59 protein-coding genes and 1 pseudogene (2 of these 60 only partly in view) are annotated in these 57,671 nt (G+C 38.5%); 22 read left to right on the top strand and 38 right to left on the bottom strand.

What is annotated here, in order from left to right:
• Positions 1-91: the 5' end (the start) of a D-amino acid aminotransferase gene (locus tag BQ4443_RS11265; protein ID WP_071059154.1), read on the bottom strand. It extends 788 nt beyond the left edge of the window; 91 of the gene's 879 nt are visible here — the first part of the coding sequence; its start codon is at positions 89-91; its stop codon lies off the left edge, out of view.
• A 26-nt stretch (positions 92-117) separates the two neighbouring features.
• Positions 118-1,473, bottom strand: coding sequence for a D-alanyl-D-alanine carboxypeptidase family protein (locus BQ4443_RS11270; protein ID WP_071059156.1), 1,356 nt, complete (start codon positions 1,471-1,473; stop codon positions 118-120).
• Between the two features lie 126 nt (positions 1,474-1,599).
• Between BQ4443_RS11270 and BQ4443_RS12495 the strand changes: the two genes are divergently transcribed.
• Both BQ4443_RS12495 and BQ4443_RS11275 read left to right on the top strand, forming a co-directional pair.
• The gene (locus tag BQ4443_RS12495; protein ID WP_176752479.1) at positions 1,600-1,776 is read left to right on the top strand and encodes a hypothetical protein; all 177 of its coding nucleotides are present in this window, start codon (positions 1,600-1,602) and stop codon (positions 1,774-1,776) included.
• A complete protein-coding gene (locus BQ4443_RS11275; protein WP_023951255.1) occupies positions 1,776-2,423 on the top strand; it encodes an alpha/beta hydrolase in 648 nt (215 codons plus the stop codon). Before BQ4443_RS12495 ends, BQ4443_RS11275 begins: the two co-directional genes overlap by 1 nt.
• Here the strand turns inward: BQ4443_RS11275 and BQ4443_RS11280 are convergent.
• From BQ4443_RS11280 to BQ4443_RS11300, 5 genes are read right to left on the bottom strand one after another with little or no spacing between them, the layout of a single operon-like run.
• Complete coding sequence (locus BQ4443_RS11280) at positions 2,396-3,244, bottom strand: type III pantothenate kinase (protein ID WP_023951253.1); 849 nt, start codon at positions 3,242-3,244, stop codon at positions 2,396-2,398. The two genes, BQ4443_RS11275 and BQ4443_RS11280, sit on opposite strands and share 28 nt — an antisense overlap.
• Before the next feature lie 11 nt (positions 3,245-3,255).
• Entirely contained in the window at positions 3,256-4,134 is an 879-nt protein-coding gene (locus BQ4443_RS11285) for a biotin--[acetyl-CoA-carboxylase] ligase (protein ID WP_023951251.1), read from the bottom strand.
• 7 nt (positions 4,135-4,141) lie between these two features.
• Positions 4,142-5,500: a 3-deoxy-D-manno-octulosonic acid transferase gene (locus BQ4443_RS11290; protein ID WP_023951249.1), complete on the bottom strand. Its 1,359-nt coding sequence runs from the start codon at positions 5,498-5,500 to the stop codon at positions 4,142-4,144.
• Positions 5,500-6,450 carry a lipopolysaccharide heptosyltransferase I gene (gene waaC / locus BQ4443_RS11295; protein WP_023951248.1) on the bottom strand — a complete coding sequence of 317 codons (951 nt, stop codon included), beginning with the start codon at positions 6,448-6,450 and terminating at the stop codon, positions 5,500-5,502. The genes BQ4443_RS11290 and waaC overlap by 1 nt, the downstream gene beginning before the upstream one ends.
• A 44-nt stretch (positions 6,451-6,494) precedes the next feature.
• Positions 6,495-7,139 carry a site-2 protease family protein gene (locus tag BQ4443_RS11300; RefSeq protein WP_023951246.1) on the bottom strand — a complete coding sequence of 215 codons (645 nt, stop codon included), beginning with the start codon at positions 7,137-7,139 and terminating at the stop codon, positions 6,495-6,497.
• A gap of 102 nt (positions 7,140-7,241) precedes the next feature.
• Between BQ4443_RS11300 and BQ4443_RS11305 the strand changes: the two genes are divergently transcribed.
• Complete coding sequence (locus BQ4443_RS11305; protein ID WP_023951244.1) at positions 7,242-7,613, top strand: glycine zipper domain-containing protein; 372 nt, start codon at positions 7,242-7,244, stop codon at positions 7,611-7,613.
• Here the strand turns inward: BQ4443_RS11305 and BQ4443_RS11310 are convergent, their stop codons facing one another.
• The 3 genes from BQ4443_RS11310 to BQ4443_RS11320 are packed head-to-tail and all read right to left on the bottom strand — an operon-like array spanning position 7,614 to position 10,507.
• The gene (locus tag BQ4443_RS11310; RefSeq protein WP_023951242.1) at positions 7,614-8,504 is read right to left on the bottom strand and encodes a KPN_02809 family neutral zinc metallopeptidase; all 891 of its coding nucleotides are present in this window, start codon (positions 8,502-8,504) and stop codon (positions 7,614-7,616) included.
• Positions 8,505-8,537: 33 nt separating this feature from the next.
• Positions 8,538-9,707 (bottom strand): patatin-like phospholipase family protein, encoded by a 1,170-nt coding sequence (locus BQ4443_RS11315; protein WP_023951240.1) that lies wholly within the window; start codon positions 9,705-9,707, stop codon positions 8,538-8,540.
• Positions 9,707-10,507, bottom strand: a complete 801-nt coding sequence (locus tag BQ4443_RS11320) for a 3-hydroxybutyrate dehydrogenase (RefSeq protein WP_023951238.1) — start codon at positions 10,505-10,507, stop codon at positions 9,707-9,709. Before BQ4443_RS11320 ends, BQ4443_RS11315 begins: the two co-directional genes overlap by 1 nt.
• Positions 10,508-10,679: 172 nt before the next feature.
• On the opposite strand from BQ4443_RS11320, the gene acs reads away from it, so the two are divergent.
• The 3 genes from acs (at position 10,680) to BQ4443_RS11335 (ending at position 15,163) form a co-directional block, all read left to right on the top strand.
• A complete protein-coding gene (acs, locus tag BQ4443_RS11325) occupies positions 10,680-12,644 on the top strand; it encodes an acetate--CoA ligase (protein ID WP_071059158.1) in 1,965 nt (654 codons plus the stop codon).
• Positions 12,645-13,140: 496 nt separating this feature from the next.
• Positions 13,141-14,118: a DUF1852 domain-containing protein gene (locus tag BQ4443_RS11330; RefSeq protein WP_023951237.1), complete on the top strand. Its 978-nt coding sequence runs from the start codon at positions 13,141-13,143 to the stop codon at positions 14,116-14,118.
• Between the two features lie 19 nt (positions 14,119-14,137).
• Positions 14,138-15,163, top strand: coding sequence for a methionine synthase (locus BQ4443_RS11335; RefSeq protein ID WP_071059161.1), 1,026 nt, complete (start codon positions 14,138-14,140; stop codon positions 15,161-15,163).
• Between the two features lie 675 nt (positions 15,164-15,838).
• Here the strand turns inward: BQ4443_RS11335 and aspS are convergent.
• From aspS to BQ4443_RS11355, 4 genes and pseudogenes are all read right to left on the bottom strand, one after another.
• Entirely contained in the window at positions 15,839-17,635 is a 1,797-nt protein-coding gene (gene aspS, locus BQ4443_RS11340) for an aspartate--tRNA ligase (RefSeq protein WP_023951235.1), read from the bottom strand.
• A 111-nt stretch (positions 17,636-17,746) separates the two neighbouring features.
• A pseudogene (locus BQ4443_RS11345) lies at positions 17,747-17,953 on the bottom strand (FmdB family zinc ribbon protein); the annotation flags it as partial.
• Positions 17,954-18,067: 114 nt separating this feature from the next.
• On the bottom strand, positions 18,068-19,357 hold the full coding sequence (locus tag BQ4443_RS11350) for a putative Na+/H+ antiporter (RefSeq protein WP_071059163.1): 1,290 nt from the start codon (positions 19,355-19,357) through the stop codon (positions 18,068-18,070).
• Between the two features lie 25 nt (positions 19,358-19,382).
• Positions 19,383-19,871, bottom strand: coding sequence for a GAF domain-containing protein (locus BQ4443_RS11355; protein WP_023951231.1), 489 nt, complete (start codon positions 19,869-19,871; stop codon positions 19,383-19,385).
• Between the two features lie 191 nt (positions 19,872-20,062).
• On the opposite strand from BQ4443_RS11355, the gene ubiA reads away from it, so the two are divergent.
• Entirely contained in the window at positions 20,063-20,980 is a 918-nt protein-coding gene (gene ubiA, locus BQ4443_RS11360) for a 4-hydroxybenzoate octaprenyltransferase (RefSeq protein WP_023951229.1), read from the top strand.
• Between the two features lie 246 nt (positions 20,981-21,226).
• On the opposite strand, the gene sstT is transcribed toward ubiA, so the two are convergent.
• The 9 genes from sstT to BQ4443_RS11405 form a co-directional block, all read right to left on the bottom strand.
• Positions 21,227-22,447 carry a serine/threonine transporter SstT gene (sstT, locus tag BQ4443_RS11365; protein WP_071059165.1) on the bottom strand — a complete coding sequence of 407 codons (1,221 nt, stop codon included), beginning with the start codon at positions 22,445-22,447 and terminating at the stop codon, positions 21,227-21,229.
• A gap of 103 nt (positions 22,448-22,550) precedes the next feature.
• Positions 22,551-23,849, bottom strand: coding sequence for a TRAP transporter large permease (locus BQ4443_RS11370; RefSeq protein ID WP_023951225.1), 1,299 nt, complete (start codon positions 23,847-23,849; stop codon positions 22,551-22,553).
• A 5-nt stretch (positions 23,850-23,854) separates the two neighbouring features.
• Positions 23,855-24,364 (bottom strand): TRAP transporter small permease, encoded by a 510-nt coding sequence (locus BQ4443_RS11375; RefSeq protein WP_071059167.1) that lies wholly within the window; start codon positions 24,362-24,364, stop codon positions 23,855-23,857.
• 3 nt (positions 24,365-24,367) lie between these two features.
• Positions 24,368-25,345 carry a TRAP transporter substrate-binding protein gene (locus tag BQ4443_RS11380; protein ID WP_023951223.1) on the bottom strand — a complete coding sequence of 326 codons (978 nt, stop codon included), beginning with the start codon at positions 25,343-25,345 and terminating at the stop codon, positions 24,368-24,370.
• A 232-nt stretch (positions 25,346-25,577) separates the two neighbouring features.
• The gene (locus BQ4443_RS11385) at positions 25,578-26,921 is read right to left on the bottom strand and encodes an alanine/glycine:cation symporter family protein (protein ID WP_023951221.1); all 1,344 of its coding nucleotides are present in this window, start codon (positions 26,919-26,921) and stop codon (positions 25,578-25,580) included.
• A gap of 224 nt (positions 26,922-27,145) precedes the next feature.
• Positions 27,146-28,105: an AEC family transporter gene (locus tag BQ4443_RS11390; protein ID WP_023951219.1), complete on the bottom strand. Its 960-nt coding sequence runs from the start codon at positions 28,103-28,105 to the stop codon at positions 27,146-27,148.
• A 64-nt stretch (positions 28,106-28,169) separates the two neighbouring features.
• The gene (locus BQ4443_RS11395; RefSeq protein ID WP_023951217.1) at positions 28,170-28,613 is read right to left on the bottom strand and encodes a hypothetical protein; all 444 of its coding nucleotides are present in this window, start codon (positions 28,611-28,613) and stop codon (positions 28,170-28,172) included.
• A gap of 110 nt (positions 28,614-28,723) precedes the next feature.
• The gene (locus tag BQ4443_RS11400; RefSeq protein ID WP_031274615.1) at positions 28,724-29,095 is read right to left on the bottom strand and encodes an MliC family protein; all 372 of its coding nucleotides are present in this window, start codon (positions 29,093-29,095) and stop codon (positions 28,724-28,726) included.
• A gap of 35 nt (positions 29,096-29,130) precedes the next feature.
• Positions 29,131-29,523 carry an RNA-binding S4 domain-containing protein gene (locus tag BQ4443_RS11405; RefSeq protein WP_023951215.1) on the bottom strand — a complete coding sequence of 131 codons (393 nt, stop codon included), beginning with the start codon at positions 29,521-29,523 and terminating at the stop codon, positions 29,131-29,133.
• 165 nt (positions 29,524-29,688) lie between these two features.
• On the opposite strand from BQ4443_RS11405, the gene BQ4443_RS11410 reads away from it, so the two are divergent.
• Both BQ4443_RS11410 and BQ4443_RS11415 read left to right on the top strand, forming a co-directional pair.
• Positions 29,689-30,183 (top strand): CreA family protein, encoded by a 495-nt coding sequence (locus tag BQ4443_RS11410; RefSeq protein ID WP_023951213.1) that lies wholly within the window; start codon positions 29,689-29,691, stop codon positions 30,181-30,183.
• Positions 30,183-31,025 carry a DUF3025 domain-containing protein gene (locus tag BQ4443_RS11415; RefSeq protein WP_023951211.1) on the top strand — a complete coding sequence of 281 codons (843 nt, stop codon included), beginning with the start codon at positions 30,183-30,185 and terminating at the stop codon, positions 31,023-31,025. Before BQ4443_RS11410 ends, BQ4443_RS11415 begins: the two co-directional genes overlap by 1 nt.
• A 70-nt stretch (positions 31,026-31,095) precedes the next feature.
• On the opposite strand, the gene BQ4443_RS11420 is transcribed toward BQ4443_RS11415, so the two are convergent.
• The 5 genes from BQ4443_RS11420 to BQ4443_RS11440 form a co-directional block, all read right to left on the bottom strand.
• Positions 31,096-31,923, bottom strand: a complete 828-nt coding sequence (locus BQ4443_RS11420; RefSeq protein WP_023951209.1) for a sulfite exporter TauE/SafE family protein — start codon at positions 31,921-31,923, stop codon at positions 31,096-31,098.
• Positions 31,924-31,949: 26 nt separating this feature from the next.
• Positions 31,950-32,717, bottom strand: coding sequence for an ABC transporter ATP-binding protein (locus BQ4443_RS11425; RefSeq protein ID WP_023951207.1), 768 nt, complete (start codon positions 32,715-32,717; stop codon positions 31,950-31,952).
• A 7-nt stretch (positions 32,718-32,724) separates the two neighbouring features.
• A complete protein-coding gene (locus tag BQ4443_RS11430; protein ID WP_023951205.1) occupies positions 32,725-33,459 on the bottom strand; it encodes an ABC transporter permease in 735 nt (244 codons plus the stop codon).
• Positions 33,456-34,145: an ABC transporter permease gene (locus BQ4443_RS11435; protein WP_023951203.1), complete on the bottom strand. Its 690-nt coding sequence runs from the start codon at positions 34,143-34,145 to the stop codon at positions 33,456-33,458. The genes BQ4443_RS11430 and BQ4443_RS11435 overlap by 4 nt, the downstream gene beginning before the upstream one ends.
• 90 nt (positions 34,146-34,235) lie before the next feature.
• A complete protein-coding gene (locus BQ4443_RS11440; protein WP_023951201.1) occupies positions 34,236-35,021 on the bottom strand; it encodes a transporter substrate-binding domain-containing protein in 786 nt (261 codons plus the stop codon).
• 123 nt (positions 35,022-35,144) lie between these two features.
• On the opposite strand from BQ4443_RS11440, the gene BQ4443_RS11445 reads away from it, so the two are divergent.
• On the top strand, positions 35,145-35,762 hold the full coding sequence (locus BQ4443_RS11445) for a GNAT family N-acetyltransferase (RefSeq protein ID WP_083331936.1): 618 nt from the start codon (positions 35,145-35,147) through the stop codon (positions 35,760-35,762).
• Positions 35,763-35,770: 8 nt separating this feature from the next.
• On the top strand, positions 35,771-36,688 hold the full coding sequence (locus BQ4443_RS11450; RefSeq protein WP_071059169.1) for a LysO family transporter: 918 nt from the start codon (positions 35,771-35,773) through the stop codon (positions 36,686-36,688).
• Here the strand turns inward: BQ4443_RS11450 and BQ4443_RS11455 are convergent.
• The 3 genes from BQ4443_RS11455 to BQ4443_RS11465 all read right to left on the bottom strand — a co-directional run bounded on the left by BQ4443_RS11455 (position 36,685) and on the right by BQ4443_RS11465 (position 40,425).
• A complete protein-coding gene (locus tag BQ4443_RS11455) occupies positions 36,685-37,728 on the bottom strand; it encodes an ABC transporter ATP-binding protein (protein WP_023951195.1) in 1,044 nt (347 codons plus the stop codon). The two genes, BQ4443_RS11450 and BQ4443_RS11455, sit on opposite strands and share 4 nt — an antisense overlap.
• Positions 37,716-39,356, bottom strand: coding sequence for an ABC transporter permease (locus BQ4443_RS11460; protein ID WP_256331027.1), 1,641 nt, complete (start codon positions 39,354-39,356; stop codon positions 37,716-37,718). Before BQ4443_RS11460 ends, BQ4443_RS11455 begins: the two co-directional genes overlap by 13 nt.
• A gap of 103 nt (positions 39,357-39,459) precedes the next feature.
• Complete coding sequence (locus BQ4443_RS11465) at positions 39,460-40,425, bottom strand: ABC transporter substrate-binding protein (RefSeq protein WP_071059173.1); 966 nt, start codon at positions 40,423-40,425, stop codon at positions 39,460-39,462.
• Between the two features lie 213 nt (positions 40,426-40,638).
• Between BQ4443_RS11465 and BQ4443_RS11470 the strand changes: the two genes are divergently transcribed.
• From BQ4443_RS11470 to BQ4443_RS11490, 5 genes are all read left to right on the top strand, one after another.
• Complete coding sequence (locus BQ4443_RS11470) at positions 40,639-41,541, top strand: EamA family transporter (protein ID WP_023951193.1); 903 nt, start codon at positions 40,639-40,641, stop codon at positions 41,539-41,541.
• A gap of 93 nt (positions 41,542-41,634) precedes the next feature.
• Positions 41,635-41,880, top strand: coding sequence for a GlsB/YeaQ/YmgE family stress response membrane protein (locus BQ4443_RS11475; protein ID WP_023951191.1), 246 nt, complete (start codon positions 41,635-41,637; stop codon positions 41,878-41,880).
• Between the two features lie 112 nt (positions 41,881-41,992).
• Positions 41,993-42,334 carry a YkvA family protein gene (locus BQ4443_RS11480; protein ID WP_245587006.1) on the top strand — a complete coding sequence of 114 codons (342 nt, stop codon included), beginning with the start codon at positions 41,993-41,995 and terminating at the stop codon, positions 42,332-42,334.
• A 23-nt stretch (positions 42,335-42,357) separates the two neighbouring features.
• Positions 42,358-43,728, top strand: a complete 1,371-nt coding sequence (locus tag BQ4443_RS11485; protein WP_083331937.1) for a DUF2868 domain-containing protein — start codon at positions 42,358-42,360, stop codon at positions 43,726-43,728.
• Positions 43,729-43,731: 3 nt separating this feature from the next.
• Positions 43,732-45,105 carry a DUF3482 domain-containing protein gene (locus BQ4443_RS11490; protein WP_071059175.1) on the top strand — a complete coding sequence of 458 codons (1,374 nt, stop codon included), beginning with the start codon at positions 43,732-43,734 and terminating at the stop codon, positions 45,103-45,105.
• Between the two features lie 74 nt (positions 45,106-45,179).
• Here the strand turns inward: BQ4443_RS11490 and BQ4443_RS11495 are convergent, their stop codons facing one another.
• From BQ4443_RS11495 to BQ4443_RS11505, 3 genes are read right to left on the bottom strand one after another with little or no spacing between them, the layout of a single operon-like run.
• The gene (locus BQ4443_RS11495; protein ID WP_162146573.1) at positions 45,180-45,725 is read right to left on the bottom strand and encodes a TPM domain-containing protein; all 546 of its coding nucleotides are present in this window, start codon (positions 45,723-45,725) and stop codon (positions 45,180-45,182) included.
• Positions 45,661-46,575, bottom strand: coding sequence for a TPM domain-containing protein (locus tag BQ4443_RS11500; RefSeq protein ID WP_071059177.1), 915 nt, complete (start codon positions 46,573-46,575; stop codon positions 45,661-45,663). Before BQ4443_RS11500 ends, BQ4443_RS11495 begins: the two co-directional genes overlap by 65 nt.
• Positions 46,575-47,180, bottom strand: coding sequence for a LemA family protein (locus BQ4443_RS11505; RefSeq protein WP_023951181.1), 606 nt, complete (start codon positions 47,178-47,180; stop codon positions 46,575-46,577). The genes BQ4443_RS11500 and BQ4443_RS11505 overlap by 1 nt, the downstream gene beginning before the upstream one ends.
• Before the next feature lie 108 nt (positions 47,181-47,288).
• Here BQ4443_RS11505 and BQ4443_RS11510 point away from each other — a divergent pair, with 108 nt between their 5' ends.
• The 3 genes from BQ4443_RS11510 to BQ4443_RS11520 all read left to right on the top strand — a co-directional run bounded on the left by BQ4443_RS11510 (position 47,289) and on the right by BQ4443_RS11520 (position 50,253).
• The gene (locus BQ4443_RS11510; RefSeq protein ID WP_071059179.1) at positions 47,289-47,921 is read left to right on the top strand and encodes a LysE family translocator; all 633 of its coding nucleotides are present in this window, start codon (positions 47,289-47,291) and stop codon (positions 47,919-47,921) included.
• A gap of 127 nt (positions 47,922-48,048) precedes the next feature.
• Positions 48,049-49,665, top strand: a complete 1,617-nt coding sequence (locus BQ4443_RS11515) for a peptide chain release factor 3 (protein ID WP_071059181.1) — start codon at positions 48,049-48,051, stop codon at positions 49,663-49,665.
• A 21-nt stretch (positions 49,666-49,686) separates the two neighbouring features.
• Positions 49,687-50,253 carry a hypothetical protein gene (locus BQ4443_RS11520; RefSeq protein WP_023951177.1) on the top strand — a complete coding sequence of 189 codons (567 nt, stop codon included), beginning with the start codon at positions 49,687-49,689 and terminating at the stop codon, positions 50,251-50,253.
• 142 nt (positions 50,254-50,395) lie between these two features.
• Here BQ4443_RS11520 and bfr read toward each other — a convergent pair whose 3' ends face one another.
• From bfr to rpoN, 3 genes are all read right to left on the bottom strand, one after another.
• On the bottom strand, positions 50,396-50,869 hold the full coding sequence (gene bfr, locus BQ4443_RS11525; protein ID WP_023951175.1) for a bacterioferritin: 474 nt from the start codon (positions 50,867-50,869) through the stop codon (positions 50,396-50,398).
• A 146-nt stretch (positions 50,870-51,015) separates the two neighbouring features.
• Positions 51,016-51,231 (bottom strand): (2Fe-2S)-binding protein, encoded by a 216-nt coding sequence (locus tag BQ4443_RS11530; protein WP_023951173.1) that lies wholly within the window; start codon positions 51,229-51,231, stop codon positions 51,016-51,018.
• A 186-nt stretch (positions 51,232-51,417) separates the two neighbouring features.
• Positions 51,418-52,866 (bottom strand): RNA polymerase factor sigma-54, encoded by a 1,449-nt coding sequence (rpoN, locus tag BQ4443_RS11535; protein WP_071059183.1) that lies wholly within the window; start codon positions 52,864-52,866, stop codon positions 51,418-51,420.
• Between the two features lie 6 nt (positions 52,867-52,872).
• On the opposite strand from rpoN, the gene BQ4443_RS11540 reads away from it, so the two are divergent.
• On the top strand, positions 52,873-53,502 hold the full coding sequence (locus tag BQ4443_RS11540; protein ID WP_071059185.1) for a hypothetical protein: 630 nt from the start codon (positions 52,873-52,875) through the stop codon (positions 53,500-53,502).
• A 319-nt stretch (positions 53,503-53,821) separates the two neighbouring features.
• Positions 53,822-55,495, top strand: coding sequence for a 2-isopropylmalate synthase (gene leuA, locus BQ4443_RS11545; RefSeq protein ID WP_071059187.1), 1,674 nt, complete (start codon positions 53,822-53,824; stop codon positions 55,493-55,495).
• A 93-nt stretch (positions 55,496-55,588) separates the two neighbouring features.
• On the opposite strand, the gene BQ4443_RS11550 is transcribed toward leuA, so the two are convergent.
• Complete coding sequence (locus tag BQ4443_RS11550; RefSeq protein WP_023951668.1) at positions 55,589-55,954, bottom strand: DUF1840 domain-containing protein; 366 nt, start codon at positions 55,952-55,954, stop codon at positions 55,589-55,591.
• Positions 55,955-56,055: 101 nt separating this feature from the next.
• Here BQ4443_RS11550 and BQ4443_RS11555 point away from each other — a divergent pair, with 101 nt between their 5' ends.
• Positions 56,056-57,671, top strand: the beginning of a protein-coding gene (locus BQ4443_RS11555; protein ID WP_071059189.1) for a phospholipase effector Tle1 domain-containing protein. The gene runs 1,861 nt beyond the window's last position; 1,616 of the gene's 3,477 nt are visible here — the first part of the coding sequence; its start codon is at positions 56,056-56,058; its stop codon lies beyond the right edge, outside the window.

Raw genomic sequence — 57,671 nt, forward strand, 5'->3', positions numbered from 1 at the left:
CTGAAATCTTGGCTTGACTCAATGGTAAAAACTCACCATTTAGATAAACGTTACTATCTTGAGTAATACCTTGTATAAAAAAATCGTTCATTTTATGCTACTTAAATTTTTTTAACCTTAAAACATCTTAGCAAGTTTATCCCACATACGTCCAAAGAAACCTGCTTGCTCAACATCATTAAGTGCGACTAAGGTATCTTGTTTTAATACCTTACCATTAAGAATAAATTGCACTGTCCCAACAGTATCACCTTTTTTAATTGGGGCAACTAACTCTCGACTTAATTGCGTAAGCATCTGCACATTTTGCTCTTGACCACGTGGCAATGTCACCGCAACACCCTGCTTAGCACCTAAGTTAACAGTTTTCTCCTTGCCTTCATACACTCTAGGACTAACAACAGGAAGACCTGCTGGAGCAACAACATGGTTAGTGAAGTTCATATATGCCCAGTCAAGTAATTGTTGGCTGATTCGCTCTCTTTCACGCATACTTTTTGTGCCCATAACAATAGTAAGAACTCGACGTCCATCGCGTAATGCTGTAGAAATCAAGCAATAGCCAGCATCATCTGTATGTCCAGTTTTTAGACCATCTACACCGATATTTTTACTCAACAAACCATTACGGTTTGGTTGGCGAATTTTGTTATAAGTAAATTCCTGTTGGCTGAAATAGTGAAAATACTTGGGATGATCTTTAATAATATGTTGCGCCAATAGCGACAAATCACGCACAGTTGTGTAAGTTTGTGGAGAAGGTAAACCAGTTGGGTCAGCAAAACTAGAATTAACCATACCAAAGGCTTTAGCCTCTTTATTCATTTTCTCAACAAACGCTTCAACGCTACCTCCTACGACTTCTGCCAATTGGATAGTTGCATCGTTACCTGACTGTACAATCATACCTTGTAACAAATCACTAATAGCCACCTGCGTGTCTACTTTAATAAATGTACGTGAACCACCTGTTTTCCAAGCACGCTCAGAGACTACAACTTGTTGATCCAGATTGAATTGTTGATTATCTAATGCCGTAAAAGTCAAACTAGCCGTCAATAACTTAGTCAACGAGGCAGGTGCTAATTTCTCGTCCGCATTATGCTGGGCGATAATTTGACCACTATCCACATCTAATACCATCCACGCTGAAGAATCTACTGTTGGTACAGCCACATTAGAGAAACTTTGTACGGTTGGTGTTTGTGGTGTCGTCGGCACGATTGATGATGTCACTTTAAGCCCATCATTAGCCATTGCAACAGTAGTTCCTGTTTGTGTGTTGTTGGTATTAGCTAATGGCTGAGTCACTGTAGTGGCATTAGAAATCTGCCCGCTATTACTACCTTGAGCTTGGGATGCTTGTTTGTCTGATAAATAATTAAATACAGCATATCCACCACCTAAGATAAGGACAAGCAGTAAAAGAATCAAGGGTAATTTATTTTTTTTGGGTTTGTTAGAAGTAAACATATGCTAGTAAAGAAAGAAATAAGCAATTTCAGTATTATAGTGCGTCTTATTAATGATGTTCATCAAGTTATTAATATTTTACAAACTGTTTAGCTTTTTACCTTGTACAATAATAAAAAAGAATTATTGGAAGTTATTAACGTGATTAAATTTTTACTTAGCCTTATTCTTCTCAATGTTATCTTGTATGGATTAGGTGCTAATTGGTTTGGTTTTACGCCGAGTGAAACAAAGATTACACAAAATAATCGCTTACCGATTGAATATAGACCTCAAAACATTCAACTGATTAAAGATAAATAATGCGTACTGAAACGATTTTTTTTGATGGAAAAGCTGGTTCAATTGAATGCGCTATTGATTGGCCAGATGCTGATACTCCTATCAAGGGGTGGGCTCTATGTCTTCACCCTCATCCTCTATTTGACGGCACAAACACCAATAAAGTAGTGACTACATTAGCAAGAGCTTGTGTTGCTCATGGTTTAGTCGCTTTTCGTCCAAATTTTCGTGGTGTAGGCAAATCTGAGGGGCAATTTGATAAAGCTCATGGTGAAACCTTAGATATGCTTACTATGGTTCAACAAATTCAACAAAAATATCCTGATATCTTTATCCAGCCATGGGTCTTAGGTGGTTTTTCCTTTGGAAGCGCTGTAGCGGCTCAACTTCACGCTGAAATTGAAGATGCTGGTTTATTGTTACCAACACAACTGATTTTATTAGGGACTGGCGTATGGCGATTTAGCTATCGTGACACAAAATTACCTAGTAACGCATTATTGGTTCATGGGGAAAAAGATGATGTTATTCCTCTAACAGATACTTATCGTTGGCTAGAAAACAAGGAAGTTCCTATAACTATCATACCTGCAGCAGGGCATTTCTTCCACGGAAAGCTCGTTATGCTCAAGAATATTATTCAAGAAAAATTACGACTCGCAATATAAGCCATGAGCCCATCTAAGACAGGTGCCTCTAGTTCAATCACTTTTGGAATATCAGCTTGATTTGAAAACACTGATTGGATTTCGGTAATGACACTGTTTCTTGCTCCACCACTTATATAAAGTAGGGGCAAACAATGAAATTGTTGTATAGTTTGAATCTGCCTTAACACGGCACCTGCTTGCGCTCTCACGATACCCGTTTCAATTGCTTCTTGTGTATTTCTAGGAAAAATATCCTTAGAGATTACTAGATCATGAACATCTGGTAATTGTGCTGTTCCATGATATAAGCTCTTTTGCATCAACCGCACACCAGGCAGAATTACTCCTCCCAGATAGTCATTACCAACCACAGCATCTATAGTCGTTGCAGTACCAAAACTAATGTATAGAAAAGCTGTTTTATCATTTGCTACCATCTGTTGATACATACTCGAATAATGTTGATAGGCTCCTAAAACGCCATACCATCTATCTACACCCAATTGCTGAACATCATAATGATTATTTAAATATAAACTACTTTTCTCAACTCTTAACCACTCTATTGATCGATTAAAAACCTTGATACACATTTCGTCTAGATTAGTACGCAAGGATAAAGAGGCAACGGAAATAGCAAAGATACCCAGTGCTCTGCCAAACACACGTTGCAACTTTTTTAACTCTCGCTCAAAAAGATGATATTGATCATTATTCAGCACAAATTCATCTACATAATTTTCTGTATCTAGGCCTTGTACTGTCACTCGTAACACACGGCATTTTATACGTGAATTGCCACTATCAATGAGTAGTACAAACGCTTTACTCTGTTGCATATTTATTTGCCTCAGCCTTGTGTTTCATGGGCTCTGACGGTAATATCTCCCGTCAACAATGGAAATATTTGCCCATTACTCATTTCTATTAACAAATGCGCCTCGTGATTCAAACCTCTTGCAATACCCTGCATAATAAACTTATCATCTTGCCAAACATCAATGACTCGCCCAGCTAATGCATCTAATTTAGCATGACGCGCTACAAATGGATCAAACCCTTCTTTTTCATATTGCTGAAATGCCTCTTGCCATGCCCTAGCAATACGTGCCACTAACATGGCAATTGACTGATTAATTTCAGTGTCATTTTTATGCATATCTTGAATAACAGAAGTCCAATCTGCTACTTTACGTCCCAAGGAGACACTTAATTCTTTGGCATGCAATAAATTCATTCCCATGCCTACCACTACAACACGATGATTATGCGTTTGCCTTGCAATGCTCGGTCTAATCGTTTCAACCAACAATCCAGATAATTTAGCCTCTTGATACTGGATATCATTAGGCCATTTCATCGTTAATCTAGATTGAAATTTTTCCCCTACTGTTTTACGTAACTCTTCACATGCAACAATGCCGGCGATGGGTGCTAACATCGGCAATTTATTATCGGGCAAAAAAACATCATAGGCACAAGAAAACATTAATGTTGCCCCTGCCTCACCAGCCCATTTTCTCCCTAATCTACCTTTACCAGAAGACTGGTAATGAGCACCGACTAACGCTGGACGAAAGCTTTCTTGATCCTCATCTTTAGCAGCTTGTAATAAAAAAATATTCGTTGAGTTAATTTGGCTTAACCACTCAACACTGGCAAATTCAACTAAGCTTTGACGCAAACTTTCTTGCATCAACTCTGGACTAGGTAGAAAGACTGTATTCATTTATTATTTAATTTAAATAAGCGTGTAATATAGAGTAAAGGCGTTGACTAACACCTTGATGCAGGGTAAGCCATTGTTTACCTGCCTTCCCCATTTGTTTTCTTTGTTCATCATCATTTAATAAAGCATTCGCTAACAACAATGCATTATGCTCACTATCTGTTCTACGTGCAGCACCCTCTATAAGTGCATCATTAACTGCTTTCTCAAAATTCTTTGTATGTGGTCCTACAATAACAGGTACGCCAACGGCACATGCCTCAATATGATTTTGACCTCCAAAATCACCAAAACTCCCTCCAATAATAGCTACATCAGCCAAACCATAATAATAAAACATCTCGCCTAAAGAATCCCCAAACAAAACATCTGCTTGTCGTATATCTTTGTCAGAAGGATTATCTGTTCGTCTAACATAAGTCAATGATGATTTTTTAAGGATTTCTTCCACTTGTGCAAAGCGTTGTGGGTGTCGAGGAATGATGACATACAGTGGAAGCAATTGCTTGTCAGCCTCGTTTGTTACATTTGCATTAGCCGCCTTAAGCTGGCTAATTCCCTGAATAAACACTTGCTCTTCACCCTCTCTGGTGCTGGCAATGACGACAACATGCCGATTTATACTTTGCCTTAACATAGCACCCAAATCGACTTGTTGCATAGAAATATCTACGTCAAATTTCAAATTTCCTATAACTTTTGGCATAGGTAAACCAATAGACTCTAAGCGTTCAGCATCTTGCTGGGTTTGAGCCAAAATAAGACTTAACTTTTTATAAGCCTCTAATAATACTCCTCCAAGAAGCTTAACCTGCTTGGCGGAACTTTCAGAAAAACGAGCACTCGCAAGAATCATTGGTATTTTTTGACATGCAGCAGATAGTACCATATTTGGCCATACCTCTCGCTCAATGAGGATGCCACAACGTGGCATCCAATGTGTCAAAAAACCATCTACAGCTTCTGGTAGATCATAAGGCATCCACGCCTGTACCAACCGACCCTCACCAATATCTTCTGAGAATTGACGCGCACCTTGTGCTCGACCTGTGCTTGTCGTGTGTGTTAATAAAACAGGATGTCCTTGATCTAACAAAATACGGACAAATGGTTGTGCTGCCCTTGTTTCACCTAGGCTAACCGCATGTACCCAGATAGGATTTTTGAATTCAAATTGATGTCCACGTACGTCAAAATCACTTTGCTCTGAGACTGGTTTAATATTTTCCTTTTTAGGATAAATACCGAACCTTTCATTACCACGAATATCCCATAAACCTCCCGCTTTCTTCGCTTTCTTCTCTAGGATGTTTAGAATAATCGGCTTTGCTAGCCTCAATAAAAGTGTATATAAAAACTGATTCATTAAGAAAGAGCCTGTTCTATTTTACTAATGACCATATCACGATTAGGTGGCACACCTCTGTCGCCCAAACTTGCTGTAAAACCACTGCCTACTAATGGCGTACGAATAGGTGTAGATGCAGAATAAATACCAATAGTGTCACGTCCCAATGCCGCCGACAAATGTGTTAATCCACTATCCAACCCTACCATGATACGCGCTGGTGCTAAAACTTTTGCTACGTCTGTTAGACTCATTCTTGGTAGCACTTCTGCATTTGGATAGCCATTAATTAAAGCCTGAGCTCGTTGACTTTCTTTTTCATTGCCCGCCAACAATTTTAGACGCAAACCTTTTTGACTTAGTACATCAAACACAGCATGCCAGTTATCCTCTGGCCATAACTTATCATCCCGACTTGCTGATGGCATAATCACCGCATAATCTTGAGTTTCTACACCGTCAGTAAATCTTTGTAAACCAAAATCAGGGGGGCCATCATAGTGATAACCAAATACTAAACTTGCTAAATCTCGTTGGCGTTTAACAGCCGGTTGCCAAAAATCAATCTTATGTTTTATATCATAAAATAAAGAAGCAAACGATTCTCTAGCTGACGACCAGTCTAATCCATGTTTTTTCCCTTTGGCATGCCGCACTACCCACGCTGACTTCATTAATGCTTGCATATCTAGCACAATATCGTATTGTGTGTTAGCCAGTTCTTTTTTAAACAATTGCCGTGCCCGTCTATTTTCTGCTGACCACCATGACTTGCGCCATTTTCGATGCGCAATCGGAATCACAGTATGTATTGCTGGATGCCACTGTGGGATTTCCTTAAAAACATCCTCGACTACCCAATCAATCTCCGCATCAGGAACGTGTTTGGCAATATCTGAAATAGCTGGCAACATAAAAATCAAGTCACCTAACGAAGATGATCGTACAATCAAAATTTTAGTAGTCATCAACAATAATCCTACAATTTAATAAGCCCACTATTTTAACGAAATTAAAGTCCTACCAACCCTAATAAGAGCTGAGCCATTAGATTGACTCCTGCAACAAGAAATCGATTAATGCCACCGAATACTAGCAAAGCCACTACAATCATCATGCCATAAGGCTCAATTTTGGCGTAAGACATGGATAAGCGTGTTGGTAGCAACCCTTCTAAAATTCGTCCCCCATCCAAAGGTAATATGGGTATCAAATTAAAGAGCATTAATATAATATTAATCTTAATACCAAATAAAGCCATATGGATAAGTACATCAGAAGAGATCTCAGCACTCACCCAAACTTTCAAGACAATAGCCCAAAGAGTTGCCATCACTAAATTAGCTAATGGCCCTGCTAATGCAACATAAATCATATCTTGCTTAGGGCGTCGTAAATTACCGATAGACACAGGAACAGGCTTTGCCCAACCGAAGATAAAACCAGATCCCATTAAAATCAGTACACCTGGTAGTACTACAGTACCTATTAGGTCTATATGATTAATAGGATTTAAACTCACCCTTCCCAGTACATAAGCCGTATTATCACCAAAATATCTTGCAGCATAACCATGCGATGCCTCATGCAAGGTAATCGCAAACAATAGTGGCGGAATATACACACTAAAATAATAAAGAATCTGGTCTAGTGACATATTGAAATGTTAAGTAATGGAAAAACAAACACAAACATTGTAACTTATTGGTATTAATAGCATTATAAAATGATATTGAATTACTTCTAAAGGCAAACAAACATGAAAAAGGTTACTCTTTCAGTCATAAACATTAGCTTAATCATGACGCTCACCGCTTGTGCTGGTTCTAGCTATCGCCCCATCGTAGATACTTATGGTCAAGATATGAGTCGCTATGAAGAAGACTTACGTCAATGTCAAGAACTCGCTAAACAGGTAGACACTGCTGGCACTACGATAGCTAGTGCGGGTATTAGTGCTGCTATTGGTGCCGCCATCGGTGCTATTGTCGGCAATAGCAGTACTGTTGGGCAAGGTGCGGCTATCGGTGCGATTACTGGGGGTACCTCCGGAGGATTAAGTGGCAATGAGAAACAAAAACATATTATTCAACAATGCCTATCCAACCGAGGTTACAGAGTAGTTGGCTAATTACGATTTCAACGTATCACACTGATGAACATCTCCTGATTTCAAACCACGTGTAAACCAGTTCACCCTTTGTGCAGAAGTTCCGTGGGTAAATGAATCAGGAACAGCGTAGCCTTGTTGGCTTTTCTGGATTCTATCATCCCCAACAGCTTCAGCTGCAGTCATCGCCTCTTCAATATCACCTGACTCAATCACATTACCCGATTGTGCCAACGCATTAGCCCAGATACCCGCAAAACAATCTGCCTGTAACTCTGATAATACGGAAATCATGTTAGCTTGACGAGAATTAGAACGTTTTGCTTGCTCTAATTGATTGAGAATACCTAATTGATTTTGCACATGGTGACCAATCTCATGTGCAATCACATAACCTTGTGCAAAATCACCTTTGACGCCTAAACGACGACCTGTATCACGGAAAAAGGATAAATCCAAATAAACTTTTTGGTCTGCTGGACAGTAGAATGGTCCCATCTGTGCCTGACCAACACCACAACCACTACGTGTAGCTCCACTATAGAGCACTAGTTTCGGTTTTGGGTATGTCCCCCAGCCATTCTGTTGAAAAATCTTTGTCCAAACAGCTTCTGTCGTCCCTAATACTTTAGACACAAACTGCCCTTCAGCATCCGTCATTTCCTGACCTACCGTACCTGATGTCTCATATTGAGCCGAATAGCCTGAGTCACCTGTCATCTGGCTTAAGATATCACCACCACCAATAATAGACATGGGATTAATACCTAAAAAGTACCATGCGGCAAGTGCCAACACTATAGTACCTAGGCCTAATTTTCGTCCACCACCAAAAGAGGGACGCCCACCACCCATTGAGGAGTTACGTCTATCCTCAATATTTCTACTCTGTTGCCAATCATCTAAGCGCATTTTGGGTTCCTTATCAAATTACGTTGCAGTAGTTTACTCTGAAAGCGTATTTTCTACTATATGGTGGGTGTCATGCGAAGTAAAAATCTCTTCATCAGTAGGGAAATCCATCAGCTCTGGATGATCAAATACTTTCTGAATATCTTCCAAACCACTTTCCCAACGCATACGCATTGTTGCTTCACTAAATTGAAATTCTTTATTATTGACTTCGTAAGATTTATTACGATAAATCAATTGCACGACATTCGTTTTTTTAATATCCGCCATCGCTAATGCCGTTTTATAAACACGCGATTTACGATGCTCCTCCGGAATATCTTTTAAGAGTTCAGCCAGCAAATGGGCTATTTTTTGCTTGTATTTCCACTGATTTGTTGCAAAACGAGTTCGACTGGAGTAACGAATCTCCTGTTCCCTATTCGCAACCATCCAAAGATTTCGTGGCACTTCACCTCTGGCACTCCATAAATCCACTTGAAATACTAGATGATTACGCTTCTTGCTTTCATTCAAAACATAATCCAGAGGCGTATTAGAAACTACGCCACCATCCCAATAAAACTCACCATTAATTTCTACGGGAGCAAAAGCAGGAGGTAGTGCACCAGAAGCCATAAAATGCTCAGGCTTTAACTCTTCTTTTCGATTATCAAAATAAACAAAATTACCCGTTCTTACCTGTACAGCACCAACCGCTATATGAATTTTTGAGTGTTTGCTGTTAATCCGGTCAAAATCACAATAATCAAGTAATGTCTGTTTTAAATCAGATGTATCGTAAAAACTTACTGTTTCAGGGGAGCTGTCTAACCAAGCAAGTTGATCCCATCGGCGGGGCTTAAAAAAACCTTTTTGCCCCTCCATCAACGCCCCCAAACCACCAAGATGCGAATATCCCCAACGACTTAAATTATTGTTATTTAATAAAGCATTTCCCTCTAACCAAGGTAGTAAAGACCAGCCCTTGTAAGGAGTACAGATCCTATCCCAGAATTTTCTGAGTTGTTCAATGCGAGTTTCTGGCGGATTTCCTGCAATAATTGCAGCATTTAATGCTCCAATTGAAATACCCGCAATAAAATCAGGCTGAATATTTTGTGCACTCAGCCCTTCGAAAACGCCAGCCTGATAGGAACCTAAAGCACCCCCACCCTGAAGAACGAGAGCAATACTATCATAATCTTTTAAACGACTCTGCATTAGTGAACATACCACCCGTGACTAACGACAACAGATTGTCCTGTTAATGCTTTGTTAGGGAATGCAGCAAGGAATAAGGCTGTTTGAGCAATATCCTGAGCAGTCGTAAACTCACCATCAACAGTGTCACCCAACATTACTTTTTTCACTACATCTTCTTCACTAATATTCAATTCTTTTGCTTGCTCAGCAATTTGTTTCTCAACCAAAGGAGTTTTTACAAAACCAGGGCAAATAACATGAGAGCGTACATTGTGAGGAGCCCCCTCTTTAGCCAATGTTCGTGCTAATCCTAATAAACCGTGTTTGGCGGTAACATATGGTGCTTTTAATTTAGAAGCTAAATGTGAATGTACAGAGCCCATATAAATAACAACACCACCTTTATCATCTTTATACATATGCTCAAGAGCCGCTTTAGTTGTAAGAAATGCACCGTCTAGGTGAATAGCTAACATTTTTTTCCATTTAGCAAATTCAAACTTATGAATAGGGTCAATAATCTGAACGCCTGCATTAGATACTAAAATATCAATACCACCAAATTCAGCAACTAAATCAGCTACTCCTTTATTTACTTGGTCCTCATCTGCCACATCCATAGCTAAACCAATCGCCTTACCACCAGCTTCTCGAATCTGTGCAGCTACTGCATTCGCACCCTCAATATTCAAATCAGCCACACCTACCGCTGCACCCGCTTTAGCATATGTTTCAGCAATTTCTTTTCCTAAGCCACTAGCGGCACCTGTTACTAAAGCGACTTTTCCTTTTAAAGATGTTTGTATTTCTGTTGTCATTGTTATTCTCCAACGGTTAAATTTACTCCTATAATCATACTCTTTTCTACGAAATATGTGCTATCTACTTTGCAGAAATTAGCGTTTTTACTCATTTACCTCAAGCCATAAACTTTGCACAATAGACAATAGAAATAAAGACAATTGATTCAAGAAATTAAAGGAGTGCTTTATGTCAGCTATTGAGACTGTCTTAAAAGAGGATCGTGTTTTCCCTCCAAGCGAAGAATTTGTTAAACAGGCAAATATCAGTGGAATGGAAGCGTACAAGGCATTATGTGCAAAAGCAGAACAAGATTACGAAGGTTTTTGGCGCGACCTAGCCAATGAACATATTTCTTGGCACAAGCCTTTTACTCAAGTACTAGACGAAAGCAAAGCTCCTTTCTTTAAATGGTTCGCAGATGGCGAACTAAACATTTCTTATAACTGCATTGATCGCCACCTCAAAGATAAAGCCGATAAAACCGCTATTATTTTTGAAAAGGATGACGGCACAAGTGAAAAAATAACCTACCAACAGCTACACGATAAGGTTTGCGAATTTGCCAATGCCCTAAAAAGCTTAGATGTTCAAAAAGGGGATCGTGTAATTATCTATATGCCTATGATTACCGAGGCAGTTATCGCTATGCAAGCTTGCGCACGTATTGGCGCAATTCACTCTGTTGTATTCGGTGGTTTCTCTGCTGGCGCAGTAAAAGACCGTATTAAAGATGCGGCAGCCAAAGTTATTATTACAGCCAATGAGAGTGTTCGTGGTGGCAAGCGTACACCATTAAAAGCAACTGTAGACGAAGCTCTTGCTAATGGTGATTGTCCGTCCATTGAAAAAGTTATTGTATTCAAACGCACAGATACTGAGGTAGCATGGACCGACAATCGTGATGTATGGTGGCATGACATTATTAAAGGACAAAGTACTGTGTGCGAGCCAGAAGTAATGAATGCTGAGGATACTCTCTTTATCCTTTACACTTCTGGTTCTACAGGTAAACCCAAAGGTGTAGAGCACCATATTGGTGGTTATCTACTTGGTGCCATTCTATCTATGAATTGGGTTTTTGACTACAAACCAAGCGATGTCTATTGGTGTACTGCTGATGTGGGTTGGATTACTGGTCATACCTATATTTGTTATGGTCCTCTAGCGGTAGGAGCAACACAAATTGTATTTGAAGGTGTGCCCACTTATCCTGATGCCTCTCGTTTTTGGCAAATGATTGAAAAACACAAAGTAACCACATTCTACACAGCGCCTACCGCCATTCGTTCACTAATTAAATTAGGGGCTGACTTACCTGAAAAATTTGATTTATCTTCTCTACGGTTATTAGGCTCTGTAGGTGAGCCTATCAATCCTGAAGCATGGATGTGGTATTACGAAAAAGTGGGAGGTTCTCGTTGCCCTATCGTAGATACATGGTGGCAAACAGAAACTGGCTCTAATATGATTGCTCCTATCCCTGGTGCATTCCCTACCAAACCAGGCTCTTGCACGTTACCATTACCGGGCATTATGGTCGATATCGTCGATGAAACGGGTAATTCTGTACCAAATGGTCAAGGAGGCTCATTGGTCATTCGCCGTGCATTCCCATCGCTATTACGCACAGTCTATAACGATGACAATCGATTTGTATCAACCTACTTCCCTGAAGAGTTTGGTCATAAACTATACTTAGCAGGTGACTCGGCAGCACGTGATGAAGATGGCTATATTCGCATCATGGGGCGTATTGACGATGTCCTTAATGTTTCAGGTCACCGCCTAGGCACAATGGAAATTGAATCTGCCCTTGTAGCTCATCCGCTAGTTGCTGAAGCCGCTGTGGTAGGCAAGCCGCATGATATAAAAGGTGAAGCTGTCGTTGCTTTTGTGATGTTAAAAGGTGATCGCCCTGTCGGTGAAGAGGCTCAAAAAATAGCGGCTGAACTAAAAGCATGGGTAGCAAAAGAAATTGGTAAAATTGCTCAACCCGATGATATTCGTTTTGGTGAAAATCTACCAAAAACTCGCTCGGGTAAAATTATGCGCCGATTATTACGTTCTTTAGCTAAAGGGGAAGAAGTGACTCAAGATACCTCTACTCTCGAAAACCCACAAGTAATGGAGCAACTTAGTCAGAGTATATAGAGATAATAAAGCACCCTCATAATACCGGTAGATTGGAACAGTCATATTCCTCTAGGTCATTCTTTATAGTTTATTGGATAGGTTTTTTTACGAAACCTATCCTTTTTATACGACTGGTTAGACATATCCATATATTCTTCATGTTGATTTAATTACCTCTGATACATAGTCAACTCATTTTCTTAAACTAACGCTACCTATATTAGCCATAGCAATGTGTAACTATTACCACTAACTGAGATAATTTCATTCTATTTTCTCATTGCTACCTTATTTTTTACCCTATACGTTTTATTTTATCCTATATGTTTTTTTATGAATTAAATTCATATTTAATTTAAAAAATATCATTTTACTTCATAAATATAGTAGATTACACTATTTTCCTATCGCTGTAACAAGCTTATCCACATCTTCTATTTCTAATAGTGCCATAGCCCTCTTTACTGACGGCAAAACACTGTGCACTTAAAATATCGTATAAAGGAAGAACACTATGTCTAATGAATTGGTATTTAAACTCAAGCGAACGCCTTTTGATGAAAACTATGAGCCTTCTACTAATACTCGTCTAACTACAAACTTTGCTAATTTAGCTCGCGGAGAAAGCAGACAAAGCAATTTACGTAAAGCCATTGATATGATCAATAATCGCTTCAATAATCTTGCTGATTGGGATAATCCAACTGGTGATCGTTATGCAGTGGAATTAGAAATTATTTCTGTAGATGTGGATATTGAAAAGAATAATAATTATTTTCCCATCATTGAGGTACTAAAAACGACCGTAGTTGATAGCAAATATAATAAGCGCTATGAAGGTATTGTTGGTAATAGTTTTTCTTCCTATGTTCGTGACTACGATTTTAGCGTGGTGCTATTAGAACATAATAAAAACAAAAAAGAATTTTCTTTACCTGATGCTTATGGTGAATTACATGGCAAACTTTTCAAAGCATTTTTAAATTCTGATGTTTATAAAGAAAACTTTACAAAACAACCCGTGATTTGTTTAAGCGTTTCTAGTAGTAAAGTTTATAAACGAACCCAAAATCACCACCCTATTCTAGGTATTGAGTATGAACAAGATGAATATTCATTGACCGATGATTACTTTGCCAAAATGGGATTACATGTTCGCTATTTTATGCCTAAAAATAGTGTTGCTCCTCTAGCATTTTATTTCTCTGGAGACTTGTTAAATGATTATTCAAATATAGAATTAATCGCTACCATCAGTACCATGGAAAGTTTCCAAAAAATTTATCGCCCTGAGATTTATAACGCCAATACGGCAGCGGGAAAAATCTATCAACCTAGCTTAACCAATCAGGATTACTCTTCCGTACAAGTTGAGTATGACCGCGTGGAGCGCTCTCAATTAGCCATTAATCAAGGTAAATTTACCGAAACATATTTCATTAAACCCTATCAAACCATTCTGACTCAATGGGCTGCTAATTATTCACTTTAAATTTAAAAGGTTATTTGCTATGAAAAAATTATTTCCTACGTCAACAGCAGGAAGCTTACCTAAACCCTCTTGGTTAGCAGAGCCAGAAAAATTATGGTCGCCATGGAAACTGGAAGGTGATGCTCTTCTAGAGGCAAAAAGAGATGCGTTATTAGTCGCTTTAAAAGAACAAGAAACAGCAGGTATTGACATCATTAGTGATGGAGAGCAAACACGCCAACACTTTGTTACTACCTTTATTGAACACTTAAGTGGTGTAGATTTTGAAAAACGAGAGACGGTCAGAATTCGTAATCGTTATGATGCTAGCGTTCCCACTGTCTATGATGCCGTTGCACGTGTTAAGCCTGTTTTTGTGGATGATGCCAAATTTCTTCGTCAACATACGAAACAGCCGATCAAATGGGCTTTACCAGGACCGATGACAATGATTGATACGCTTTATGATGCTCATTATAAGAGTCGTGAAAAACTAGCTTGGGAATTTGCGAAAATTCTAAATGAAGAAGCCAAGGAGTTAGAAGCAGCTGGTGTAGATATTATTCAATTTGATGAACCCGCATTTAATGTTTTCTTTGATGAAGTAAATGACTGGGGTGTCGCCACTCTTGAAAGAGCTATTGAAGGCTTAAAATGCGAAACTGCTGTACATATTTGCTATGGCTATGGCATTAAAGCAAATACGGATTGGAAAAAAACGCTTGGCTCCGAATGGCGTCAATATGAGGAATCATTCCCAAAATTACAACAATCGAAGATAGATATCATCTCTCTAGAATGTCATAACTCTCATGTTCCAATGGATTTAATTGAACTCATTCGAGGTAAGAAAGTAATGGTTGGTGCGATTGATGTAGCCACTAATACTATTGAAACCCCTGAAGAAGTGGCAAACACAATTCGAAAAGCATTGCAATTTGTTGATGCTGACAAACTGTATCCTTGTACTAACTGTGGCATGGCTCCCCTATCACGTCAGGTAGCAAGAGAAAAATTATATGCATTAAGTGCTGGTGCAGAGATTGTCCGTAAAGAATTGGCGTAAATTTTGACATGCAGGCTTTCGCCTAAACCGTAAAAATTTCTACGTGTGAAACCCTGCACGCCGAAAACACCACGTTAAAATCTCCTCTTTTTTATTTTTGACGTGCAGGCTTTCATCACATCTAACAAAAATCATAAATTACGAGGACTACATGAAACCCTGCACGCCGAAAACACCACGTTAAAATCTCCTCTTTTTTATTTTTGACGTGCAGGCTTTCATCACATCTAACAAAAATCATAAATTACGAGGACTACATGAAACCCTGCACGCCGAAAACACCACGTTAAAATCTCCTCTTTTTTTATTTTTGACGTGCAGGCTTTCATCACATCTAACAAAAATCATAAATTACGAGGACTACATGAAACCCTGCACGCCGAAAACACCACGTTAAAATCTCCTCTTTTTTATTTTTGACATGCAGGCTTTCATCACATCTAACAAAAATCATAAATTACGAGGACTACATGAAACCCTGCACGCCGAAAACACCACGTTAAAATCTCCTCTTTTTTATTTTTGACGTGCAGGCTTTCATCACATCTAACAAAAATCATAAATTACGAGGACTACATGAAACCCTGCACGCCGAAAACTCATCTTCAAATAATTAAAGCCCACGTAAAAGTGGGCTTTAATTCATTACTCACTGAATAATCACAATTGACTGAATTATTTCACTTCGATTGGGTTACGTAAGCGAATATGTAATTCTCGTAATTGTTTTTCATCTACTGGTGATGGTGCTTGAACTAACAAGTCTTGAGCACGTTGTGTTTTAGGGAACGCAATGACATCACGGATAGAGTCTGAACCTGTCATCAATGTTACTAAACGATCTAAACCAAATGCTAAACCACCGTGTGGAGGTGCACCATATTGTAAGGCGTCCAATAGGAAACCAAATTTAGCACGAGCCTCTTCAGCATCAATGTTTAATGCACGGAATACTTTGCTTTGTACTTCTTCTCTATGGATACGCACAGAGCCACCACCAACTTCCCAACCATTTAATACCATGTCGTAAGCTTTAGCATACGCTTTTTCTGGATTAGTTTCTAATAGATCCTCATGACCATCTTTTGGACTAGTAAATGGATGATGTGCTGCGAAGTAACGACCTTCTCCCTCATCATATTCAAACATTGGGAAATCGATTACCCACAATGGTTTCCATTCTGGCGTGAATAAACCTTTTGCTTTAGCAAACTCACTTAAACCAATCTTAACGCGTAAAGCCCCCATTGAATCATTAACTACTTTAGCTTTATCAGCGCCAAAGAAAATAATGTCACCATCTTGAGCACCTGTTTTCGCTAAAATTTCTTCTAACGCAGCATCATTAATATTTTTTACGATTGGTGACTGTAAACCATCGCGGCCTTTGGCTTTTTCATTAACTTTGATATAAGCCAAGCCTTTTGCGCCATAGATAGCTACAAATTGTGTGTAGTCATCAATTTCTTTACGTGACATTTCGCCACCTTGAGGAATACGTAAAGCTACTACGCGACCACCAGCCATATTCGCTGCACTATTAAACACTTTAAACTCTACATCACGCATTAACTCAGTAAAGTCTGTGAATTCTAAATTAATACGCATATCTGGTTTATCTGAACCAAAACGCGCCATCGCTTCATCCCAAGACATGATAGGGAAAGGATTTGGTAAATCAATACCTTTTACTTCCTTGAAAATATGACGCATCATACCTTCAAAAATTTCACGAATTTGCTCTTCATTTAAGAATGAAGTTTCACAGTCAATCTGTGTAAATTCAGGCTGACGATCGGCACGCAAGTCCTCATCACGGAAGCATTTAGTAATTTGGTAATAGCGATCAAACCCCGCCACCATTAACATCTGTTTGAATAACTGAGGTGATTGTGGAAGTGCAAAAAACTGACCGTCATGTACTCGTGATGGTACAAGATAGTCACGTGCTCCTTCTGGTGTTGAACGCGTCAACATAGGTGTTTCAATATCAATAAAGCCTAAGGAATCTAGGTACTTACGCGCTTCAATAGACACTCGATAACGTAATTTCAAGTTGTTTTGCATTACAGGGCGACGCAAATCAATAATACGATGAGTTAAACGGATAGTTTCCGATAAATTATCCTCATCTAATTGGAATGGAGGCGTTACTGACGGATTCAGTACTTCTACCGTACGGCATAACACTTCAATTTGACCCGATTTAATATCATTATTAGTCGTACCTTCTGGGCGACGACGTACTAAACCAGTAATACGTAAGCAATATTCATTACGAATACTCTCAGCAATTTTAAAGGCATCTTGGTTATCTGGATCAAATACTATTTGTGCCAATCCTTCGCGATCTCTTAAGTCAACAAAAATAACACCACCATGGTCACGACGACGATGACACCAACCATATAACGTGACTGTTTGATCTAAATGTTCTAGGTTTACATCACCTGTATAACACGTACGAGTCATGAAAATACTCCGAAAATTTTTTAATATTCTGACACTAGCCTGTGCTAATGTTGTTATGCTTTAAAAGGAAATACCAATGATTATTTCCCTGACAAAATGCTATTTGTCGCCCCCATTATTGTTGCCATTAGTATTTCCACCACGGAAATCCGTCACATACCAACCAGTACCCTTTAACTGGAAGCCAGCAGCTGTCACTTGTTTAGTGAATGTTTCTTTTTGGCATTCAGGGCATTTTGTCAGTGGTGCATCAGACATTTTTTGTAAAACATCTCTGGTATAACCACAATTTGAGCAACGATAAGCGTAAATAGGCACGTTAAAAACTCTCTTTTAAAATAATACACAGTTTCTAATAATCAGAAACCTTGTAAAAATAAAAACTTAACCGCCTATTTTAACTCTTTTACAACGCTTTGTTTTATTTGTTTATTAAACTGGCAATAAAAATAAACATGCTGAAATTAGAGTCGGTCCCAACGCTGCCAAAATAAGATTTCTTGGAGAAATAGCCTCAGAAGGGAAAGATTTTCTTAAAATAGCAAAACCTGCTGGGTTTGGCGCATTCGCAATCACTGTTAAACCACCACCAGTCACGGCACCAGCTACAAGCATATAACGCCATAATTCTGTGGTCCCATCTACCAAAGAACCTAAGTAAGTCAAGGCGGCATTATCTGTTACAGCTGTTAGTGCTGTCGTCCCCCAAAATAAGGCCATAGGTGATAGGCCTGCTAATAAGTCCTGTAGCCACCATTTTTGTAAACCACCCAAAATAATTAACCCCGCCAGGAAGAAACCTACCATTAAGCCCTCTTTAATCATTAATGGATTTTGATGACGAGCATAAGCACCACAGAATCCAATAAATAACATCAAAATACCGAGAAATATAGGTGTATGATGAGCAAATACCACCACGCCAAGCAAGAATAACGCATGAATAAGCATAAAGGTAAATGGTACAGGCTCTCTTTTCTGGGTTTGTTGAGAGGCATTATTCTGCTTTTCCATGTTGTGAAAATCAGTTGTCATCATTACTTCTTGTTTACAAATAATTGTTGCGATTGCACTATTAATAAGAATAGCAATAACAGCTCGCCATCCAAAATGCTCCGCCATAAAACTACTATCCCAACCAAAGGTCTGAGCCACCATTAATACCGGAGGAGCAGCATAAGAAGTCAATACCCCCCCAATAGAGATATTCACAAACAACACCCCAACCACTAAGTATTTATATTTAAGATTCTTACTACGTTTGAAAAAAGACTCTTTTAGCATTAAGGCAGCCAACGTCATTGCTGCTGGTTCAGTGATAAATGAGCCAGCTAAAGGAACGAGACTTAATGTAATAAAAAAAGAACTCACACCGGTATGAAATGGGACTACCTTAGCCAAAATTTTAACAATTGATTTAACTAATTCAATGATTGGTCTGCTACCTGCAATCACCATAATAACGAACACAAACAGCGGTTCAGTAAAATTACGTGAGTCCATATAATGAACAGCAGAGTCTACCCCTTGAGCAAGTGCCATAAATACAATTAGCACTGTAGCCCATACACCAAACACAGCCTCCACTTCTGACATTAAATGCCAAATACCTGAGTGTGAACCTCCTTTATGGGCTAATTTTGCAAAAACTGGCACAGAGAATGTATGAATAATTGCTAAAACAAATAACACCGTAGCAATAATTTCAATGGTATTAGACATTAAACCCTCCTTACTCTTTGCAAAATTATCTTAATGAATTCACAAACACCTCACACAGTGCTTGCATACCTTTTTTATCTTCCTCATCAAATCGATTAAGCACAGGGCTATCCACATCCCAGACGCCAATCAATTGCCCATCCTTAATCAAAGGCACCACAATTTCCGACTGTGACGCAGAATCACAAGCGATATGACCAGGAAAAGCATGGACATCTGGCACTAATTGAGTTTCTCTAGTACTCGCTGCTGCACCACACACTCCTCGACTCAAGGCGATACGTACACATGCCACCTTTCCTTGAAAAGGTCCCAAAACAAGCTCACTACCATCAAATAAATAAAAACCACTCCAATTCAAGTCAGGCAACTGATGGTAAACCAATGCACTCATATTGGCCGCATTTGCAATTAAATTATGTTCACCTTCTAGCAAATAGCGAAGTTGTTCAACTAATTGCTCATATTGTTTTTGTTTACTAAGTGTTGTATCAAATTGTTCAATTACAAACATACTTTATCCTTATTGTTCAGAGAATACTACTCGTATATCCTCTTATTTATTCTGTTGTCATAGTTTTTTATTCTAACATTGATATTTTTTTTAGATTAAATAACTTATCTTCTTCAAATAAACAAAACTAAGAATAGGTACAATAGTGCTTACTCATTGTTACTAAATAACTGTCCAACTATAAAATACACATGAACCAAACAACACCAGATTTAAGCGATATTTATCATAATGATTGGGTAGCTAACTATCTGCCAAAGTCTTGGGGGCCATATGCCCGCTTAGCGCGTCTAGATCGACCGGTGGGTACATGGTTAACTTTACTCCCATGTATTGCCGCTCTGATTCAAGCCGATCATGGAATGCCTAATTGGTGGAGACTTATTGTTTTTTCTATTGGTGCCCTATTAATGCGCAGTGCAGGCTCTACGATCAATGATATCTGGGATCGTGATTTTGATAAACACGTTGAGCGTACTCGCTTTAGACCCTTAACTAGTGGACAAATCAGTTTAAAAAAAGCCGTTATTTTTCTAATTGTCCAATTTGCTCTTTCAGCACTATTACTATTTTTTATCAACCCTTATAGCCGTTGGCTTGCCCTAGCACTCGTTCCTCTAGTTATTATCTATCCACTATGTAAACGCTTTACCTATTGGCCTCAAGCAGTCTTAGGAGCAGCATTTAACTGGGGCATGTTAATGGCATGGACAGATACCATCAACTCTCTACCCTTAGGCGCTGTACTTATGTGGTTGGGTGCGGTGACTTGGCAAATTGGTTATGACACGCTATATGCTTACACAGATATTCAAGATGATGCCAAATTAGGACTACGCTCAACTGCACGCAAGTTTGGCGATAAAGGTCTATATTGGTTAAGTGGTTTTTATGCGGCTAGTATTATCTTATGGCTAGTAGCGGGCATATTAATGCCTATGGAAATTGGCTATTATCCTGCCATTGCATTGGTCGCTATTCATCTTTATTGGCAACTCAAAAGTTTTGATTTAAATAAACCTGAAAAAAGTCATGCCTTGTTTAAGGCTAATATACATACTGGCTTACTATTAATCCTAGCGGCTATTTTAGGATGTATTCAGTTTTAGACATTTTTTTAACCTCTAATAAAAAACTAAAAGTATCACCGTCATTTAAATCAACTTTATCAGTGGTGATCTAAATTAAGTACTATAAATGAATTACTCCCCATAAGCATCCGACTTATAGGGAGTAATTTGGAAGCACCTCATTCAGCACTAAGAAAATTGGCCACTAAGCGCAAGTTAACTAGCAACTCACTGCATAAAGCCATCTTCTCTACTAAAAAAGCATAATTTACCTAGACTTATGCTCTAGCTAGAGGCACGCTCACGGATAGCCATATCCGATGCCGCTGTAAACAATACATCTGTTGATGAATTAAGCGCTGTTTCGCACGAGTCTTGAATCACACCAATCACAAAACCAACAGCCACTACTTGAGCTGCTACTTCGTTACTAATTCCGAAAAGACTGCAAGCCATTGGGATTAACAATAATGAACCACCTGGCACACCCGATGCACCGCAAGCTCCTAACGTAGCCAATACACATAATAATAAGGCTTCTATCATAGAAACTTGTATACCTGAGGTATGAGCAGCCGCCAAAGCTAACACAGCAATCGTAATAGCTGCTCCTGCCATATTGATAGTCGCCCCTAAAGGAATTGATACTGAATAAGTTTCTTCAGATAAACCAAGTTTCTTAGCCAAATTCATATTTACTGGAATATTAGCAGCAGAGCTACGTGTAAAGAAAGCCATCATGCCACTTTCTTTTAAACACATCCAAACAAGTGGGTACGGATTACGGCGGATTTTAAACCATACGATAATAGGATTTACGACTAACGCAACAATGAACATTGCGCCAACTAAGACGATTAGTAAATGAGCATAACTTACTAATCCCGACAAACCAGTAGTCGCTACAGTATGAGCTACAATACCAAAAACGCCAAAAGGAGCTAAACGAATTACCCATTGCACTACTTTAGTAATTGCTGTAGCAATATCTGCTACCACTACTTTCGTATGAGGAACAGCAATACGCAATGCAGCACCGATAAGAATAGCCCACGTTAAGATACCAATATAATTTGCCGTACTTAAGGCATTGATTGGATTATCTACGATTTTAAATACTAGCGTTTTTAATACTTCAAGAATACCACTTGGCGCACTAGATACCTGCTCCGGATTTGGCAATACCAATGTCACAGGCGAGAGAAAACTTATCACCACGGCGACTAATGAAGCCGATAATGTCCCAATAATGTAAAGCATAATGATAGGACGCATATTGGCTGATGCACCAATATCTTGACGGGCAATGGCAGCTAGCACCAAAATAAATACAAGAATTGGTGCAACCGACTTTAAAGCCCCTACAAATAAAGACCCAAAGATTTCAAACTTGAGAGCCACTTCTGGTGCTACAGCCCCTAGAAATATGCCTAGAACTAAGGCAATGATGATTTGCTTAACTAAACTACCGTTTAAAAAAGCCTTAACAAACTGAGTTGAGTTCATTAAAAAACCTCCTACAAATAAACTCAGTGATTGTAACTGTTTTATTCTGTAGGAGAATGATAAATCGTTGTTTTTACTAATTTTTGTCTATGCAGATGGCTAACTAATTAATATTCTGTGGTAACCAAAGTACTATTTGCGGGAAATAATAAATAGCAAATACCGCCACAATCATAATCAAAAACATAGGGACTGATACCTTAGCGATATAAGTAATTTCTTTTTTTGCCATTCCTGATAAAACAAATAAGTTAAACCCTACAGGAGGTGTAATTTGCGCCATCTCAATCACAAAAATTAAGAAAATACCAAACCAGATCAAATCAATGCCGGCTGCCTCAACAGTTGGTAATAATACGCCCATCGTCAATACAACCAAAGAAATTCCATCTAGGAAGCATCCCATAATAATGAAAAAGATCATTAAAACGATAACTAACCCTAGTTGTGATAAACCTAATGACGCAATCCATTGAGCTAAGGCATTAGGTAATCCAATATACCCCATTGCTAAGGTCAGAAACTGTGCACCACAAAGAATCAAAGAAATCATACAAAACATTCGTGTAGCCCCCATCAAGGACTCCATAAACACTTTGCGACTCATATCACCTTGTAATGTAGCAATCAAAAGCGCACCAACAACGCCAACAGCCGCCGCCTCTGTGGCAGTAGCAATTCCCGTATAAATAGATCCTAGCACGGCTAAAATGAGCACTACCACAGGGATTAAACTACCTGATGCTTTAATTTTCTCGAAAAAACTTAACTTAATACTTGCCTTAGGATTTTGGTCAGGATGACGTAAGCCCCAGATAAAAATATAGCTCATAAACAAGAGAGCTAATAATATTCCTGGAAATACCCCTGCCATAAATAATTTAGAAATAGACACATTGGCCGATACGCCATACACAATCATAATGATTGACGGAGGAATTAATAAGCCCAATGTCCCTGCGCCTGCTAAGGTACCCAAAATCATTTTATCTGGATAACCTCTTTGACGTAGTTCAGGAATTGTCATCTTACCAATAGTGGCACAAGTTGCTGCTGATGACCCAGAAACAGCAGCAAAAATAGCACAACCTACAATATTAGTATGTAAAAGGCGCCCCGGAATAGCATCTAGCCAAGGAGAGACTCCTTTGAATAAATCACTAGACAATCTGGTACGAAATAGAATCTCTCCCATCCATAAAAACAAAGGCAATGCCGTTAACGTCCAACTAGATGAAGCTCCCCAGATAGAAATCGCCATAGCATCGCCAGCTGGTCTAGCAGAAAAAAACTCCATCACTATCCAAGCACTGCCCGATAACGCCAAACCAACCCATACGCCACTGGCTAAAAAGCCTAATATAGAGACTAATAAAACTAGAATTACAAAACTTTCAGTCATCGTGATTAGTGAGAGGATACCGCATGTAGAGGATCCAAATCACCCTTGTTAAATAAGGTCAGAACAAACTCTTCAATAAGTGCTATAGCAAATATTACACATCCAATTGCCATACCTAATTGAGGTATCCATAGAGGTGTCGCATCTTCTTCTACAGATAAGTCATTAAACTGATAAGATTGCAGCACTAAATTGACACTAAAATAAGCAGTACAAATAGCAAGTAAAGTAGCAATCAATAGCGAAATTAAATTTAAACTATTTCGCCATTTTGGAGATACCGCATTTAATAGCAAAGTCACTCTAATATGCTCATTATGTCGGAACGTATAAGCTAACGAAAGGAACCCTGCTGCTGCCATTGAATAACCTGAATAGGCATTTAGCCCTGACAAATGCCAATCGATCTGGCGACCAATAATCAGTAATAACACACAGACTAAAATACCAACCATAAATAATGCAGCTGCATACGCAGCCGCATTATATAAACCATTCAAAAACTTCCTTAACATGGCTTATTTTTGTTGATATGTCTCGAGTAATTTTTTGCCATCATCGCCGGCACGTTTTACCCAATCATCAAGCATAACTTTAGTTGTTTCTACAAATTCCTTTTGTAAGGCTTCTGATGGTTGTATGATTTTCAAACCAGCTTTAGTTAGCTCAGACTTAAAGAAATCTGTTTTTTCACGAGATAGCGCCCAGCCATCTTTCTCAGCTTGAGCTCCCGCCTCTAGCAATGCTTTTTGCTGAGCTGGATTTAACTGATCAAAGGCTTTTTTATTCACAATCACAGCATTTTTAGGTAACCATGCTTCATTGTCATAGAAGTACTTGATATATTCATTAATTTTAATATCATAGCCTGTTGCACTGGATGTCATTAATGAGTTTACGACACCTGTTGCTAATGCTTGAGTCAATTCGGCTTGCTGGATAGTCACTGGCTGCGCACCCACTAACTGAGCGATCTTAGCAGTTACAGGGCTATACGCACGCCATTTAAGACCTTTTAGATCAGCGACAGAGTTAAGCTCTTTGTTCACAAAGATACCTTGTGGTGGCCAAGCTACTGTATACAATAATTTCATACCTTGAGATTCTAATTTTTTCTCAAGGAATGGTTTTTGTGCTTGATATAGTTTCCACGCAGCATCATACCCAGATGCAACAAATGGCACACCATCTAATTCAAAAATAGCATCCTCATTAGCAAAGTTAGTCAAAATAATTTCACCAATTTGTGCTTGATTACCTTGGACAGCACGCTTAATTTCTGGCGCTTTGAACAAAGAAGCATTAGGATGCAGCGTAATTGTTAGCTCGTTATTACTTAATTTAGCTACATTGTCGGCAAATGCTTTTAAGTTTTGAGTATGAAAATTACTTTCTGGATAAGCTGACGGCAAATCCCATTTTGTACTAGCAAGCGCTTGTGTACTAGCCATAACCGTCATCAGTAAACTAGAAATAAGTAATGATTTTTTAAACATAATGAAAAACCTTCATCAAACTAACAATAAAAAAACTTACAACAATGGTTATTTAATCATTTTCTGCATTGCAATAATACTAGGGCTTTTGCTGATATATCTATTTATCTATTGCGTTAACTTTTGAATGATTAATAGCCTTTAAAAATAGACCCGACCAAGCATATAGATATACTTAATCGGGTTAACCTAGTTATTTTCTAGAAATCTAGAGATATGATGTATTCGAGGCTTATGGAAGCTCACCAGATTTACGTTTTTCAATAAAATCTTTGGTTTCTTTAACCACAACACCAGATAACAACACTAAACCGATTAAGTTAGGAATAGCCATCAATCCGTTGAAGGTATCTGCTAAGTTCCATACTAGATCCAAGCTAAGCACTGTACCTGCCATTACCGAAGCCACATAAATAATACGATAAATAGGCACAAAACCTTCACCGAATACGTAAGAAGCACATTTCTCGCCATAGTAACACCAACCTAAAATAGTTGAGTAAGCAAAGAAAATAAGACCAAAGGTCACAATTGCTCCACCTATACCAGGTAACATTTTATTGAAAGTTAATACTGTTAAGGCAGCACCTTTATCACCACCAGCATAAAGATCGCCCATCACTAAAACAATACCAGTAATACTACATACCACGATAGTATCAAGGAATGTACCAGTCATTGAAATTAACGCTTGACGGCCAGGGTGGTCAGTTTTTGCTGCCGCTGCTGCAATTGGCGCAGAACCCATACCGGCCTCATTAGAGAAGACTCCACGAGCGACACCATAGCGAATAGCTACCCCAATACCACCACCGATAAGCGCATCACCAGAGAATGCTGTACTGAAAATTTTACTAATAGCTGGACCAACTAAATCAATATTAGCAAAAATAATAATCAACCCACCAATTACATAAACGATTGCCATAATTGGCACAATGAATGAAGCTGCCCGAGCAATACTTTTGATACCACCCAAAATTACAATAGCCGTAAACACTGTTAGAACGACACCTGTAATCCATGGATCAATTCCAAGGCTTGTACGTACTGAATCAGCCACAGAGTTTGACTGTACTGAGCTACCAATACCAAAAGAAGCAATCGTCCCTAAGAAGGCGAAAATAAGACCTAACCATTTCATGTTACAACCTTTCTCAAGGTAATACATTGGGCCACCATTCATTTCACCTTTGGCATTTACCACACGATATTTCACCGCTAGAATCGCTTCGGCGTATTTTGTTGCCATACCAAAAATAGCCGTAATCCACATCCAGAATACTGCACCCGCTCCACCTACCACAACAGCAGTGGCTACACCTGCAATATTACCAGTACCAATCGTGGCTGATAACGCAGTCATAAGTGCACCAAATTGAGAAACATCCCCTTCATGCTCATGACTGTTCGGGTGTCTGCTAAAAGCTTGTTTTAATGCAAACGGCAACATTCTAAATTGTAAAAATGCCAGACGGATAGATAATAAAACACCCGTTCCAACGAGGAAAAACAGCATATATGGCCCCCATACAATACCGTTTATCACATTGATAAAGTTGTTAAAAGCTTCCATGGTTACTCCAATAGAATTGATTGTAAAAACTCATAGATTAAAGGCCTCTCAATAGCCAATCCTTATCGTGATTATACAAACTATTTCTTTTTTGAAAAGCATTGAAACAACTAAAAAATACCCTAATCCCCCCAAAACTAGGGTAATACCTAATAAAAACCAGGACTTTTTGCACAAATTTTCCACAGAAATGCACTTTTTTGAAGCAATATTGCTTCTCAAGCTTACATCCAACCCATCATACGTAAAGCAACGACTCCAAGGGCTGCAACCGGCATAGCACCTACGGTTGTAATACCGATAATATTTGCCGCTGCCACATCATTTGCGCCCATTGCCTTAGCCATGACATAACTCGCCGCCGCCACAGGTGTTGCTGTCATAAGAAAGATTACGCCCATGGATACGCCTTCTAAACCAAAGAAAAACGCTACTAACACTGTTACCAAAGGTGCAAACAACAATCGCCCTATGCTTGCCCATAGTGCTATGTCAACCATTTTAAACATACTTCTAACATCTAATGTGGCACCTGCACAGATTAATGCGAGTGGTAACGCTAATCGCGATAAATAACTTCCTGTTTCCTCTAATAAAGGAGATATCGGTATCGGTATGGTTTTACATAACAATGCAGCCAAAATCGCTAGAATTAATGGATTTTTCAAAATTTGCTTCATCACAAAACTAGCACTAAGCCGTTGATTATTTCCGTCAGAACGACTTAATGTTAAGACAGCTAACACATTGAATAACAACGTCATCGCCCCGCCAAAAATTGCACCTATAGCCACCCCTTGGGCACCATAAGCACTAGACACAAATGCTAGCCCCATAATCATGGTATTGCTACGAAATACACCCTGGACAAATACGCCTCTATCTTTTGGATTAGCCACATAACGTCTTGCAAAAAATTCTGCTCCAATAAACAAAATCAAGCTCGCCACTATCCCCGAAAAAATTAAATTCAATTGTTCTAAAAAAGGAGAATGGTTGCTATAAATGCTAAAAAATAATAAGGCAGGCATTGAATAGCGAAAGACTATTTTAGAGGCTTGATCACAAAACTTTGCATCTACTTGATGGCTCTTGTTTACATACCAACCAAGGAACAATAACAACATGCTTGGTAAAGTAACGGATAAACCAAACACTAACGCATCAAGAAAGTCGGAGAACATAGGTACCACACATACAATATTATTGTTAATCGTTAAGCATCAATGATGCCTTATAAATACATCATTATTCTGCATCATTAAATAATTTAGGCACTACTCTTTGAGTATGTGGTACCGATAAGAAATACATCCATTGATAACTCCCAAATAGAGCTAGTAGCGCTACTAGTAATGTATTTCCTGTAAATTCTACGGTAAATAATGCCCACAATACCATCACTATCATCGTGATAACACTAAATAGTACTATTGCCTTCTTAGACATCCCCTTATCAAGTAGAAACACACTAATAATACCCAATACTAGTGCAGGAATACCGTACATTACTATTCCATGCATAATGGTCAGCATCCATGTTTGAAAGGCTAAACCTATTTTTAAGTCTCCCCCCATATGCGTGAAAAGATGATAAATAAAGAAAAAGGCTCCTACAATAAAGCCTAAGAGAGCTGGTAATACAGTAAATAGTAGTACCGTTAATGGGTAAGAAAAACGTAATTCACGCATAAAAATCTTCAAGACATAAAAAAGCCAACTTTAAAAATTGTAATCTTTAAAGTTGGCGTTTGTCTATTCTTAGTTTCTAAGAATAAATCATCTATATCGTACTGATATAACTAGTTAGCGATTGTACAATCCTCATAAATCGCCTTACCATCTGCTTCTAACGTTGCAGATTTACCTTTTGTGAGTAATTGATAAGTATAGTTTTTATCCATAGATTTATAGTTTGCACCAGATGCCATTGGGAAAATTTCTAAGGGAATAATTTCATCAGATTGAGTGATCATGGCATAAGAGCTTTTTGCTGTATTGATATATACAACATCCAGATTTTTATTGCCTTTGCAAGTATAAATAATTTTTTGCACTTCATCATTAGTCTTTGCGACTTTCTTAGCCTTTCCAGTCGCCGCCATAGCTGAACCACTTGCTACCATAGCAATACCCACCATAGTTGCTACTAAAATTTGCTTAGATTTCATCATTTAATTTACTCCTTCTATAAATATAAATTTTTAGCTTAAAACATGTTGCGCCAGTTTTCTAATTGGCGTCTGTCTCGTTTTGTCGGGCGACCATGTGTATAACTTTCAGCTGGCTCACTCGCAAAACGTTTGCGTTCTTTCTCCATCTCCCTTTTCATGACACTATCTGGTGTTTCTTCATATAGAAGCTGTGCCACTGGAGCTGGCCCTCTAACTGAACTTAATGCGTTGACAATAACCTCTTTTTCACAATTGCCTTGCTTTATACTTATCTTGTCACCTACCTTGACCTCTCGAGCAGGCTTACAAGCTTGCCCATTAACCAATACTCTGGTTTTTAATATTTCATCTACGGCTAAGGACCTAGTCTTATAAAACCGTGCAGCCCATAGCCATTTATCAATTCGTAATTTATCTAACGTACTCATTCAGCGCTACTATACAGGATTTTTTGAAGATTAATGCAATTTTAATCGGTATATATATTACGGCTAATTTCAAGCAATCAACAGTCTCAAAATGTTAATTTTCGCTAGGTTTTGCTAAAATAATTGGAGATTATATAGGGTAAAAAACCTAAAAGGACTTTTACTATGAAAAAAATACTATTGTCATTACTATGCTTTATCAGTGGTGGATTTATACAAACTGTTCATGCTGAAGAAGTTGGCTGTATCAGCACAACATGGCGAGTTGTTAATAACGATAAGGTCTGTATCAAATCATTCAAAGATCCAGATATTGACGGTGTTATTTGTCATCTTTCTCACGCTAAAACGGGTGGTGTATCAGGTGCCTTAGGCGTTGCAGAAAACCCTTCTCGTTTTTCAATCTCTTGTGCGCAAGTTGGTCCATTAAAAGCGTCTAAAGGAATACCACCCATTAAAGAAAAAATATTCACGCAACGTATGAGCCTCTTGTTTAAGGATTTAAATGTAACACGAGTTGCTGATCCAGCAAATAATGCGTTAGTTTACTTAGTTATCAGTGAAAAAATCATTGACGGCTCACCTTATAACAGTATTTCTACAGTACCTTTAATGCCTTGGGGAAACCAACCACCAATGGTGGAGTTTAATCGCAAATAATGCCTTTATCTTCATTAAAAAACATCCAATTAAAGGATGCTTACTGGCAAGGGTGGGAGTCTTTTTTGCATACTATTCCTACCCTTGTTTCAAGTGAAGGAGCTGTCGCTAATTACTTAAATACTATTCGTCCAGCACACTTTTCTAATAGTCATAGCTTTGTGCCTCAAGCCTGTTTACCAACGGATATAAGTTACGAATCCTTTATCTATCAATACCATCAAATTCCAACAAGAGATGGTTTACATGATTTTTTTAATGCTCTATGCTGGTTTCATTTTCCAAAAACCAAAGCCCATTTTAACTACTTACATCAGCAACAAATTGAGCATTTAGGGACTCGTGTTCGGGGCGCTGTACGCGATACACTTACCGTGTTTGATGAAAATGGTTTTTTAATTCAATGCCCTGATGAACTCTGGACTGCACTCAAAGCGAAAGAATGGCAAAAAGCCTTTTGTGAATTACGCCCGTTGTGGGCTGAAACCAAAGTAATGGTTTTTGGTCATGCTCTATTAGAAAAGCTCGTTACCCCTTATAAAAGCATAACTGCACACGCGATACGCATTCCCTCTACAATTGCTCAACAGACATCTTCGGAAAATATAGCGCTTTCAACCATCACTCAAGGATACTCACCCAAACGTTTCACACTTGCAGACATTAAACAAATTGATAAGTATTTAACCTCATTTTTACAACCAGAAACCTTATCTGAAAAGCCCTATATTCCTATTCAAATTTTTGGTATTCCTAATTGGATGGAGAGCCAAGATGAGTACTTCTATGCAGACTCTACGGTTTTTAGGCATCCTAAGCATCAGCCAAATAAAAAAGGCTAGAGAAGTAGTCACTAGCCTAAGATCGTTCACAAGCCTTTTTTTAATTTTGCGTGGCAAGCTATTCACTCAATTAATTTAATAGTCCAAATTCAACTAAGGCTTTGTGCATCATAAGAATTGAAATCAAAAACAACAAGCAAGCAAAAATTTTCTTGAGTTTATCGACAGGAAGAATATGAGCATATTTGGCACCCATCGGAGCAAATAGAATACTCATCAGTATAAGCACCAATAAACCAGGCCAATAAATATAGCCAAATAAATGACCATGAATACCCAGTGTTTGAATGCCTCCAATAATATATCCAATACTATTGGCAACAGCAATCGGAAAACCTATTGCTGCTGATGTAGACACCGCCTTTTTAAGCGGTACATTTGACCATACCATAAAAGGCACAGATAAGAAACCTCCGCCAGCCCCCACCAATCCAGAAATCAGGCCAATGATGATACCAACCGATGTCATTCCAATCATGCCAGGCAACTGACGTGAGGGTTTAGGCTTCTTGTTCCGTAGCATATTAAACCCAGAGTAAAACACAAACAAGGAAAACACAAAAGATAACCAAGCTGTATTTAACCACTGAAAAATCACTGATCCTGACAATAAGCCACCTATAAGAATACCTGGCGTAATTTGTAGTACGATAGACCAAATTACACCACCTCGCTTATGGTGAGCACGCATACTAGAGAGTGACGTAAAAACGATTGTCCCCATCGCTGTAGCAATCGCAATATGTACAATATACTCTGGAGGAACAAGATGGTAGAGAGAAAAAATGGCCGTAAGAAAAGGCACAATAATCATCCCCCCTCCTACACCTAATAGTCCAGCAAAAAAACCGCTAAAACAACCTAAGAGTAGAAAGAGAGCGACTGTAGTGATGGTCATAAAACAACCTTAACCATGAATAATTATTACTTAAGATTACCTGACAAAAACTGTTGAAGACGTTGGCTCTTCGTATGATTAAACACTTCATCAGGAGTGCCTTGTTCTTCTACACAGCCTTTGTGCAAGAACATCACTTGTGTAGCAATATTACGCGCAAAACCCATTTCGTGAGTCACTACAATCATGGTACGCCCTTCTTCAGCAAGCTTTTGCATTACTTTTAATACCTCACCCACCAACTCTGGGTCTAACGCTGAAGTAGGTTCATCAAAAAGCATTACTTCTGGCTCCATCGCTAAAGCTCTGGCAATTGCTACACGCTGTTGTTGACCACCAGACATCTGCGAAGGGTATTGATTTTCAACTGTTTCTGGTAAACCTACTTTTTGCAAGTAATGGCGAGCACGCTTTAGTGCTTCATCTTTACTCAAACCAAGTACATGAATAGGTGCTTCAATAATATTCTCTAGCGCTGTCATATGCGCCCAAAGATTAAAATGTTGAAATACCATTGCCAATTTCGTACGGAATGATTGAAGCTTTTTCTCATCACTCACTCGTGTACGACCACGTTTATCTTTTTCTAACGCAATAGTTTCACCTAATACAGTAATTGAACCACTGTCTGGGAACTCTAAAAAATTAATACAGCGTAAGAACGTACTTTTTCCTGAGCCACTAGAACCAATAATGGCAATAACATCACCAGCCTTTGCTTGTAAGGATACACCTTTCAATACTTCATTCTGACCGTATGATTTATGAATATCTTTCACATCGAGCTTAAACATAATCTTCCTATTTCTTTTCGTAAGCCAAGAACGCTAATGCACGGCGCTCAACCATACGGAACAACGCCACAATACTAAACGATACCACCATATAAATTAACGCCGCTGTCCCATATGAAGCAAATGTTAAATATGTTGCTGAATTGGCATCACGCGCCACTTTTAAAATATCTGGTACCGTTGCGGTAAATGCCAATGAAGTCGAATGCAACATTAAAATGACTTCATTACTATAAGCTGGTAAAGAACGGCGCAAAGCTGATGGCAAAATAATCCGTCGATATATTTTAGCCTTTGACATTCCATACGCATACGCTGCCTCTACTTCACCATGTGGCATTGATTTAATAAAACCTGCAAAAATCTCAATTGTATAAGCCAAAGTATTCAGCATTAGTGCAAGCACAACGCAATTATACCCACTCATAAAGAAAGAATTTAGCGTATCATTATTTTTAATAAAATCTAGACTTATTAGACCACTATAAATAAGCAAAAGTTGTACATATAGTGGCGTGCCACGAAATATATAAGTAAATAACCATACTGGACCACTAATCCAGCGATTCTTAGATACTCGTGCAATAGCTAGTGGTAGGGCAAGAATAAATCCTATTAATAACGATAGCACTAAAATCCAAAGAGTCACTGCTAGACCAGAAAACTCTGTGCCATCCCAAAAAATAAACGGTTTCCAATATTCATTCAGAATGCTGAGAAAATTATCAAACGCTTCAATCATATATTAGCCTCACGTACACCTACTGAGTATTTCTTCTCCAACCACCATAAAATCACATTCGATATGGTTGTGAGGGCTAAATAAACCATCCCTGCGATTAAGATAAAAAAGAACATTCTGCCTGATGCCCTACCTGCTGATTGCGTAATTTGAACCAAATCACTTAAGCCAATAATAGAGACAAGAGCCGTCGCCTTTAGAACCACTAACCAATTATTACCGATACCAGGCAATGCATATCGCATCATTTGTGGAAACAAAATGCGACTAAATATACGCTTTGGCGTAAATCCGTAAGCCTTACCAGCTTCTAACTGACCTTTTGGTACCGCCAAAAACGCACCACGGAAAGTTTCAGCAAAATAAGCACCATAAATAAAACCAATCGTTAATACACCAGTAATAAACGGATCTAAATCAAACTGTGCCAAACCAAGACAGTCCGTAATGCTATTTAGCAATTGTTGAATGCCAAAAAAAATCAATAACATCAAGACTAGGTCTGGAATACTACGAATTAAAGTCGTATAAGCTTGAGCCCATAAGTAGAAAAAACGGTTACCAAATAATTTACCCAATGCACCTAATAGGCCAAGAATAAAAGCAACCAACAATGAACACAAAGCTAGTTTAATGGTCTCCCACGTTCCCATTAACACTTGCTCGCCGTAACCATCTAAGAACATAAAGTCCCCTTTTTTACAACATTAAGGGTATAAAAAATAATGAGTACACTTACGTATGGAGCGTAAATGCACTCACTCTTAACAAAAAAATTATTTTTTATCAAGCAAATTCAACTCACCTTCTTGGAAGTATTTGCTAGCAATTTTTGCTAATGTGCCATCTTCACGAATTGCCTTAATAGCACCGTCTACAGCCTCTTTTAGTTTCGTATCTTGTTTACGAAGACCCATTCCGATTTCATTTGCTAATAATGGATCAACTAAAGGTTCACCGACAAATTCCCAGTCTTTACCTTCAGGTTTACTTAAGAAGCCAGCTACGCCATTTGGTTTTTCTAAAATAGCCACATCAATACGACCTGCGTTCAAATCCACAAATGTTTGATCTTGCTCTAGATAAGAAACCACCTTGATTCCAGCCTTACCCCAAACTTTTTTAGCATAAGCCTCTTGTGCACTTCCTTGTAAAGCACCTACTTTTTTGCCTTTTAAAGAATCAACTGTTGGTAAAATACCACTACCCTTCTTAGCCAATAATTGTGTAGGAATAGCATAAACATTATCTGTGAACAGAATTACCTTCTCACGTGCTTCATTGTGTGTCAAGCTAGCATGAATAATATCGAATTTTCGAGCTTGCAAGCCTGCAATTAATGAGTCAAATGGTTGCTCTACCCATACACATTTGGCATTTAATTTCTCACAAATCGCATTACCTACATCAATATCGAAACCAACTAATTCACCTTTTTCGTTACGATATTCAAAAGGGGCATAAGCAGATTCTGTACCAAATTTAATTTCAGTTAAATTTTGCGCGCTTGTCGTACCAACAACACCAATGGCTAAACTTAAAGCTAAAAGTAGAGATCGCATGGATTGTCTCCTCCGTTTAAAGTAATCAAAATTAATAAAATACACTGAATTATATAGCGAATGCTCAAAAGAGCAATTAGCATAAACTATAATTGAGATATTTTTTTAGTATAAGTTATTATCATGACAACAGTCGAACCATTTTTTATGCCCCTTCATCCTGTCCAATTAGAAGGAAATGGTCTCATCTTACTACCAACTACTCTAGGTCACGTACCCAGTTTAGCTCAGGCAGCTAGTGATGGAGAACTATGGACTCCCGTGTATTCTTCAGTCCCTACACCTGACGAAATGGAACTCTATGTGACAAATGCTCTCGAGCAACAAGCAAAGGGTGAATGTCTCATTTTCACCGTCACACATGCAAAAACCAAAGCCATCATCGGTACTACTCGCTACTACAACATCATCCCAGAATGCGCTCGTTTAGAGATTGGCTATACATGGTATGCTCAATCCCATCAACGTACCTTTGTCAATACGGCATGTAAATACCTCATGCTTTTTTATGCTTTCGAAAGTTTAAAAGCTAATATGGTTGGTTGGCGTGCAGACAACCTGAATGAGCCCTCATTGGCAGCCATTGAGCGCATTGGAGCTAAAAGAGATGGGGTAATTCGCGGTGATAAACTCAGAAGAAATGGTACCGTTCGTGATTCAGTGATATTTAGTATGTCACGTAAAGAATGGCCTGAACATAAACAACGTTTACTCTCTAAAATCCAAAATACGCCTACCTAATAAAAACAATGGATACATTAACTTCACTTTTACCCATCTGTCTAGCGATTGTGGTTGGGATGATGGCAGGACGCTTTTTGCCGGCAACAATCACTCAGCGTATTGCTAGAAGCATTACTCCTTTTATTTGGATCCTACTCTTTGCCATTGGTTATAAATTTGGTCTAGCACTAGAAAACATTACTCACGTCACGGACATACTAACACTTGCCTCTGTCTATTCCATAGGCTTGAGCATTTTTGTCGCACTCATTATTTATCTACTTTATGGTCGAAAAACTCGCTTAACAGCTCACAAATCAGCACATGACTTAGGCATTGCTCATGTGCTAAAAGAATGTGCCCTGGCATTTCTTTCTATTATTCTAGGTGGATTATTTGCTCAAAGCTTACTGCATTTCAGCTTGCGTACGGATTTTATGCCATCAAGTGAGGTTTTTCTTTATATTTTGTTATTTATTATTGGGGTTGATTTGATTAATGCACCTGTAAGCCTAAAAAGCATTAATCGACGCATTGTATTCATGCCAGTTTGGATTCTCATTGCATCAACTATTGGCAGCGTGTTTCTTTCATGGCTAATGGGTATAGATTATCGATATGGTTTGGTCTTATCTGGTGGTCATGGTTGGTTTTCTCTTTCTGCCGTTCTAGTTACTGCTCATTTAGGTGAGTTCTACGGTGCCACTGCCTCACTAACAGACCTATTCAGAGAATTACTATCAATTGTTGCTCTATTTTTTATTGGTGCTAGATATCCAGATTCCGCTATAGCCGTTGCTGGCGCAACAGCAATGGATACAACCTTACCTATCATCAAAAAAACTGCAGGTAACCAATATATCGCCCAAGCAATTTATGTTGGCGTTGCCCTTAGTGTGATTGCTCCTTTTTGGTTAGGTTTTTTAATCAGTTTAATTCCTTAGTCCCCTAATAAATATCCTTGTTCAATGGTTAAGTATATGGTTTTATTTAATGGCAAATAAGATTCTGAAAAAAACAATATCTCTTGATCATTGTGCAGGCGTGCTTTGTAAGCATAACGTTCCCCTTTAAAGACGCGATTAAAAATTAACGCCTGTAACCCCTGACCCTCTTGCGCTAAATGAATATGCTGAGGACGAACCAAAAAAGTCTGTAGTTGGTTAGCAGAGAAAGTTCCCGGGGCTAATAATGTTTCAATTGTTTGTTTAGACAGTTGTTTACCCTTCTCCGGTGATCTCGCACTACTTTTCAAAATAGATCCCTGTCCAATAAAGCGTGCCACCCACTCAGAGCATGGTGTTTGATAAAGGCTTTGGGGAGAATCGAATTGTTCAATAACACCTTGCTTCATCACCGCAATTTTATCGGCTAGTGCCATAGCTTCTGCTTGATCATGCGTGACATAAATAAAAGTAGCATTAGTTTTGGCTTGGAATTCGCGAAATGTGTCTTCCATAGACGCTCGTAAATATTGGTCTAAATTCGCTAGAGGCTCATCTAATAGGACAATTTTAGGATGAGAAACCAAACATCTTGCTAATGCTACCCGCTGACGTTGCCCTCCACTTAATTCATTAGGCATTCTTTTGGCTAAATGTGCCATATTGACAGCTATTAAAGCGTCATTCACTTCCGCTAAATAAGCCTCGCCTTTAACCCCTTTAATCTTTAAGGCATAACCTACATTATCCATTACATTCATATGTGGCCATAATGCATATGACTGAAATACCATACTCATTTCTCGTTGTTCTGGAGGTATATTGGTATGAGAGGTAGAGATTTCTTTATCGTCTAATAAAATACGTCCTTCCGAGACAGGCTCAAAACCAGCAATCATACGTAAAACAGTCGTTTTCCCACAACCAGATGGGCCTAGCAAGGCCAAAAATGTTCCTGACTCAACTGTTAATGATACCGAATCCACTACCTTTTGATCTGCAAATACTTTAGAGACATTTTCTAAGACTAGCTTTGCCATGGAATTACTCCTTTAGGTAAACGTTTTCCTAACAAACTCAATATCAGCATCAATACGATTACCAATAGCACGACTACCACAGATACAGCAGAAGCCATAATAGCATCGCCACTTTCGTCCATATTAAAAATAATCACTCCTACTGTTTCTTTCCCAGCGCTCCACAATAATGCTGAAACAGTTAATTCATTAAAGGCAATCAAGAATACCAAAATAATTCCTGCAAATACCGAAGGCGCAAGTAAAGGAATAAGAATATCCCTTAATCGCTGGGTAAAGTTTGCTCCACACAGCTGAGCCGCCTCTTCTAAAGCTACGTCCATTTGCAACATACTACTTTGGATGGGTTTAAATCCTACAGTTAAAAATCTTGCCAAATAAGCAAACAAAATAATCCATAACGTACCATAAAGACTTACATTCACTATCGGCAAAGGCTTCACAAAGATAAGAATACACGCTATTGATAATACCACCCCGGGTAAAGCATAGGGAATGTCCATCATTACTTTACTTACATAATAAAGCTTACTTGATGAATCTCGTTGCCCCCAATAGGCTAATGGGATACTAATCAAAACAATAATAACTGCTGCCATTAAGGATAAGAAAAAACTATTAGTAAATGCTCGCCAAACACTACTTTGTGGTTTAAAAATATTAATATACCCTTGCCAACTAAAAGTCTCCCAACTCAATGGTATACCTTGCGCAGCGACAAAAGAGCTACTCAATAAAGCGAGCAAGGGAATAACTAAAATAGCTAACAAAACCACTGCCAAGCTTATTTCTACAACAAGACGCCATTGATTTAATTCAAATTTAAAAGGTTTTCCTTGTGCGCTCATTAAGGTCATCTTATTTTGAAAATGATGCTGTACCCAAACGGCGACAACTGCTAGAACAGCAATAATCAACGATAAACTTGATAATTCACTAATCATCGTGGGACCAAAATCAGCCATTTTTTGATAAATCAAGGTAGGAAGTACATAGTAAGAGACAGGAATTCCCAACATAGCAGGGATCCCAAAATTTCCTAGTCCAGAAATAAAAGCAACGGCCGCTCCAGCCACTAACCCATTACGACATAAAGGAAAAATAATATCTATAAAAACACGTTGCTGGCTAGCTCCATTTAAACGAGCCGCCTCAATCAATTCCTTAGGAATATAGAGTAAATTGCTCCTTAATATTAGAAAGACCAATGAAGTATGCTGAATTCCCATCAATAGAATAATACCCCAAGCAGAATATAACGGCTGTTTACTACCTAAGGCTGGTGCCATACCTAACGTTTTTAATAAAACGCTACTTGGACCCATTAGCTGCAACCAACTTAGCGCTGTGACTTGTGGAGGAATCATCATAGGTAACATAAATAAAAATACCCATAATGACTTCCATCTAATATCACTTAAAACAACGAAAAAAGCGAGTGCCCCACCAAGAAATAACGATACCCACATCGCCATGAAAGAGGTATAAATACTGTGATTAAAGGCTAACCAAGTATTTTTTTGAGAAATAACTTTGGATAAACTAGAGGGGTGATGCCAACTAATATCGGACAATGCCTGCATCACTAGTCGTACGGTCGGTAAAACACTAATTATCGTTATCAACAAAACTAACCCCCATAATAGGGGGCTAGGAAGTTTATTTTTGCTTGTTAAAGTCATACAATTGCTGACAATATCTTTACTAAATCACTTCATCAACAACCTTAAACTATTCAAATAGTTTACTAAAACCTGCCTTATCATTTTCAGTGTTTTCTAAGGCTTTGCTTGCATCAAATGGTAATAATTTAATTTCTTTACGATCAGGGAATCCTTCTGGTGAAGGCATACCATTACGAGCCGGTAGATAACCTTGGCTTAATACCAATTTTTGACCTTCCTCAGACAATACAAAGTCCACGAATTTTTTAGCTAATTCTTTGTTTTTAGAAGATTTTAAAATAGCGATTGGTTCAGTCACCATACTGACACCTTCAGTAGGGAACACAAACTCAACAGGTGCTCCTTTAGCTTTTTCACGAATTGCTAAATAATCCACCAATACGCCATAAGGTTTTGCACCCGACGTAATCGCTGTCAATACACTACCATTACCTTTTTGTGGGCTCATGCCATTAGCTTTAAGACCCTCGTAATATTTCCAACCAAACTCAGGGTTGGTCGTTAGTGCAGATAAATGAATTAATGCTGCACCAGAATAAAGAGGGCTAGGCATTGCTGCCAAATCTTTATATTCAGGCTTTAACAAATCATTCCAAGATGTTGGTTTATCTTTAGCCTCTTTATGATACGCAATCCCTGTTGTAATCAGCTTAGTACCATAATAAAAACCTTGATTATCGTATAAAGAAGCATCGTAATGACTTTTTTCTGCTGAGTCATAAGCTTCAAGTAAATTTTCTTTCTTTAATTGCTCTAGGGTAACACTGTCCGCAATCAATAGTAGGTCTGGCTTGATCACTCCAGCATCCACTTCAGCACGAAACTTTGTCATTAATTTTGTTGTACCATCGCGCACCCACTCAACCTTAACACCAGGATTAGCTTTTTCAAAAGCCTCTACTGTCATTTGTGCATCAGCAACAGGTTGAGACGTATATAGGGTAAGTTGTTGGGCCTGTGCACCTACTGACAATACCGCCAAACCTAAGGCAGTCAGCAATTTATTAAACATGCTATTCTCCAATACAGAATTCCGAAAATTATATCAAGATGCGAGTAGCTTAACGAGCAGATATTTCATGATTGTGACAGTCTACAAGTAAAGCAATTTTTACGTTGATTTCACACTTTTTTCATCATAAAACAACGACCTGTCATATTAGTGTATTATTTGAAATTGTCTATCTATTTTAATAAGACTTAACAATTTTCTAGGTGCTTCATCATGCCTTTAAGAGACTGGCTAGCCGCTTTATTGACCATTATTGTATGGGGACTTAATTTTTTAATTAGCAAAATTGGTTTGGCAGAACTCCCCCCTTTATTGTTTGGAGGTATTCGTGTATTCATGGTTGCCTTTCCAGCCATATTTTTTTTAAAACCTCCTAAAGCACCGTGGAAATTAATCATCGCCTATGGGACTACCATCAACTTTTTGCAATTTGCCTTTATGCTAAGTTCTTTAGCCTTTGGACTATCAGGAGGACTCACCTCTTTATTAATGCAAATGCAAGCTTTCTTTACCATCATTTTTGCAGCACTTTATTTTAAAGAAAAAATTCCCTTGGGCAGCTTAATCGCCATTTTTATTGCATTCCTAGGCATAACACTATTGATTCAAGGCGCTAATACTGAAACAGTCATTCCCTTTCTAGGACTTATTTGTGTTGTAGGCGCTGCAATTTCTTGGGCATGTGGTAATATCACCATCAAATTGATGCGAGAAGTAAATATGGTCAGTTTGGTTGTCTGGGGTGGACTGATTTCCACACCGATGTTCATGCTAGCTTCCTACATCTTTGAAGGTCCGGAACGGATTGCCTCTAGTCTAAGCAATGCATCAATCAATGCTTATATAGCCGCTGCTTATTCCGCCTATATGTCAAATCTCGTGGGTTATGTCCTGTGGGGACGTTTGTTAGCCACTCGTCCTGTTAACTTGATTGCACCACTAACACTACTGGTTCCTATTGTTGGTATTATTTCTAATGCTATTGCATTCCACGAAAAGCTTTCTGTCATACAGTGGTTCGGGGTCATTACAGTAATGTTGGCATTGATTATTAATGTTTTCTGGTTAAAAATCGTTAAATTTTTTAAATTATCCCTCAATCCTCATAAAAATTAACATTTAATCATTGAAACGACATAATTCATCCTTATAATGATAGTTATGTAGTTTTCAATAAACTATTTTTCATTTTTTTAGTCGAGGATTGTTATGTCTATTATTAGTGCTATCATTATTGGTTTTATCGTTGGTCTTATCGCACGTGCCATTATGCCGGGAACTCAATCTATGGGCTTCATCATGACAACATTATTAGGTGTAGCAGGCTCTTTTGTAGGCTCTTATTTAGGTCAAGCTATTGGTATGTATCCAGCAGGTAGCCAAGCAGGTTGGATTGCCTCTGTCGTAGGTGCATTAATCCTACTATTTATTTTTGGTCTCGTAAGTAAGAAGTAAGGCACGCTTACTTTCTCCCTCTGACAGCGTGCCTTTATGGCACGCTTTTTATTTCTTGGAGGTTTTCCTAATGAATCACAAGGATCCATCGGTCAAAGAAACCCAAAATCTAATGGGACAATTAAGTAAACTCGCTAAACGTCTGGGAGAACCACTACTTGAAAAAGCCCTATACCTCTACTATGGTTTAAAGAACCCCTCTACTCCCAAATGGGCTAGAAAAGTGATTTATGGCGCACTAGCCTATCTAGTACTGCCTGTTGATGCCATACCTGACCTCTTGCCGGGTGTCGGTTTTACGGATGATTTAAGTGTTATTGCAGCCGCTTTAGCAACAGTCTCTTATTACATTACCCCTGAAGTTAAAGCACAAGCGAAAGAAAAAATGGCAAAATGGTTCTCTAAAAAGCAACCAATCAATGATTTAAACGACAATATCATTGATATTAAGTAAACCGTTTTTCTATCACTTTATTCATGCCAACAATTAATTTTAAAGAAATTTGGGTTACAGAAGCTGTACGACAGCGCGAGGAACACTGGGGACCTATAGAAGATAATGCAGTTGTTTTACAGCTTCGTGCCCAACCAATTTCTCTTACTGATAAAGTTATCCAACGTGCCCTTTTATTAAGTCGCCGAGATGGTTTATTAGAAACAGTAAATCAATGGATAAGTGCGTCAAAATTTGCACTTATCCTATTTATTTTTCTCGCCATACTATCTGGTATAGGCATGGCTTATAGTGCATTAAGCACTAGTCATATTAACGTTATTATGGCATTGGTCGCTTTATTAGGTTTGCATGCTATTACCTTTATTTTTTGGCTCTTTACCTTATTTGCGACTTGGGATACACAAACGTTACTAGGGCGTGTATGGTTATGGTTAAGCAAAAAACTAGCTCGTAGTCCCGATGCAACCCTTGCCATGCAATCGTTTATTCATACAAGTAATCAACAAGGAAGTCTACGCTGGATTTTAAGTAGTATTAGCCATGGTTTTTGGCTAATTAGTTTGACTTCCTGCCTAATTACAATGCTGTTGTTGCTATCCACCAAAAGCTATACTTTTGGTTGGGAAACCACCATTTTATCAAGCAATGGCTTTGTGGGTTTTACACAAATAATTGGCTTTATTCCTTCACTATTGGGTTTCCCTATTCCAGATGTACAAATTATTCATGCCAGTGGTAATCATATTGCTTCTCAAATAGATGCGCAAAAAGCATGGTCAATATGGCTATTAGGGCAGTTAGTTGTATGGGGAATCCTAACTCGTTTAATCAGCTTTATTTTTTCGTTTATCAAAGCTCGTTTAACCATAAAAAAAACGACTATTGATATTACGTTACCAAGTTACTCTACATTAATAAAACGTCTTGAACAGCGTGCTGAAAAGATTGATATTGACGCCTCAGCTCCAAATTATGAGCTACCGAATATAGATAAAACCACACCAACTAACTGGACCACGGAGCGTTTAATTGTAGGTATAGAGATACCAAGCAAACAAGTTTGGCCTCCATTTATCTTACACCCATCTGTCACAGACGTTGGTAAAATTGAATCTCGCGAACAACGTCATCAGTTAATGCTCAAACTAATTAACCATCCTGTCAAGGAATTATTACTTGTTTGCGATGGTCGTCAAACGCCCGATAGAGGTATTGCCTATTTTATTAAAGATGTAGCTGGATATGCAGAACGTACCTCAATTTATTTAATTGAGCAAAATGACGATCATGAGCGTATGGCTTTATGGCAACAGACGCTTACTGCAATTGGTTTAAACATAAACAATATTTTTAATAAACCAAGCCAAATCTCTCATTGGATATCGGAGTAAGCTATGAACCAATTATTAAGGCTCGCTATTGTTGGACATACTAATACTGGTAAAACCTCTTTATTACGTACTTTGTTAGAAGATAGGTCTTTTGGTGAGGTTAAAAATGCAGCTGGTACTACACGTCATGTTGAAGGCGCTCGCATCCAAGTTCATGGGCAAGGACTAATCGAATTATATGATACGCCAGGACTTGAAGATGGTATTGGGCTACATGATTACTTAGATCAATTAGCACAACATTATGGATCTCGTGTAGATGGACCTGAGAGCATTACACAGTTCTTAGACTCACCAGAAAGCACAAAACGCTTTGAGCAAGAGGCTCGTGTTTTACGCAAACTCTTAGACTGTGATGCTGGTCTTTATGTAGTCGATATTCGTGATCCAGTATTAGCAAAACATAAGGATGAATTAGCCATTCTTGCTCAATGTGGGAAACCATTAATCGCCATTTTGAATTTTATCCATAGTGAAAATAATTATTTAGAAGAATGGCGTACTACTCTTGCTCGTCTAGGCCTACATATGAGTATTGAATTTGATACAGTTGCTCCTGCTATTGACGGAAAAGAACAACTTTATCAAAAACTTGCTTTAGTTTTAGATAAACATTCTGCTGCTTTAATAGGGCTGGCTGAAGACATTAAGCAGCAACGCTCCCTTAGAAGAACAGTTGCCTTTAATATGCTAGCGGAATTATTAATTGATGTGGCCTCATTAAAAGTCACTAGTCAAACGGATGAGCATAGTGTCAGTACACAATGGGCAGCTATTCAAGATAAAATTCGACAGCGTGAAAACAAATTTATCAGTAATCTACTCACTCATTATCGCTTTTCGGTGCAAGACTATCCTAACCAATCTCTACCTATCGAAGGGGAGCGTTGGGGGATGGATTTATTTAGTCCTGATGCTATGGCTGATATGGGTATTCATTTAAGCAAAGGCTTTGCAGCAGGAGCAATGGCTGGTGCCGCTATTGATGTTCTAACTGCTGGTCTAAGTTTGGGTACAGCCGCTCTTCTGGGAGGCATTGTTGGCAGTGTATGGCAAGGTGCTGACAAGCTAGGCAAACGAATCATGGGACGCATTCAAGGCTATCACGAACTCAGTGTTGATGATGCTGTTATTCGATTGTTAGCAATTAGAGGTCTGCAACTTATTGATGCTCTGGAGCACCGAGGGCATGCTGCTCAAGATATTATTACATTGAATGAATCATCAGTTAAACAACTACAAGAAGGTGATTTACCCGAGCAAATCCGTCAAGCCCGTTATAACCCTGAATGGTCAACCATGGGGGAAAACTATGAAAGGGAATCAGCTCGTGATGTAGCCATTCATGGTTTAGCACAATATTTATTGAAACGATAAGTGTCTTTTATTTGTTACCTTGATGTGACTTGCTATGGTCGTACAATACTCTCATACAAACCAAAAACAAGTCACTAGAATATCACAGGCTCATTGGGTAACGCATTTTGGGCATTTATAGGTAAATCTCCACAGCTTATCGCTAATAGACTCTCTATCTCATCAATAGCCGCTAACAGTCCTTGTTCAAACTGTTTCTGACTAAAAGACTGTGATAACTTAGCACATACCTTTTGCCACTCAGCATCATCAACTACCACACCATTATCAGCAATAATTTCAATGGTATGTAAGGATAAGTTAATGTATAACAATACTCCCGTTCTAAAGGGAGTATCCCATACTTTCAGGCGTCCAAAAATTTCTAATGCCCGTTCAGAACTGACTAAGCCTGCTACTGGCGCATGCGTTTCAATAGCTAATACAAGCTCACCTGCGTGACGATCTTCACTGGCTTCAATACGTTTAGTCAAGGAATTCACTACTTCTGTGGTGAAATACTTACGATGTAAATAACTACCGTGCCAATGGCCTAAGCCTATTTTTGTTAATAAATTACCAGCCACCTGAGGCACCTCCACCGCCACTTGATCCGCCGCCACCTCCGCCGAAGCCGCCACCAAAACCGCCTCCGCCGAAGCCTCCACCACCAAAACCACCGCCGCCAAAGCCTCCCCACGTATCATTTCTTGAACGTGTACGTGTTTGGCGTGCAGATTGATTGCGTGCTGTACTTATATTATTTTTAAAGAATAGTCTTAAAAAGCTAGAAATCACAAATACAGCAATAGCTAACCCAATAGCCAATCCAACAGAGTCAACAAAACCCAGTACTAATTGAGCTGAAACAACTGCACCAAAGACTGGATGCACAAATACAGCGATTAAACATGCTATACCCAAAATGATAAGCATCGATAGTAAATCACTTTCTTCAAAAGTGTCTGCCTCTACCCCACTAGTTTTGCTAGGTAGATTTTCATTCTTTATCAATAACATCAATTGCGTCACACCCTTATCTATCCCTGTGACGTATTGATTTTGTTTGAAATACGGTGCTACTGTGTCATTTAAGATGCGTGAAGCGAGAATATCAGGAATAGCACCCTCTAGACCATATCCAACCTCTAGCCGTTGTCGACGGTCGTTTTTAGCAATGACATACAAAACACCGTCATCAATCCCTTTGCGACCTACTTTCCACTGTTCAAACACACGTACTGCATAGGTTTCGATTGTCTCTGGTTGCACAGTAGGAATCATCAAAACAAAAATTTGTGAACCAGTCTCTTCATCAAACGCTTTTAGCTTGGCATTTAATGAAGCTAATTCTGTTGCACTAAACGTATTTGTTTGATCTATTGCATAATTTGTTGATGCTGGGATAGCAGGCTCATTTTGCGCCAAAACTCCCCCTGTACTGACTAGCAATACAAGGAGAAGCTGTAAGAAATAACGAAAAATCGCCATTATTGTGCTTTTGCTGGTGTATCAAATTTTACAGTAGGCACTTTCATAATCTCAGCTTGGTTATCTACGCCAAAGTTAGGTTTTACGCTATAACCAAAAATTTTAGCTGTGATTAACTGAGGGAATTGACGAATAAACGTGTTATAAGATTGAACCTCTTTAATATAACGTCCACGCGCAGTTGCAATACGGTTTTCAGTCCCCTCTAGCTGTACATTTAAATCACGAAATACTGTATCAGCCTTTAATTGTGGATAGTTCTCAGCTACAGCAATTAAACGAGATAAAGCAGACGTTAATTGACCTTGTGCTGCTTGGAACTGAGCCAATTCTGACTCAGTAGGCAATTTATCGGCAGATACTTGGATAGAGCCCACTTTTGAGCGAGCCTCTGTTACTTGAGTAAGAACTTCACGCTCATGTACCATGTAAGCATTCACGCTTGATACGATTTGAGGGACTAAGTCTGCACGTCGTTGATATTGGTTAAGTGTTTCAGACCAAGCTGCTTTAACATTTTCATCAAGCTTTTGAATATCGTTATAGCCACAACCCGCTAACAGCGTAGCAACCATTAGAACTAGAAAAGCACGAATTTTTTTCATAAAAGAGATAACCTTATAACAAGAAAATTAATGACGCTCTTATTATATAAGAGATATAATAATTTCCCGTTGTTATTTTAACAATTTTTGCATTTCCTACTACATACTATGACCTGGGCTGTCTGGATTAATCTTTGTTTTGCTAGCTTTGCTATTTCACTATCACCCGGCCCTGGCGCAGTTTCATCTATGGCGTCTGGATTACGTTATGGCTTCCCTCGTGGTTATTGGAATGCCGTTGGCTTGGCCATTGGCTATGCTACTCAATACCTCATTAGTATTATTGGTGTTGGCGCTATTCTTGCAACCTCCCCCATCGCCTTCGAAATTGTTAAATGGGTTGGTGTGTTGTATTTACTCTACTTAGGTTATAAACAAATCCGTTCACCTGTCGCCATTATCCGAATTGATGATGCATCTTCTACTACAGAAGAAACCTTTTCTACTACAAAACTAATCTATCAAGGTATGTTGGTTAATTTAACCAATCCTAAAGGCGCGGTGTTTCTGATTGCCATTACTCCACAGTTTCTTAATGTCAATGCTCCCGTAATTCCACAATACATCATTATTTGTGCAACATTAGTAATTGCTGATATGACTATCATGGCTGGTTATACGGGTTTAGCGGCAAAAATTATGAAATTTATGCACCGACCACACCATGCGGCAAGACTCAATAAAGTATTTGGTTTTCTATTTATTATGGCGGCAATATTTATGGCATTACTGCGTAAATAATCGCTCCTCCAAATTGCCAATAACTGTAAACATTGCAAAATCATTTCAACTTAAGCCAATAAGAGTAAGTTTTATCCATTAAATCAGATTAAAATAAGCTCTTTGTTGACTAAATTATTATTTAGAGATGTCCTCTTTATCCATTGCTCAAGAAGTCGCCCGCCGTCGAACGTTTGCGATTATTTCTCACCCTGACGCCGGTAAAACAACCTTAACCGAAAAGCTTCTATTATTTTCAGGAGCCATTCAAATTGCGGGAAGTGTTAAAGCCCGTAAGGCAAGTCGTCATGCAGCCTCAGACTGGATGGAAATTGAAAAACAAAGAGGTATTTCGGTTGCATCTTCTGTGATGCAAATGGAATACAAAAACTGTGTGATCAACTTATTAGACACGCCAGGACACCAAGACTTCTCTGAAGATACCTATCGTGTATTAACAGCTGTAGATGCTGCTATTATGGTGATTGATGCAGCTAATGGTATTGAGCCACAAACAATTCGATTGCTACAAGTTTGTCGAGCTCGTAATACACCAATTATTACCTTCGTAAACAAACTTGACCGTGAGGTTAAAGAACCCTTAGACTTATTAAATGAAATTGAATCACACCTTGGCATGGATGCGATTCCTTTTTCATGGCCTATTGGGATGGGGAAACACTTTGGGGGTGTTTTTGACTTACGCAACGATCGTATGCGTCTCTTTAAAGCGGGTCAAGAAAGACTAGATGAAAAAACTGATTATATTGAGGGACTTTATAATCCTTTAATTAAGGAAAAATTTGGTGCTTATTATGAAAAAGCCCTTGAGGAAATTGAGTTAATCAAAGAAGCAACACCAGACTTTTCTCATCAAGCCTTTTTAGAAGGTAAACAAACACCTATTTTCTTTGGCTCCGCAGTCAATAATTTTGGCGTACAAGAAGTACTTGATACGCTTGTCGAGTGGGCACCAAAGCCTGGCGCTAGACAAGCTCTTGAGCGTGTCGTATCACCTGACGAACCAAAATTTACTGGTGTTGTGTTCAAAGTTCAAGCCAATATGGATCCCGCTCATCGAGATCGCGTCGCCTTTGTTCGTGTAAGCTCTGGGCGTTTTGAGCGAGGGATGCGTTTAAAAGTTAGCCGTACCAATAAAGAGATTCGTCCAAATAATGTCGTGTCATTTCTCTCTCAGAGACGAGAATTACTTGATGAGGCTTATGCTGGCGATGTCATTGGTATTCCTAACCATGGTGTTTTACATCTTGGAGATGTTCTGACAGAAGGTGAAACATTACACTTTACCGGTCTACCTTTCTTTGCACCAGAATTATTCCAAGCTGTAGAGGTAAAAGATCCTCTGCGTTCTAAACAATTACGCACTGGCTTGACACAATTAGGAGAAGAAGGCGCTATTCAAGTCTTTAGACCAGAGGCTGCTGGTGGCGCTTTATTACTAGGTGCCATTGGTCAATTACAATTTGAAGTAGTGGTTCATCGTTTAAAAACAGAATACGGTGTTGATGCACGTTTAATGCCATCTCGTTATACAATGGCAAGATGGTTTACAAGCGATAACCCAGCGGCATTACGCAAATTTATGACGAGTAATGCACAGCATATTGCCTATGATGTAGTTGATGCACCAGCGTTTTTAATTAGCTCTATGGCACAATTACGTGTCGCCGAGGAATTAAATCCAGATATCAAATTCCATGCAATGCGCGAGCATGGTGGTCAAGTCTTTCATGACAATAACTAATTCTTTTAAAGGTTTCTTACTATGAGTTGGCGTTTATTATTTTTTACTTTATTAGTGCTCGCTGGTATAGCAACCGTTGGTGGTCTATATGCAGGCGACTGGTTAATTGATCACGCCCCTAAGCAAGCTAATTTACCTAATATTGATGAGAACGACCCTACACCAAAAGTTGATGCCAATGGAATTCCTATTCTAAATCAACCGCCACAACCACTTATGAGCGGAAAAATGGGCGTAGCAGAAAGCTTACCCACCGTTGATTGGCAGGTAAAATCATCTAACCTAATGAATGGTAAAACAGTAACATCTTCTGGCTCTAGTCTCTCAAATAGTGCACCGCTCAAAAGCACAGAAAATGTTATTAATGCGGGTGCTGTTAGTCAAAATATTACTACTCGCCCAATTAGTAATAATAATACTAGTAATAATAATGCTGGATTTGCATGGGAAGGAGCGTTTCGCAAAGAAATGGCGACTTGTCGTCAGTTAGGCTTTTCTGAAAGACCCTCTTGTATTAGTACGGTTCGTGCGAAATACTGTGGCGCCAATAACGCTTGGGGCAAGATTAGTGATTGCCCTGCACGCTAATTAGCCCTCTCTATAGCACCATTAAAAAAATAACTCTTTAGTAAAAATTATCCCCATAGGTGAACTTGAACTTATGGGGGTTGTTCAAGCCACCCATGGGGGTAACTTAACAAAAAATACGTTTTAGGAGTCAGGATAAAAACTATTCACCCTGAGATTGTGATTGAATGTAATTTTGCAAGCCTACTACTTTGATTAATTCTTGTTGAGTTTCTAACCAATCAATTTGCTCTTCATTATCATCGAGTATATCGGTTAATAACTCTCTTGTCACATAATCCTTAACTACTTCCATATGCTGAATTGCCTCTTTAAGATCAGCATGGAAATCCTTTTCTAAGGCTAAATCACAGGCAATAATATCCTCAACATCTTCACCAATACGAATTTTGCCTAAATCTTGCAAGTTTGGTAATCCCTCTAATAAGAAAACACGCTCAATAATCTCATCTGCATGCTTCATTTCTTCGATTGACTTTTTATATTCAGCCTTACCTAAATTTTCCACACCCCAGTTTTTTAACATTCTTGCATGCAAGAAATATTGGTTAATGGCAGTTAATTCAGTTTTTAAAATTTTATTTAAGAATTTATTAACTTCTTTGGGTGCTTTCATAACAGGCTCCTTGAAGAGTGGTTTACTCTATTCTAACACGCAAAAAAGCCACTCTCAAGCATTTAAAATTAACTTAAGAATGGCTTTAATAAACAATTTAACCTAAAACAGAATAGTTATCGTATAGATTATAATCACTATTTTAATTAAGCGACCTCTTTCCACTTAGCCGTAACGTCTTTAACTTCTAATGCAGATGAATCCGTTGGCGTTTGTAAATACGACTCCGCACAACTCGCACAGCACCCACAACAGGTAGCAACACCAAGCTGGGCTTGCAAATCAGCTAATGTACGGGCACCATTAGCCACAGCCTCTTTGACTGTTTTTTCACTAATCGCATTGCATACACAGACATACATTTTGTTTGCCTCATTATATTCTGAAAAGACATAATGTTGATTATAGTCCGCTCAATGATAAAGTCAAGCAAAAATCATTCTCATTTCGTTTTATGATACAGTTTGCAATTAACTCCTTAATGTCTGTTGTTTTGCTGCAAAATGACGACATGTTAATGACAAACGTTCCTTCTAGATTGTTTGAGTTTATTCACTACCGCTCAATAATGCTTGCGCTTTACGTATAGATGTAGCAGGTATATTCATCCCCTCACGATATTTGGCCACTGTTCGTCTGGCAATAACAATTCCTTGTTTTTCCAGCAAATTAACAAGCTTGCTATCCGATAGCGGCTTAGCTTTATTTTCTTGCTCAATAAGTTGCTTAATTTTTAACTGTACAGAGGCAGCTGATGCATCTTCTCCCTCTTGAGTAGCAATCGCATTTGTAAAAAATCGTTTTAACTCAAAAATACCATGAGGAGTAGCAATAAATTTCTGATTTACTGCTCGAGAAATAGTTGATTCATGTAACGATAACTGATCAGCAATCACCTTTAAAGTCAATGGTTTCAAGGCGGATAAACCATGCTCAAAAAAAGCGTATTGCTCCTGCAAAATAGCTTGTCCAACCATCAAAATCGTTGCAAACCGCTGATTCAGCTGTAACATAAAGAGCCTTGCTTGTTTTAGCTGTTCATTCATAGCAGCATTCTCAGCTAAACGCTTTTTATCCATAACCTTAATGACACGTTCATAGTCTGGTTGAATACGTAATTTAGGTAATACCTGAGGATTTAAAACAAGTTCCCACTTACCCTCTACATAGCGACATAATAAGTCAGGAATAGCAAAATCAGCTTCTTTACTGCTATATAAGCGTCCCGGTTTTGGATTCAACTGCTGAATCAGATGATGGACTTGCCTTATACTTTCTATATCAGTTTCTAACCACGTTAACAATTGTTGGACATCCGCTTTAGCTAAGGCCTCTAGACCTGCAAAACCTCGTTTACATATCTGTCTCGCTTTTTCAATAATCCCCTCATCAATATCCAAAGAAAGTGTCAAGATGTCATCATCCAGCTGCAATAGCAAACATTCCGCTAAATTACGAGCCCCTATCCCAGACGGTTCAAAACTTTGCAATATCCTTAAAGCATATTGGAGCTCTGTCAATGAAACATCCTTATCCAACTCCTCTGATACTAATGTTGTCAATTCTGCTAAATCACTACTTAAATAACCGTTATCATCCAAGTCACCGATTAGATAACTAACCAAACTTTTTTGAAAATCATCCACGTCGCTCGTGCTTAACTGTTCAAGTAAATAATCTTGTAAACTAATAGTTGCTATAATTTCAGGGGTATAATCGTCCTCATCAAAGGTCGATTGATACATTGAAAAATCTTCAGCCTCTGTATTGGCATATTCGAGCAAAGAATCCGATTCTCCCTGTCCTTGATTGGTTTCATCAAATCCATTATTCAAATCAAGTTCTAGCATGGGATTATCAAGCAGCATTTTATTTAATTCTGCTTCTAATTCAACCCCTGAATATTGCAATAACTTAAGAGACTGTTGCTGTTGAACGGTCAGTGTCTGTTGCTGACTAACAGTGGCTGTAACTCCTTGACGTATACTTACTGGCATTATCTTATGACACCATCAGCTTCAAAAAAATTAGACATTTCACTTCTAAATAAAACCTTATTTCGGCTCGCCCTTCCACGCTTAGTTCTTCGCTCTGTGGTGGTACTGATTTGTGTAATCCTATGGATTATGGTTGCACAATGGATTTTAGCATTTGGCGCTAAACAAGACTATGCTTTCTTAGCAAGTTATAGTAACCAAATTGTTGACTATCTCAATAGTATCAATAAATATATTTGGTGGGGATTAGTACTATTTGGGTCTGTATTACTTTATTTCATTCTTTCTGGGTGGATTAGCTCAAGCCTCAAAAAGGCGAGTCATATTGTACCTAACCAAGAAGTTATGGAGGAATTAATACCGAAGCTTTCCAAAAATGCACAGCACGTTTTGCTATGGGTTTGGAACGATCAACGCGAACCTATCACCATTCAGAACCTATATGACACACGTAATCAATTACGTCACGATCGCATTAGTCGCCTCGCTCAAATCAACCGACAACGTGAATTACTCGGATATTCAATGCTTCCAACGCAAGCAGAGAAAGACAACCAACGTGAGCTTGAAAAAGTAGAGCATGTTCTCGGTAATATCGATTTAAACCTGACTAAAGAAGATTCCCCTACTCACTAAAAACAACAGTTTTTTGAATTTTTGGTCTACTACTTGATTTTTTTCTTAATTTAAGTTGATAATAGAGACACTATGAATATGCAAATTCCTCAACATTCTTCTTTGCAAAATCACTTCGTTGCAAGTGAGGACACAACTCGTGCATATTCTTCTCTGTTACTGCTCGATTTAGTGATCGGTTGCTGAGCCTTGAGCTTCAGTGGTGCTCCGCAGCCTTTATCAGCCACTCAGGATTTAAGTTTTTATTATTAAAAATCCCAGTGTGTGTATCGGCAGTACCCTTGTACACTGGGAATATAGAAATTAGATAGGTGCAAAAATGCTTTCTAACCCAGCGTCAAAATATATACCATTCAAACCTTTTAATCGTCCATTTACTGAGCGTACATGGCCAAACAATACCATTTCAAAGCCTCCTATATGGATGAGCACTGATTTACGAGATGGTAATCAATCCCTTATTGAACCAATGAGTGTTGAACGTAAATTACGTTTTTTCAAACATCTAGTACAAATTGGTTTTAAAGAAATTGAAGTAGGCTTTCCTTCTGCATCACAAACGGATTTTGATTTTGTAAGAACCTTGATTGATGACAAGCTTATTCCTAATGATGTCACAATCATTGTGTTAACTCAGGCACGTGAAGATTTAATCAATCGTACCGCAGAAGCTTGTGCTGGCACTAAAAATGCCATGATTCATATGTATAACGCAACTGCTCCTGCATTTCGCAAAATTGTCTTTAAAATGAGCCAAGAAGAAGTGCTCAACTTTGCGGTAGCAGGCACTAAATTAGTGAAAGCCGCAATGGCAAAATATCCAGAAGTTAACTGGCGTTTCGAATATTCTCCAGAAGTATTTAGTACCACAGAGCCTGATTTTGCCGTCTCTGTATGTAATGCTGTCGCTGCAGAATGGGGTACAGCTCCTGACCGCAAAATTATTTTCAACTTGCCAGCAACAATTGAGTCTACAACGCCTAATATTTACGCTGACCAGATCGAATATTTCTGCAACAACATTAACGATAGAAAAAATGTCATTGTCAGCGTACACCCTCACAATGACCGTGGAACAGCAGTCGCAGCGGCTGAATTAGCCATGATGGCAGGTGCTGACCGCGTGGAAGGTTGTTTATTTGGCAGTGGTGAACGTACTGGTAATGTAGATTTAGTTACTCTTGCATTGAACCTTTACACTCAAGGTATCAACCCTGAATTAGATTTCTCTGATATTGATGCTGTTCGTTTAACCGCAGAATATTGTAACCAATTACCTGTTCATCCAAGACATCCGTACGTAGGTGATTTGGTATTTACAGCCTTCTCTGGCTCTCACCAAGATGCCATTAAAAAAGGATTTGCACAACAAAAACCAGATGCGCCATGGGAAGTGCCTTATCTACCAATTGACCCTGCTGATTTAGGTAGAAGTTATGATGCAGTTATTCGTGTCAATAGTCAATCAGGTAAAGGAGGAATTTCTTATCTCCTAGAGCATGAACATGGTTTAAATCTACCTCGTCGCCTACAAATTGAATTTAGTCGTGCTATTCAACGTGTAACGGATGAGACAGGTACAGAGGTAAATGGAAATGCTGTCTATGATATCTTCAAAAAAGAATATCTCGAACAAAGCACCCCTTGGTCTTTAGTAAATCATCGAATTAGTACTATTTCAAATGGAGATGGTAGCAATACGTTCATTATCGAAGCAGAATTAAAAAATGGTAATGAAGTAAAATCTATCAAAGGACAAGGTGATGGCTCTATCTCCGCATTTATTAATGCCTTAAACTTACCTATTCGCTTTATGGATTATCATGAACATGCATTAGGATCTGGTGAAAATACCAATGCCGTATGTTATGTAGAATTACGCTTAGACGACTCACCAACAGGGTTCGGCGTAGGTATTCATAAAGATATTGTTACGGCCTCTTTTGCTGCTGTTTTAAGTGCCGTCAATCGTCATCTAAATACGAAGAAATAAATCATTTCTTCTTAAAACTGTAGTAAGCCTCTAATCAACCATTGAATGGGATTAGAGGCTTTTTTATGTCTCATTTGTTATAAAGAGTGCTAATTACCACGCACTACCTGATCGCCAAACTACTTGATCATTTTCATTCTTTAATGCTTCTTTCATCATAGACAACAATGGAAAAGCACGCTGGGCAAGACTTACCGCTTCCTGTACTGGATGCACTTTTTCATCGCCTCTGGCATCTCTTTCATCTTCTTCTTTGAAACTATCTTGAGAGTTTTCCTGCTTATTCTTAGAAATGGCTGCCTCAAGACTGGCAATACTATCAGCCAATTGCTGATGCGTAATAACTCCCTCTTTAGGCATACTGTCATAGCCACGTCCCATTGCATTTAATACAACCAAGGCATGTTGGTCTAACATCAATACATCACCGCTTGATTGAGAAGAAAATGTAATCAGCATAAGTAATACTCCTTATGGTTAAAAAGCCTTATCACCTATAGGCAATAAAAATCTATTGAGTAAGAATTCCATTGTACCTTTATTCCTATCAGGATAGCCAAATGAAATATTTACTATGGATATTCAGTTTATGCTGTTTTATTTTATCTACGCAAGCCCAAGGTCAAACTTGTACACCAGCCAAAACCGGTAACCCTTGCTCTAGTTCTTCAAGATCTCCCTCACTCAATCTAGGTGCAGGCAATCCTATTCATTTAATGAGTGGTAATAAATTTCAGCAAGAAGATGATTTATGGATGCGATTATCTGGACTAGAAATTGTTCGCTACTATAATTCGTTCTCCTCTACTCCTAGCGTCATGGGTGTTGGTTGGCAATCCTCTTACACTACACAATTATTTCCATTCAAACATAACTGGCAAATTATTCTTGATGATGGGCAACGAGTAATGTTTCACCCTCCTGATGGATTACAAGCACAAGCTATTGAGCACCATCAAGGGTATTTATTACATGACAATACACATTGGAAATGGATTACCCCCCAAGGTCTTATACGTACTTTTGATGCTAATGGTTATCTTATAGAAGTCTTTATTCCAGGCTTTCCAACCATTTATATTCAACGGGCAGAAAAGGATGCTCCCGCACTAATCTCTAGCATAAGCTCAGGGGATGAAACACTGCGTTATTATTATCATCGAACACCGCAAGGCGTAGTATTACAAAAAATTGATAGCCCTATCGGCAGCTATTTCTACGATTATGATATTCCTGTAGGTCACCAACATTATCGTTTAACTAAACTCACTCGCCCAGATGGATGGATAAAACAGTATCTTTATGAACCCGAGAAACAGGCGGGCAATCCTTACTTACTGACAGGAATTAGCATCACAACACCCACTAACAAAACTACTCGTATCAATGAGTGGCGATACAATACCGAGGGTTTAGCCAACTATAGTCACACTCTTGGATACGATGCTCTTTTTATTGATTATGCAAAACTAGCAAAGCAGCATAATCAGGAATCTCATACTATTGTCCGTAGCCAACAAGGTCTTCAAACCCATATAAAAGGCATTATAAAAAAAGGGCATTTTTTACTCACAGAAGTTACTGGTGATGGGTGCTATCTATGCCCTAGAGTTGGTACAAAAGCTAGCTATAATGAAGATGGATTTATGACATTTATTAATGGCTACCATATTCAACGCAATCGCCAAAACAAGGTTCAACAGATCCGTTTTGAGCATCCTTTATGGGGAATTATTCAACTAGACTATGATTTAAATGGCATCCCTCAAAAATGGCATAGTCAATACACAGACAAACAAAATATCCGCTTTCCTGATACTTATGAATTAACGGATAAACCTACTGCTGATGCTTCACTCTATTTAGAAATCCAAGATAAAGCGCTTATCTTTAAAAATAATTTAAATTTAAACCAAAATAACAGTAAAGATAATTTACAGCAAACATTGATATTGAGTAATACCTCAAAAAATCAACACTTATGGTCGCAACAACGCCACTATAGTCAAGAGGGTTTATTGTTAAAAGAAGATTTTGACTTTCCTCTGCTAAAAAAAACTATTCACAATAGTTATCTATATGACAACAGACATAGATTAGTAGCTAGTGAACAAACAATTAATGGCATCACTCAGCACTTCTATTACCAGTGGGCACTGTCTGGACAAAATAATGC

Origin of the sequence: Pelistega sp. MC2 (genome assembly GCF_900099475.1) — a bacterium.
GTDB lineage: Bacteria > Pseudomonadota > Gammaproteobacteria > Burkholderiales > Burkholderiaceae_B > Taylorella > Taylorella indica.

What these genes read in the sequence shown, in the direction of transcription:
- BQ4443_RS11400 (WP_031274615.1), bottom strand. Translation starts at nt 29,095, where the DNA reads ATGATGAAATCTAAGCAAATTTTAGTAGCAACTATGGTGGGTATTGCT.
- rpoN (WP_071059183.1), bottom strand. Translation starts at nt 52,866, where the DNA reads ATGCCAGTAAGTATACGTCAAGGAGTTACAGCCACTGTTAGTCAGCAA.
- BQ4443_RS11455 (WP_023951195.1), bottom strand. Translation starts at nt 37,728, where the DNA reads ATGGCAAAGCTAGTCTTAGAAAATGTCTCTAAAGTATTTGCAGATCAA.
- BQ4443_RS11420 (WP_023951209.1), bottom strand. Translation starts at nt 31,923, where the DNA reads ATGACCATCACTACAGTCGCTCTCTTTCTACTCTTAGGTTGTTTTAGC.
- BQ4443_RS11390 (WP_023951219.1), bottom strand. Translation starts at nt 28,105, where the DNA reads ATGTTCTCCGACTTTCTTGATGCGTTAGTGTTTGGTTTATCCGTTACT.
- BQ4443_RS11350 (WP_071059163.1), bottom strand. Translation starts at nt 19,357, where the DNA reads ATGTCTAATACCATTGAAATTATTGCTACGGTGTTATTTGTTTTAGCA.
- leuA (WP_071059187.1), top strand. Translation starts at nt 53,822, where the DNA reads ATGCTTTCTAACCCAGCGTCAAAATATATACCATTCAAACCTTTTAAT.
- BQ4443_RS11310 (WP_023951242.1), bottom strand. Translation starts at nt 8,504, where the DNA reads ATGCGCTTAGATGATTGGCAACAGAGTAGAAATATTGAGGATAGACGT.
- BQ4443_RS11305 (WP_023951244.1), top strand. Translation starts at nt 7,242, where the DNA reads ATGAAAAAGGTTACTCTTTCAGTCATAAACATTAGCTTAATCATGACG.
- BQ4443_RS11490 (WP_071059175.1), top strand. Translation starts at nt 43,732, where the DNA reads ATGAACCAATTATTAAGGCTCGCTATTGTTGGACATACTAATACTGGT.
- BQ4443_RS11315 (WP_023951240.1), bottom strand. Translation starts at nt 9,707, where the DNA reads ATGCAGAGTCGTTTAAAAGATTATGATAGTATTGCTCTCGTTCTTCAG.
- BQ4443_RS11415 (WP_023951211.1), top strand. Translation starts at nt 30,183, where the DNA reads ATGCCTTTATCTTCATTAAAAAACATCCAATTAAAGGATGCTTACTGG.
- waaC (WP_023951248.1), bottom strand. Translation starts at nt 6,450, where the DNA reads ATGACTACTAAAATTTTGATTGTACGATCATCTTCGTTAGGTGACTTG.
- sstT (WP_071059165.1), bottom strand. Translation starts at nt 22,447, where the DNA reads ATGAACTCAACTCAGTTTGTTAAGGCTTTTTTAAACGGTAGTTTAGTT.
- BQ4443_RS11285 (WP_023951251.1), bottom strand. Translation starts at nt 4,134, where the DNA reads ATGAATACAGTCTTTCTACCTAGTCCAGAGTTGATGCAAGAAAGTTTG.
- BQ4443_RS11425 (WP_023951207.1), bottom strand. Translation starts at nt 32,717, where the DNA reads ATGTTTAAGCTCGATGTGAAAGATATTCATAAATCATACGGTCAGAAT.
- aspS (WP_023951235.1), bottom strand. Translation starts at nt 17,635, where the DNA reads ATGACTCGTACGTGTTATACAGGTGATGTAAACCTAGAACATTTAGAT.
- BQ4443_RS11530 (WP_023951173.1), bottom strand. Translation starts at nt 51,231, where the DNA reads ATGTATGTCTGTGTATGCAATGCGATTAGTGAAAAAACAGTCAAAGAG.
- BQ4443_RS11380 (WP_023951223.1), bottom strand. Translation starts at nt 25,345, where the DNA reads ATGTTTAAAAAATCATTACTTATTTCTAGTTTACTGATGACGGTTATG.
- BQ4443_RS11410 (WP_023951213.1), top strand. Translation starts at nt 29,689, where the DNA reads ATGAAAAAAATACTATTGTCATTACTATGCTTTATCAGTGGTGGATTT.
- BQ4443_RS11435 (WP_023951203.1), bottom strand. Translation starts at nt 34,145, where the DNA reads ATGTTCTTAGATGGTTACGGCGAGCAAGTGTTAATGGGAACGTGGGAG.
- BQ4443_RS11270 (WP_071059156.1), bottom strand. Translation starts at nt 1,473, where the DNA reads ATGTTTACTTCTAACAAACCCAAAAAAAATAAATTACCCTTGATTCTT.
- BQ4443_RS11475 (WP_023951191.1), top strand. Translation starts at nt 41,635, where the DNA reads ATGTCTATTATTAGTGCTATCATTATTGGTTTTATCGTTGGTCTTATC.
- BQ4443_RS11550 (WP_023951668.1), bottom strand. Translation starts at nt 55,954, where the DNA reads ATGCTGATTACATTTTCTTCTCAATCAAGCGGTGATGTATTGATGTTA.
- bfr (WP_023951175.1), bottom strand. Translation starts at nt 50,869, where the DNA reads ATGAAAGCACCCAAAGAAGTTAATAAATTCTTAAATAAAATTTTAAAA.
- BQ4443_RS11320 (WP_023951238.1), bottom strand. Translation starts at nt 10,507, where the DNA reads ATGACAACAGAAATACAAACATCTTTAAAAGGAAAAGTCGCTTTAGTA.
- BQ4443_RS11510 (WP_071059179.1), top strand. Translation starts at nt 47,289, where the DNA reads ATGACCTGGGCTGTCTGGATTAATCTTTGTTTTGCTAGCTTTGCTATT.
- BQ4443_RS11485 (WP_083331937.1), top strand. Translation starts at nt 42,358, where the DNA reads ATGCCAACAATTAATTTTAAAGAAATTTGGGTTACAGAAGCTGTACGA.
- BQ4443_RS11520 (WP_023951177.1), top strand. Translation starts at nt 49,687, where the DNA reads ATGAGTTGGCGTTTATTATTTTTTACTTTATTAGTGCTCGCTGGTATA.
- BQ4443_RS11290 (WP_023951249.1), bottom strand. Translation starts at nt 5,500, where the DNA reads ATGAATCAGTTTTTATATACACTTTTATTGAGGCTAGCAAAGCCGATT.
- BQ4443_RS11500 (WP_071059177.1), bottom strand. Translation starts at nt 46,575, where the DNA reads ATGGCGATTTTTCGTTATTTCTTACAGCTTCTCCTTGTATTGCTAGTC.
- BQ4443_RS11405 (WP_023951215.1), bottom strand. Translation starts at nt 29,523, where the DNA reads ATGAGTACGTTAGATAAATTACGAATTGATAAATGGCTATGGGCTGCA.
- BQ4443_RS11335 (WP_071059161.1), top strand. Translation starts at nt 14,138, where the DNA reads ATGAAAAAATTATTTCCTACGTCAACAGCAGGAAGCTTACCTAAACCC.
- BQ4443_RS11280 (WP_023951253.1), bottom strand. Translation starts at nt 3,244, where the DNA reads ATGCAACAGAGTAAAGCGTTTGTACTACTCATTGATAGTGGCAATTCA.
- BQ4443_RS11465 (WP_071059173.1), bottom strand. Translation starts at nt 40,425, where the DNA reads ATGTTTAATAAATTGCTGACTGCCTTAGGTTTGGCGGTATTGTCAGTA.
- BQ4443_RS11330 (WP_023951237.1), top strand. Translation starts at nt 13,141, where the DNA reads ATGTCTAATGAATTGGTATTTAAACTCAAGCGAACGCCTTTTGATGAA.
- BQ4443_RS11480 (WP_245587006.1), top strand. Translation starts at nt 41,993, where the DNA reads ATGGGACAATTAAGTAAACTCGCTAAACGTCTGGGAGAACCACTACTT.
- BQ4443_RS11470 (WP_023951193.1), top strand. Translation starts at nt 40,639, where the DNA reads ATGCCTTTAAGAGACTGGCTAGCCGCTTTATTGACCATTATTGTATGG.
- ubiA (WP_023951229.1), top strand. Translation starts at nt 20,063, where the DNA reads ATGAACCAAACAACACCAGATTTAAGCGATATTTATCATAATGATTGG.
- BQ4443_RS11440 (WP_023951201.1), bottom strand. Translation starts at nt 35,021, where the DNA reads ATGCGATCTCTACTTTTAGCTTTAAGTTTAGCCATTGGTGTTGTTGGT.
- BQ4443_RS11395 (WP_023951217.1), bottom strand. Translation starts at nt 28,613, where the DNA reads ATGCGTGAATTACGTTTTTCTTACCCATTAACGGTACTACTATTTACT.
- BQ4443_RS11445 (WP_083331936.1), top strand. Translation starts at nt 35,145, where the DNA reads ATGACAACAGTCGAACCATTTTTTATGCCCCTTCATCCTGTCCAATTA.
- BQ4443_RS11515 (WP_071059181.1), top strand. Translation starts at nt 48,049, where the DNA reads ATGTCCTCTTTATCCATTGCTCAAGAAGTCGCCCGCCGTCGAACGTTT.
- BQ4443_RS11300 (WP_023951246.1), bottom strand. Translation starts at nt 7,139, where the DNA reads ATGTCACTAGACCAGATTCTTTATTATTTTAGTGTGTATATTCCGCCA.
- BQ4443_RS11540 (WP_071059185.1), top strand. Translation starts at nt 52,873, where the DNA reads ATGACACCATCAGCTTCAAAAAAATTAGACATTTCACTTCTAAATAAA.
- BQ4443_RS11450 (WP_071059169.1), top strand. Translation starts at nt 35,771, where the DNA reads ATGGATACATTAACTTCACTTTTACCCATCTGTCTAGCGATTGTGGTT.
- BQ4443_RS11275 (WP_023951255.1), top strand. Translation starts at nt 1,776, where the DNA reads ATGCGTACTGAAACGATTTTTTTTGATGGAAAAGCTGGTTCAATTGAA.
- BQ4443_RS11375 (WP_071059167.1), bottom strand. Translation starts at nt 24,364, where the DNA reads ATGTTAAGGAAGTTTTTGAATGGTTTATATAATGCGGCTGCGTATGCA.
- BQ4443_RS11355 (WP_023951231.1), bottom strand. Translation starts at nt 19,871, where the DNA reads ATGTTTGTAATTGAACAATTTGATACAACACTTAGTAAACAAAAACAA.
- BQ4443_RS11430 (WP_023951205.1), bottom strand. Translation starts at nt 33,459, where the DNA reads ATGATTGAAGCGTTTGATAATTTTCTCAGCATTCTGAATGAATATTGG.
- acs (WP_071059158.1), top strand. Translation starts at nt 10,680, where the DNA reads ATGTCAGCTATTGAGACTGTCTTAAAAGAGGATCGTGTTTTCCCTCCA.
- BQ4443_RS11505 (WP_023951181.1), bottom strand. Translation starts at nt 47,180, where the DNA reads ATGAAAAAAATTCGTGCTTTTCTAGTTCTAATGGTTGCTACGCTGTTA.
- BQ4443_RS11370 (WP_023951225.1), bottom strand. Translation starts at nt 23,849, where the DNA reads ATGACTGAAAGTTTTGTAATTCTAGTTTTATTAGTCTCTATATTAGGC.
- BQ4443_RS11385 (WP_023951221.1), bottom strand. Translation starts at nt 26,921, where the DNA reads ATGGAAGCTTTTAACAACTTTATCAATGTGATAAACGGTATTGTATGG.